Here is a 56375-nt window from a genome sequence, read left to right as displayed (position 1 = left end):
GGCGCTTTACCGGTGGTCAGGAATTCCTGCCACAACGCACCGAACTCGCCCATGTATTCGTTACGCAGTTGCTCCATCGCTTCAGGGCGTACGGTGGCGCCTGCATCGCGCAGCAGTGCGGCGCTTGGGACAGCATCCATTTCCGGCATCATCTTGAACCAGGATTGCCATTGGTTAGGATCGCTGATTTGCGCCATCCATGCGTTTGCGAAGGCTTGCGGGTCGGGCATGTTCATTTTTTGAGTCCATTCAGAATTTAAAAAGACTACTTATGTTGATTGTTGCTGTTGCCTGGCTCTACGTCACAATCCTGATGGCGTTCACGGAAGCAACCGTGGTGGCCGGCATTATGACCTTCCTGCTGTACGGCTTGTTGCCATTAGGAATACTATTTTATCTAACAGGCGGCAAACGCCGCAAACGCAAACGGGCAGCCGAAGCCGCCCGTCATGATGATCCACCTACTCCTTGATCCAGATCAAACTCGCCTGCCTTCCGGTGACCTTATCCCTGCGGTAGGAATAGAAGCGGCTGGCGTCGGTGACCGTGCATAAGTCACCGCCTGCCACCTCGCTCACGCCCACCCGGCGCAGCGCAAGCCGCGCCAGCGCGTAAATGTCCGCAAGGTATTTTCCAGGCTTCCCGGGCCGGGCAACGAAGGCTGCGCGCACCGCGGATTCGCCGGCATTACCCTCACCCACCGCGACCGCGCCGGCCAGGAAGGCCGCCAGGACATCCTCGCCAACCTCGAATTCCTGCGGGCCGATCGCCGGCCCAAGCCAGGCAATGATTTCGCCGCCGCCCTCGCTGGTTCCGGCCTCGGCACGCATGCCGTCAACGGTCGCCTCCAATATGCCGCCAGCCAGGCTGCGCCAGCCCGCGTGGGCAGCACCGACTACGCTTCCGGCGCGATTCGTCAGCAGGACTGGCAAGCAATCCGCCGTCTGGATGGCACACACGGCACCCGGCATGGCGGCAAAGCTGGCATCCGCTTCCGGCACTTCGCCGCGTCCAAGGCGGTCGGCGCGGACCACGGCAGTACCGTGGACCTGCGCCAGCCAGGCCGGCTCGGTCGGCAAGCGCCCGCGCAGGATGGCCCGGTTGAACGCGACATTCGATGGATCATCGCCAACGTGCACGCCGACGTTCAGGCCGCCGCCAGCGGTAGCGATGGCCTGCGGGCCCGGTCCGTAAGGGTCCGGGCTTACGCCACCGCGCCGCGTGGTACAGACAAAGCCGATATTTGCCGGCGCGCCTGGCCAGTCAGGCACCAGCCATTGCGCCCCTTGGAAAGATTGCTGCATTTATTCGTCGTCGAATTCGTCGTCGTAGATATCGTAGTCTTCGAATTGGCCGTGCTCGGCGGCGGCCGCCGACAGCACCGATTCATCCGGCTCCTCAATGCTCGCGCGCTCCATCAGCTCCTTGAAGTCATCCGCCAGCGGCACCACCCACTCGACCTGCTCGCCGGACACTGGGTGCACCAGGCCGAGACGGCGCGCCTGCAGCGCCTGGCGTGGGAACACGCTGGCCATGTGCTGCTTGCCGTAAACCTGATCGCCGATCAGCGAGAAGCCAAGGTGCGCCATATGGACGCGGATCTGGTGCGTGCGGCCGGTCTCCAGGCGGCACTGCACCAGCGATACCGGGCGGCCGTCCAGGACACCTTCAGCCAGGCGCTGGTAATGGGTAATCGCAGGCTTGGAGCCCATGCTGGTCGACACCGCCATCTTCACGCGGTCTTTCTGGTCGCGGCCCATGGAGGCATCGATGGTGCCGCTCATGCGCGGGGTACCCCACACGATGCACCAATAGACGCGTTTCACGGTACGGGCTTGCAGTTGGCGCACCAGGTCGGTCTGGGTCGGCAGGTCTTTACCCACCACCATCAGGCCGCTGGTGTCCTTGTCCAGGCGGTGCACGATGCCGGCACGCGGCACGCCGCCCAGTTGCGGCCAGCGGTGCAACAGGCCGTTCAGCATGGTGCCGGACCAGTTGCCGGCGCCCGGGTGAACTACCAAGCCGGCCGGTTTGTTAATCACCAGCAGGTTGTCGTCCTCAAAAACCACGTCCAGTGCCACGTCTTCAGGCGCAAAAGCCACGTCTTCCGGCGCCGGCTGCGGAATCACCAGGATCTTCTCATCGCCATACACGGTGGCGCGGACTTTGGCCGGTTTGCCATCGACCGTAACATGGCCTTCTTCGATCCAGGACTGCAGGCGGCCACGCGAAAACTGGGGCACCAGGCGTGCCACCACCTTGTCCAGGCGCTCGCCGCAGTCCGATTTGCTCAGTTCAAGTTCGATCGGCGCGAGGGGATCGGCCGTTAAATCACCTTCAAAATCGGCGTCAAAATCGTTATCAGGCACTTGTTCTGCCGAATTCATCTCAGGTTTCAATATCACAGCATTCCCATCGGCTATAATCAGCCAAGTTTAGTATTTTGGTTAACGATTCCTTGCACATCAACATGCAAAAAAAAATATCAGTAGTTGCAGCAACAGTCGTACTGCTTAGTTTGTCAGCTTGTGGCCTGTTACCAGAACGTGCGGACGAGACTCGAGGCTGGTCCGCAACGAAATTATACTCGGAGGCCAAGGATGAACAGGCTAGCGGCAACTATGATCGTGCCGTCCAGCTCTTCGAACGCCTCGAATCCAGCTATCCGTTCGGTACTTATGCGCAACAGGCGCAGATGGAAATCGCCTATTCCCACTACAAGGCACAAGACCAGGCCCAGGCTCTGGCTGCCGTGGAGCGCTTCATCAAGCTGCACCCGAACCACCCAAGCGTTGACTACATGTACTACCTGCGCGGCTTGGTGAACTTCAACGATTCGATCGGCTTGCTGAACTTCCTGTACGAGCAGGATCCGGCAGAACGTGACCCGAAAGCAACCCGCGAAGCTTTCGCCGCCTTCAAGGCCTTGGTCGAAAAGTTTCCCGAGAGCAAATACGCGCCTGACGCAATCGATCGCATGAAGTACCTGATCAATGCGATGGCGAAGTATGAAGTCTATGTGGCGCGTTATTACTACCGCCGCGGCGCCTACCTGGCAGCGGTCAACCGCGCCCAGGGTGTGCTGACCGACTACGCGGATTCGCCATCGATCGAAGAGGCGCTGGCCATCATGTACCGCGGCTACGACAAGATGGGTAACCCGACCCTGCGCGACGATACCAAGCGCGTCTTCGTGAAAAACTTCCCTGACAGCAAGATGCTGGAAGACGACGGCAGCAAGAAGAAGGCCTGGTACAACGTCTGGTGATGATTTGAGCGCCTGCCCTACTAGGCAGGCGCTGCACCATCAGGCTGCGATCTTGCGGCGGAACACCCACGTAGTGTCATTCGAGGCGTCAGCTTCGAATTGGTAGCCATCCTCATTGAACTTCTTCAGCTTGACCGGATCGGTGATGTTGTTCACCGCCGCATAACGCGCCAGCATGCCGCGCGCGCGTTTGGCGAAGAAGGAAATGATCTTGTATTTGCCGCCCTTCCAGTCCTCGAAGACTGGCGTAATCACCGGCATATCCAGTTTCTTCGGCTTGACCGACTTGAAATACTCGTCCGATGCCAGGTTGACCAGCACCGGCGAGCCTTCCTTGTTCAGCGCCTCGGTAATCATGTCGCCCCAGAATTCGTAAAGATTCTTGCCGCGCGGGTTTTGCAGGCGGGTGCCCATTTCCAGGCGGTGCGGGTGGATCAGGTCCAACGGCTTCAGCATCCCGTACAGGCCGGACAGGATGCGGATGCGCGACTGGGTATAATCGAGCTGTTTGGCCGACATGGAGCGCGCATCGAGGCCGTCATAGACGTCGCCATTGAAGGTCATGACCGCCTGCCGCGCCTCGCTGGTGTCCTTGGTCCAGCTTGCGTAGCGCGCCACGTTCAAGGTCGACAAGGCATCGGACAGGTCCATCAGTTCGCCCAGTTGATTAGGCGAATAGTCGCGCAGGCGCTCGATCAACTGCTCCGAATGATCAAGGAACGCAGGCTGCGTTGCGAGTTTGGTGGTTGACGGGGTTTCCAGGTCAAGACTTTTTGCAGGCGACAGCACAATCAGCATAAGATTCAAAATTCAAAACGAAAAACTTCGACATGATACCTGTTTCACCGCATATTTCACCTAAGCGCATCGTCATCGACACGAATGTCTGCCTCGACCTGTTCGTTTTCCAGGACCCGCGCTGGGCATCCCTGCTGGCGGCAATCGAAAGCGGCGCTGTCGAAGCGATCACTCGCGCCGACTGCCGGGCCGAATACCTGTTCGTCCTGAACTACCCTCACCTGCCGCTCGATGAACATACGCGCCCTGCCAGCGCGGCCCGTTTCGACCAGTACATCAAGCTGGTGCAGCCGCCGGAATCCGGCACGCGGCTGCCGGTGTGCACCGACCGTGACGACCAGAAGTTCCTGGAGTTGGCGCGCGACGCCCAGGCCGACATCCTGATCACCAAGGACAAGGCCCTGCTCAAGCTGGCCAAGCGCCTGGCGAAAACCGGCATGTTCAAAGTCATGCAGCCGGAAAAATGGAGCTTGGAGGCTTGACTTTCTAGTTTTACCCTCGGGGCAACACTTGTTTTATTCGGCTGCGCTAGAATGGAAAAAATGTCCATTTCCCAAGCACGATGAAACAACTGACTTCCCGCCTGCCCCACATCGGCACCACCATTTTTTCGCGCATGTCGGCCCTGGCTGGCCAGCATGGCGCGGTCAACCTGGGCCAGGGCTTCCCTGATTTCGCCTGCGACCCGAAGCTGGTCGACATGGTCACAGTCGCCATGCGCGAAGGTTTTAACCAGTATCCGACCGGCGTCGGCGCGCTCGAACTGCGCCAGGCTATCGCCGACAAGATCAACCAGATTTACGGCCACCGTTACGACGTCAACACCGAGATCACCGTCACGCCCGGCGCGACGGAGGCGCTGACCACCGCCATCCTGTGCAGCGTGCACCCCGGCGATGAAGTGATTGTGATCGAACCGGCATACGACAGCTACCTGCCCGCCATCGAACTGGCCGGCGGTGTACCGGTGATGGTGCAGATGGAAGTATCGCAGCACGGCGGTTTCAGCGTGCCCTGGTCGCGCGTGGCAGCGGCCGTGACGCAGCGCACGCGTATGATCATCATCAACACGCCTCATAACCCAACCGGCAGCGTACTGCGCGCGGCCGACATGGAGGCGCTGCGCGAAATCGTGCGCGACACCGACATCCTGATCCTGTCCGACGAAGTCTACGAGCACATGGTCTACGACGGCCATCAGCATGAATCGATGTGCCGCTATCCGGAGCTGGCCGAGCGCTCGTTTGTGGTTTCCAGCTTCGGCAAGACTTATCATGTGACAGGCTGGAAAGTCGGCTACGTCGCGGCGCCGGCCATGTTGTCGCTCGAATTCCGCAAGGTCCACCAGTACAACGTGTTCTCGGTGAACACGCCCATGCAGCATGGCATCGCCAACTATATGGCCGATCCTGCGCCGTACGCCGGGCTGCCCGCCTTCTACCAGCGCAAGCGCGACCTGTTCCGCAGGGGGCTGGAAGGCAGCCGTTTTGAACTGCTGCCGGCCGACGGGACCTATTTCCAGTGCGTTCGCTATGACCGCATTTCGTCGCACTCCGAGGCGGAGTTTGCGGAATGGTTGACCAGCGAAATCAAGGTCGCCGCCATTCCCGTATCGGCGTTCTACCGCAACACCAAGGATTCGGGCATTGTGCGCTTCTGCTTTGCCAAGAAAGACGAGACGCTGGCGCTTGCGTTGGAGCGACTGGCGCGCGTATAACAATCTCGGGGACACATCATGAACCAGTACCTCAACAGCTTGCAGGACCTTGGCATGGAAGGCGGATCGCGGCTCGAACCGCCGCCGTCCGTGCTGCATGAACTTAACCTGGCCAACAGGCGCCTGGAAAAGCTGCTGGGGGATTTGCGCAACGAGCGCAATGCGGATGCCGATTTGCGCAATATCGCGCGCGAAGTGGTGCGCGCGGTGGAACTGAATCCCGAGATCGCGCTGGCCTGCCTGTTCCTGAACCAGATCGCCGGCACCTATGCGGTGCGTCATTGCATCGAGACCGCCATCGTGGTGATCCTGGTGGCACGCGGCCTGGACAAGGCTTCCGACGAAGTGATTTCGCTGACGGCAGCGGCTTTGACCATGAATGTCGGCATGCTGCGGCATCATGATAGTTTCCAGTCCAAGCCCGGCACGCTGAATAGCGAGGAAATGGCCATCGTGCACCGCCACCCGGAAGACAGCGCGGAAATACTGAAGTACGTGGGCATCGAAGACGACGAATGGATTTCCTGCGTCCTGATGCACCACGAGAATGACGACGGCAGCGGCTACCCGGCCGGCATGACACGCGAACAGATCACCCACAACGCACGCTTGCTTAGCCTTGCCGACCGCTATTGCGCACGGGTCTCCGCGCGCAACTACCGTTGTTCGATGCTGCCCGACGAGGCGCTTGAGAAGCTATTGCACGATCCTTTGCATCCGGCCGATCCGGCTTTGCAGGAACAATTCCACCGCCAGGTCGGCAAATACCCGCCCGGCGTCCTGGTGCGCCTGGCAAACGGCGAACTGGGCGTGGTGACCGCGCGCGACAACGGCGACGGCGTGCTTGAGGTGCACTGCATGCGCGATGCGACAGGCAAAGCCCTGGCGGCCTCGGTGCATCGCCGTACCGACCAACCAGAGTGCACCATCCTGGAAGCCCTCAGCGAGGACCAGGCGGAACTGCGCTTCAGCATGAAACAGATCTGGGGCGCGCAGGCCGCGCTTTAGTTTGCGGTTGCCCGATCTTGACTGACACGAAGTGTTGGATGGATTGGATCTGTCCACCGCCGCTTCGCCGCACAAGCAACCCTTCAACCTCAGCCATTACCCCTTTGAAATGAACAAGCTCATCGTAGTTTTAGTTGATCCCCCGGATGAGGAAGCCGCATCGGTCACTTTGCGCAGTGCGACAGGCGAACTGGTCGCGTTCTGCCATCCATGTAATTTGAACGTCGGCGACGTAATCGAAAACCGATTGTGCGTCTTGGAAGCAGATGTTCTTGCCTCGTACTTGTCAGACTGGCCTGAAGAAGAAAAAGAAGCACTTTCGACAGAGTGGATTGAACGCGTTGGCCACTATGGTTATAAAGGGCGCGGGCGCGTAATTGATCAAGACGAAGGTATAGTCGAAGTGCAAGGATTCCAAATCGAGATGGGCGCACTGAGCGATGGACATGTCGATTTTGATATTTCCCGCCTTGATATCAGGTGTTAATACCGGAATGGATGCGGCTCTCATTAAGCTTAAGGAAGAGTTTTCTCGATTGGTCGCGTCGCTGGACGTTGAGGACCACTACAAATCCTTCTATGCGGTGCCGACGCATGATGGATCTCCTCACATCGAGTTAGTCGATGGAAGGTTCCATTATGTTGTGACGGAACGTGGCACTGAGTTTGAACGGATCGAAGATCTTTCTGCGGACGATGTACTCTACTTGCTGTGTGAGGGCGTCACACAGCACATGGCGTCCGCCTATGAACTCAAGAACAGAATAGAAGGGATCGACGGGCGATCCGTCCGGTTTCCGTATCACGAACGACTGATGCATGAACTGAACCCGGATTGGGGAAAACGAACAAAAGAAAAACACGAGGCAATCCTTGTGCAATACCCTTTTTCCCACGGCCCTAGCGTACCCCTTTAGGTAGCATGAGCGCCAACGTGTTCGTGGATGACCGCCCTGCAGACCCTGCGATATGGGACGATTGGTTGCAAGCCGTGCGCGAAGTATCAATCGTGGACTGATGCCGGCCAAGAGCACACCTCTTGGTATAGCCAAAGCGCTGCGAAGTATTTGCGGAGAGACACATGGGACTTCTAACCTTCAGCATCAACGTCACCCTGGACGGCTGCGTTGACCACCAGGAGGGGATTGCCGACGACGAGACGCACGCATTCTTCACCCGCCTGATGGACGAGGCTGGGGCGATGCTGTGGGGCCGCGTTACCTACGAGATGATGGAAATCTACTGGCCGTCCGTCGCCCGCGGCGAAGTCGAGGCGCGGCCGATGATGCGCGATTGGGCGTTCAAGCTGGAAGGCAAGCCGAAGTACGTGGTCTCGTCGACGCGAACGGACTTCCCATGGACCAATAGCCACCACGTCGCAGGAGACTTGCGCTCGGGCGTACAAAAGCTCAAGGACGCGAATCCGGCTGGCGTACTGCTCGGCAGCGGAAAGCTCGCGACAGAGCTGGACCGGCTGGATCTGATCGACGAGTACAAGTTCCTCGTTCATCCCAGGATCGCCGGCCATGGCCCGACCCTGTACCAGAGCGGGCTGTCCGACACGCGACGGCTTGAGCTGATCTCGGCGAAGCCGCTTGGCAACGGCGCGGTCGCCCTGCACTACCGGCGCACGCGCGGTTAGCTTTCCACATTTAATTCAACTGCTGCAGGCGGCGCTCGACGAAAGCTTGCAGGTCCGGCGCCAGGCGGCCGCTTTCGACGGCACGCTGGAAGGCCACTTTTGCTTCCGCATTGCGCTGCTCGGCTTGCAACGCGATCCCCAGCCCCATCCACCATACGCCGTTGGCCGGCTGCAGTTGTACTGCAGCCCGATAGTGCTCGGCAGCCTCGCGATGGCGGCCGGCCCGCTCCAGCACACCGGCAAGCATTGCGCGGTAGTCGGGATTCGATTGCGCGTAAGGCAGGCTTTGTTCCAGGGTATCAAGCGCACCGCTGCCGTGTTCAAGCTGCAGGCGTGCCAGCAGCATGGCCATGCCCGTCTGTTCCGGGTTCATCGTCAGTGCGCGCCGCAAATGGCGCATCGCATCGGCCTGCCGGCCGCTCTCCACCAGCACCCCGACCAGCGTCTCGCGCGCTGCCAGGTAACGCTGGTCCAGGTCGAGCGCCGCTTCGAGGTCTGCAATCGCTTCCGCCACGCGCCCGTACGCCAACTTATCCTGGGCCCGCTGGAACAATGCCGTGGCCGGCGCCTGTGCGCCCGGCTCGCGCGAGGCAGGCGTCACGGCGCCGCCAGGGGTGGCCGCAGCGCGCAGTTGCGCCGGCGCCGCCGTGGCAACGCTGCCACCCTTGCTCACCGGAGCCTTGCTGCCCTCGCTGCGGGCATCGCGCTTTGCCTGGCCTGCGCCAGGCTGCTTGGCTGGCGCAGGCGAGTCAGCCGCCACGCTATCCGTGGCGGTATCGCGTGCAGGCGCCGCAACTGCCGCTACCTGGTTCTCAGCCGGCAGTTGCAGGCCGTCGACCATTTGTTCCGGCGGTGTCGCTTGCGGCTTTTCCGCGACTTGCGCCTGGCGAATAACTCCCGAAGCAGGTGTCGAAGCCGCATCCGCCGGCGCACTGCGCAGGTAACGCCAGCCTGCGAGAGCGGCCACGCCGACCACGACAACCACTCCCGCAATAACCAGCAAGGCGGTGCGATTGCGCGAAGGCCCGTACTGGACCGCATGTACGGAATCCGAAAGGCCGCTCCCTTGTGGAGCACCGCCCCTGGCATCCAGGTCTTGCAGCATTTTGTTGATCAGGCTCATAAGCTCAAACGATAAGACAGCAATGCGCCCGCGGCAGCAAGTGCTGCCAGGGCAAGGCCCGTGGCCAGCCACGGCCAGCCGCGCCGGCTCGCCAACCCGGTATCCCTGGCAGCCAGCTTGACGTGGTGCGTATCAATGCGCTGGCGCCCTTCGCCGTATGCGACCAGCAGGGACTTGTGCGCGATGATGTTGACCAGGCGCGGGATACCGCGGCTGGCGGCGAACAGCTTGCGCACCGCTCCCTTGCTGAACAGGCGCGCGCCGCTAAAGCCCGCCACGCGCAGCCGGTGCGCCAGGTAATACTCCATGTCGTCGCGCGTCAATCCACCCAGGTCGTGCTGGAATGTAATTCGCTGCGCCAGCTGGCGGATCGACTGCGCCTGCAGGTGTTCATTGAGCTCGGGTTGCCCGAACAGGACAATCTGCAGCAGCTTGCGTTTTTCCGTTTCCAGGTTGGTCAGCAGCCGCAGAGCTTCCAGGCTTTCGCGCGGAATGGTCTGCGCCTCGTCGACGCACAAGACAACACGCTTGCCTTGCGCTGCCAGTTCCAGCAAACGCGCGGTCAACGATTTCAACAACTGGTGCTGGTCGACGTCGCTCGCCAGCGGCAATTCCAGCTCGTCGGCCAGGGCCAGCATCAAGGTGCGCGGCTCAAGCAGCGGATTGGGCAGGTAGGCCGTGACGAAATCGTCGCCCAGCGTTTTCATGAAGGTCCGGCACAGCAGTGTCTTGCCGGTGCCGACTTCGCCCGTGATCTTGATGAATCCCTCGCCGCTGCGCGCGGCTACCAGCAAGGTGTTCAACGCTTCCTGCGAGTGCGGGCTCTTGAAGAAAAAGCTGGTGTCCGGCGTAATGCCGAACGGCGCCTCGCGCAAGCCGAAGTGGCTCTCGTACATATCAGCGGCGCCCCGTCGATTGCTTCGGATCGAGCAGCTCGATGCGGCGGCTGCTTTCCATCAGGTCGTGGCTCCAGTCGCTGGCAGTATCGACAATGGTAGGCTTGATCAGGACCACCAGCTCACGCTTCTGGATGGTGTCGGCAGTGCTGCGGAACAGGCCGCCGAGCACAGGAATGCGGCCGGCAAGCGGGATCTGCGAGCGGTCGGCGCTGGTCGACTGGCGCATCAGGCCGCCAATCGCCACCACGCTGCCGTTCTCGCCGCGCACCATGCTGTCCATCTCCGAAGTGGCCGATGCCGCCAAAGGCAGGTTCAGGCTGCCGGCATTGCCAAGGTTGATATTCTTGTTCACCGTCGATACCTGGCTCACCGAGGGGTGCACGTGCAGGATGATGTTGCCTTTTTCATCGATTTGCGGCGTGACGTCGAGTACCACGCCGGAGAAGAACGGCTGCAGCGTGACGTTCGGCGACACCGTGCCATTGCCGGTCGCGTTGGTATTGGTGGTGGTGCTGACGCCGGTGACGAAGAACTCGTCGGTGCCAATCTTCAGCACTGCCTTCTGGTTGTTCAGCGTGGCGATACGCGGGCTGGATAGCACGTGCACCGTGCCCTGCGACTCAAGGAAGGAAATCAGCGCGGCAAAATTGGAGCTCTGGAACGCCAGCCCGAACAGCGAACCGGGCGCGCTGGCGGCCGCGGCCAATGCGCTGCCTGGCGTGCCCAACAAACCATTCGGCTGGCCCATCAGGGAATTGGCGCCATTGATGCGTGGCGCCAGCGCCGTGCCTGGGCCTACCATGCCGGCGGAAATGCGGGAGCCGAAGGCAGCCCAGTTGATGCCGGACTGCGCCTGCTCGCTCAGCTCCACCTCGAGGATTTTTGCCTCCAGGATCACCTGGCGCGCCACCGCCAGCTGGGTCGCCTTCAGGTAGCGGTCGACATTGCGCAGGTCTTCAGGCATGCCGCGGATCACCACCAGGCCCGACTGCGGGCTGATGACGACGGCACGCCCATCCTTGCCGGCCCCGACAATCGCTTCCAGTGACAGCTTCAACTCGGCCCAGAAATCGGACTCGGAGCGCGTAGTGACATTGGCCGCTTCATCCAGCACAGTGGCATTCGGTGAATTCGGGTCGCCATTATTGTTATTGCGGTTCTGGCGATTGTTGTTGCTGGAGTCGCCGCTATTATTGTTGTTATTGTTGTTGCCGGCGTTCTGCACCGAGGTCGAAGTCACGCGCAAGTTCGACGAGCCACGGCGCGACGCGGTCAGGTAGTTCACCTGGAACATCCGGCTTTGCATGGTCAGCGGCTTGATCGAAATACGCGTGCCCTCGATCCGGTAGTCGTAGCCATACATCTCGCGCACGGCCTCCAGCGCCTCCGCAATCGTGACATCCTTCAGGTTGGCGGTGATAGTGCCACTGACTTCCGGATGCACCAGCATGTTGTAGCGCGTACCCGCCACCAGCGAATTGAAGAACTGGTTCGCGGGCACTTCGTTGAAGGCGACATTGAAGCGCTCCTCCAGCACCGGGCGCGCTTTCGGCAACTGACCTGCCAGTTGTTCGGCCGATGGCAGCAAGGCGTCGGCCACCTGCCGCGGCACCGGGGCACCGGCCGCCGACTGCGCCGCGGATTTCACCTCATTGCTGATGGTGCTGTAGGTGTCGCGCATCGGCGTCTGGGTACATGCCGCCAGCATCGCGAATGCGCCGCCGCCCATCGCCAGCCGGCAAAATTGTGAAGCTTTCGAGATGCTCGTTTTCTCTGTCATGGCTGTCGCGCCTTATCCTGTCCCGATGATACCAATTTCAATACTTGTTTTTGCTTCCCGCGTTGCAGGACAACGGCACTCTCGCGCACCTCGACCAGAACGGCGCCGCCTACCCTCCCGCCCAGCGGGACAATTGCGCCGTCGATCACTGCCAGCTTGCGCCCGCCCGGGCGGCGTGCCATCAGCACCGACTGCAGCTGCGGGCCGGCGGCAGGTCCCGCCATGGCAGGACCGCTGCGCTCGGTTTGCGGCGCCAGCACTTCCGGCGGCGGCCTGGTCGGGTCGGGCAGCGCGGTCTGCGCCAGCACCGGCATGGCGGCAAGGGCCGCCAGGACTGCCAGGATCGTTCTCATAGCTGCACCCAGGTTTCGTCGAGACTCAATGTGTACACCGTCAATGTCAGGCTGGTTTCAGGATGCTTGATGACGCTCAGGCGCGCGCTGCCCCATATCAGGCGCGGCGTAATCTTTTCCAGCGCCGCCATATAGCCAAGCAGGTCGGCATAGCTGCCCTGTACCACCAGTTCAACCCCATGGCGGTACAGGATCGCCGGCGCCTGGCTGGAGGGCTGCGGCGCCGTCCCCGGCGCGGCAGCAAGGGCCTGGTCGAACTGTCCGTCGCGCAAGCCGCTGACCGGCAAGGTCTTCATGCCCACCACTTTCAGCCCGGGATGCCCGGCCAGCATTTGTTGCAGCAGCGGTACGATGCGTTGCGGTTGCACCATGCCCTGCTTGCGATTGAGTAAATCTTCGCTGGTCACGCGCGTCTCTTGCTGCACTGCGGCCAGGCGGCGTCGCATGGTGGCGTTCGGATCCGACTCGTAAGCCTTCAGCGTGGCAGCAATTTCCTTATCCAGCGTATCGGTCTGCGACTGTCCCTGCTGGATGGCCGCGTGCAGGGACTGGCGCTCTGCCAGCATGGGACCGAATTTTCCGAACCATGCAATGCCTGCGACCAGCGCGATGCCCGCTACAAACAGGGCCGCGCGCCGCGCCAGCGGCAAGGCATCGATGCGTTGCTCAAGTTTCAGCAGCACGGCCTTCATGGGGTCACCCCGCCTGGCAAGGCGGCAGTACTGCGCAGCCGGAATTCAAGGAAACGCGCCTGCGGCGCTTCGGCCGGGACGGCAGCCGCTGCCAGTGCACTGCTGGCCGCGCCGCCCGCTACCGCCGGCAGCACGGTAAGCGGCATGCGGGCCGCCGCGTCGGCGGCCGGCAACTGCACTGCCGCAGGTCCCATTTCCAGGGTCTGGAACGACTTTCCGCGCAGGACAGGTTCGCCCCCGAGACGCGTCAGGTAGGCCGGCACCAGTGCCGCCTGGAGCACGCGGCCATGCATGCTCACCTCGCGCCGCTCGCCTTCCACCGCCACTTCCGTCAGCCATAAGCCGCTGACGCTTTGGCGTGCCAGCGCGCGGAAATATTCTGCGAAGCCTTGCGCGCCTTCGCCTTCGGCCTGGCGCAGCATCTGCATCGCCTGCTGCAGCGATTTCAGGCGCGTTTCCTTTGTTGCCAGCTCGGTCTTCAGTAGCGGATCGCTGGGACGCGGCGCAAACTCCACGGCCACCGCCTGCACGCGGGACTGCCGTTCCTTCAGGCGCGACTCTTGCTGCGACGCCTGCTTGCGCAATGGCTGCAACTGCTGGTCCGCGAAAACGACGATTGCGACGGTGCCGGCCACCATGGCCAGCAGCGCGAGCGCCATGCCGCGCGCACCAAGGCTGTGGCGCTGCCGCATGAAGATCGGGTTGAACAGGTTGATCTGCTGGCTCATGGCGCGATCGCTTCCTGGCGTAACGCTGCGCCGAGGGCGAAGAAATAATGTGCCTGCTGCGCGCTGTCCTGCAACTCAGGCACGGCGGACAGGTCGATCACTTCCGCCAGGTTGCATGGGACCACAGGCATATACATATTCGACGACAGGTAATTCAGCAGCGACTCGCCGCAGCCAGGGGCCAATACCATCCTGGAGATTGAAACAAAGCCGAACTGCCGCTCGAAGTGGTCCAGCGAACGCTGGATCTCCAGCATCAGCCGGTCCAAAGCGGCATGCCGGCGGTCGGCATCGCCGTCATCCAGCAATGCCGGCGTGACATCGATACGGCGCGCCAGGTAAAGCTCGCCCTGGTAGGTGACCGTCAGCAGGCCGCCCTGCGCGCCGATCGACAGCATGGCCAGGCCGCGCCCCTCCTGTTCCAGCAGGGCCGATACGTTGCGCTGGGCAGTCTCGGGGATGTCGATCACTTCCAGCTCAATCCCGGCGCCGAAGAATAGTTCCTGGCGCTGGCGGATGACACTGTTGCGCGCTGCCACCACGAACATGCTGGGCGTGCGCCCGCTGGCGCGCTCAACCGGAATTGCCATCACGTCGAAGGTGGCGTCGTCGACGTGGAAGTCGAGCATGTCCTTCATGCGCCAGCGCACTGCCGTTTTCAATTCGTCCTGTGGAACGTTGGGCGCCTCCAGCGTCAGCAGCTGGTAATCGCTGGGCGAGAGCAGCGTGCTGCAGCGGAATCGCGCGGCATTGCGCGAACGCGCCGCACGTGCCAGTGCATCGTCCGCGCCCTGACCTTCAAGTCCCGCCTCCGCACAGCTAAGCAGTACGGGGGTGCTGGCGCCATGCCGGCGCATCGTCGCCAATGCCATGCCTTGCGGCATAGGCGCAAACACCAGCCAGGCGTCTTTTTCCTTTTTAGCTTTCGAAAAGAATCGCATTCCGCCCTATCGTCAAACTTTTAGATGAAGAAACAATCGTAATTGTTTGATTAATATGCCATATTTTGCCATTGTTAAGCCCCGGTGTCAGTACAATTCCCTTATATAGGTGACAGGTGTGTTGCGATAAATGCCAAATGTCGCCCTGCCCACCGTACTGGGCAGCCATTCCGGTGCCAGCGCCGGGTCAAGGTAATAATCCGTCGTGCCATTGTTGCCCACGCCCGGCGCCTTCAGCAGGAAGCGCGCCTGGCCGCTACTGATGGAGCGCAGCGCGGTCGACGTTGCGCCCAGCACTGTCTTGCAGTTGGTGCCGGACAGCAGGTTCTTCTTGCAGTTGGTGAATTTCAGCAAAGCGGGATTGATCACGTCGACCATCGAATCGCCGGCACTGGTGGCCCAGCGCGTACCGTTCCAGTACTGCACGCGCGCATTGACCGGCTGGTACTGCAGCTCCGAGCCGAACAGGTTCGGCAACTGCAAGCGTGCGTTGACCAGTACCACCTGGCCTTCGACCAGGTCGCGCGCCGCGTTGTAGCCATACAGCGAGCTGACGCCGTCGGCGTCGGTCGCACGCACATACACCAGGACAGGTGCCTGGCGCCCGGCGGTTGCTGTGCCGGCGATCGAGTAAGGGTTCGCCAGTTTGTAGTCGACCGACAGCGACAGGGTCCCGTCGTCATTGTCGAAATCGATGTCGCCGCTATCCTTCACCATCGCCGCCTTCTTGTCGCGCCGCAGGGAATTGTCAGGAGCTGCCGCGCCGAACACCAATGCCGGGCACACGCCCCCGCTTGGTGGCGCAAGGGTCTGGTTGCCGGCGCCGCACATGTACACCGCCTTGGAAAACGCACCACGATAATTTTTCAGCAGGTTGCCGTCCACATCGTGCGCCGTGACCGTGGTGGCAAACGGCAGCCCCGAGTACACCATGCCGCTGGTGGCGGAGCAAGGTACGTCGGCCGGGCAAGGCAGGATAGGCCCCAGCGAATCTGCCGCTTCCAGCTTGGTATTGAAGTGATCGGGCACGAAGCGGCCGATATTGGTGGTGGCCGGACTGATGCCGCCGCTGCCAAGATAGTCGTTGCCCGCCAGGGTCGCCTTCACCGTCACGATGCCCACTTCAGGATAATTGAACGTGCCGCTCGAGCGGCCGAGTGAAAACGGATTGAGGCTGCCCTCCAGGGGCGGCCGCGCCACCATGTCGGCGAACGTCAGCCCGTCGCCTGGATCCGGATCGAAATCCACGCTGCGTGGAGACACCTCGTTGCCGAAGTTCTGCGCAAAATACTTGGTGCCGCTGGTCTTGTCGCGGGTCCGAACACCCACCTTTATCGTGAACGGCTCGCCGGCCGCCACGAACTTGGCGCCGCTGGCAGTGCTGGCGCCCGGATTGTCGGTGCGGGTTCCGTCTGCAGCGGTCTTGAAGACCTCCATCTCCAGCATGTAAGGCCGCATGACCACCGGCCCGCTGGCACCGGTCTTACCCGAGGAATCCTGCATGAACAGCTTGATGCGCCCGACGTCAAAGTAATTGAACGTCAGCGGGCTGCTGATGCTCGCCTGGTTGGCGTCGACCACCAGCGCGCGATACAGCGACCATTGCGTGCCACTCGGTGTGGCGCTGTTCCCGGCACACTTTGGCAACAGCGAGGCGCGGTCGGGGAAGGAAGCAAACTCCGACGATCCCGTGACCGGATTCTGACATGACATCCCAAAGCGCATCGACACCGCGGTCGGCAAGGTAGTGCTGGGTGCCGTTGGGACGCCGGAAGAATTGACCAGCGTGATGTAGACGGGAATATCGTCGCCCGCGACCACGCTCTTCCAGTCGATGAACAGGCACTGCCCTGCGCTGCCGAACGCTACGCCCTTGGTACATTTCGATTTCGTAAATACATAGGGCGCCACGTCCACTGAAGCGGTGTCGGTGGCGGTATTGTTCGACATCTGGTTGTCGAACTCGCTGCCGCTGACAGTGACGGTGTTGCTGAGCGAGTTCGTCACAGCGTTGACCATGACGGTCAGTTGCAGTGGCGGCGCGCTGGCGCCCACGTCCAGCGGCGTGTTGTAGTTGCAGGTAACTTTCTGGCCAGACTGGGCGCAGGTCCAGCCGTCACCGCCCGCATATACCAGGCTGACTTGCGCAGGCAGGTCGTCGACCACCTGCACGGTGCCCGGCTCCGCCGCGGGCCCATAGTTGGTCACGTTCACCGTGTACACCATCGTCTGCCCGAGCGTTGGCGCCTGGTCGCGCGAGATCGTGATGCCGAGGTCGGTCACCGGCGTATTCGGTACCGCGATCACTTCCACACTCAGCAACACCAGATCCTGGTCGGAGCGATACACCGTGGTGGCGCTGGTCTGGCCGGGCTGGATGATTGGACTGCTGACCGTGTACGAGTCATAGTCAATCCCGTACGAAGCCGAATCGGTGCCGGCAACGGTGCTGACCGAGTTGAATTGGTTGCCGGGAGGATTGACGCTATTCGACATCGAGGTGCCGTTGAAAGTCAGGAACTCACCGCTCGACGTACTGCTCAGCGTTGCGTCCCCTTCCCATGTGATGTGCGCCACGCGCCCGGTCTGGTTCGTCAGCGGAGGAATCTTGAAATTCGACAGCGTCAAGCTCACGCTGCTGTACTGGATATACTGGAAGCCTTCGTAGATGTTCAGCACCCGGAACGTCTCGCTCGGCAGCGAATAGACCACCACCATTGCCCAACCGCCGACCACGGCTTGCACATCGCACCACTTGGCGGCGTTATTGATGGTCAGGCCAGAGAATGTGTATTTGGCATTGCGTTTGGCGGTGACCTCGGCCGTGATATCGTAAGCGCCGCTGAAAAAATCGTAGCCCACGGTGGCGCTCTTGTACTGGCGCGAAGCGGGCGCAGTAATCGCCTTGCCTTCAAAGACCACGCCATAGTCGGTTGTGGTGCCGGAAGCGGCCCAGTAAAGCTGGGCACTGAGGACCTTGGCCGTTGCCGGGATCCCGCTCAAGGTCACGTCCGTGGTCTCGTTGGCGGCATAAATGGTGCAAGGATTGGTCGTATTGGACGCCTTGCGCAGCGTCCTTTCCGCACCAACGAAATTGACGTTGCCGGCAAAGCTCTTGAACAGCGAAATGGTGGTATCCGCATGTGCAGGCGCCGCCAGCACCATGCACATGGCGGCAGTCAGCAGGAAGCGGCAGAGGCGCAACAGGCTATTCACTTCTTCAATCTCCGAAATCGACCTGTATGACCCGCCGCACATAGTCGGAACTGCTGTTCGCATTCACATTCGAGCAAGCGCCTGCCGAAGGCTGGTTGCAAGCCACCGAAAGCATGCGATAGCGCTTGATCGCTCCCAGTACCGTGGTGGTGCAAGTTACGGTAACAGTATAGGGGCTGAGGGTGGTATTGGCCGGCATGGCGAAGCTGGACGTGGACGAGGCCCCGCTCGCCGCCGGGCACAAGGCGGCGCTGCGCAACTGGCGGTGCAGGCCCCATTCCACGCCGGAGCGTGCAGCCTGGTAGGCGCGCGTTCCCTGCACGTCAAGCCCGAAGGCTGCCTGCTGGGTGGTGGTGACGGTGACGATGGCCACAGCCAGGAATGCCAGTACCACGACCAGGAAAATGGCCGCAACCAGGCTCACGCCGCGCTGCCGCGAATGTTTGCGCATGGTTGTCATATCGGGTTATCCACGTGGATCTGGTGGAACAGCGTCACCGATTCCGCCGGCACGTCCGGCCGCGTCAGTGTCAGGCTGATGCCAAGCAGGCCTGAGCGCGTATTGGCGATATTCGCCTCATACGTAAAGCGGCAGGCGGTGACGTTGGTAGCCAGTATGGCCGTATCCGGCGCTGCTGCTGGCGGTGCATAGTCCCATTGCCGCACCAGCTGGCGATTCGCCAGGTCGCAGACAAACTTGACCGGGCCGGTCACCACCTGGAAGCGGCGCGCAGGCGAACTCAGCACAGGCGCAGTGGCGCCAGCGCTGGCGAAAGGATTGCTGGCCAGGGTGACGGTATTGCCAGCCACCGCACTGACCAACGCGATATTGTCGCCCGCGTAAGCATCGGCGCGGTCGATGCCGGGTCCCAGGTTGTACACCACGATGGAGTCGGTGCCCGGCACGATCGCAGGCGACGGCATCTGGCCCACCACGGTAAAAGTACGGTCGGTGCTGTCTGCAAAATCGAGGTAGCCCGCTCCTTCGTTATCTTCTTCAGCCAGGTAGCGCCCGCCGGATTTGGTGGGGAAGAATTCCACCGTGGTCCCGCCGCCGGTGACTCGCGCACTATTGGGCAGCGCCCTCCGCACCTCGCGTGCAATGCGCCGCACCGCAATATCGGCGGCGTCGCTCAACTCGGCGCGCGCGGCGCTGTCGACATAGGCCTGCACCGGCGCGCGCAGGAATACGGCAACCATGCCGACCACGATGCCGGTTACGACCATCACCACGATCATCTCGATCAGCGTAAAGCCCCCTGCCCGCCTCATTGCGCCACCTGCGGCGAGTGACGGGTACGGTAGGTATCTAGTTCAACGAAGTCGGTCGCCAGCGGGCCGTGCGTCACGCGCACTGTCAGCCGCAGCACTTCCTGCGTCGCCACGGCAGCGGTCGAGTTGATCCCGTTCAGCGGTTCTGCGCGCAAGGTCAGCGTGGCAGCGTATCCGCTCACGCCCAGTTCATTGCCGGCGGCATCGACCAGTTTTCCTGCTGCGTTATTGAAGGCGGCATTTGGCACGCCCAGGCTCGGGACATAGTCATTGATGTTGTCGAAGGGCCGCGCGTTGCCGAGGACGATCTCGGCACCGACCGCCTCTGGCGTTGCACAGTTGGCAGGCGCCGCCGGGTTTTCCGTGGTGTCGACCGGCTCGCAGAAAGTGAACGCGGCAAGCTGGACTTCCTCCAGCAAACCCTCGGCAATCAACAAGGCCTGCTTGCGCCGCAGCGGGTCGGCGCTGGTATTGCTGGTATTGGCCAGTGTGCGCAGGATGGCTGCAGCCGCGACGCCGACAATAACAATGAACAGGATCAGTTCGATGAATGTCAGGCCCGACTGGTGTTGGCGTCTAATAGACATAGCCGGTTTCCCATTGCACCCTGACTGCCTGCTGTACGCTGCCGGCATTTACCTGGAGGTTGAGGGAGCTGAATTCCGCGCCGGAAGACAGCTGCGGCTTGCCGGAGGCATCAAAAAAGAAATGGTTGTTTGCCGCACCAGACGGCGACAGCGCCAAGGTCACATTGGCCGGGGGCGCGATGCAGGCCCATGAGCGGTCAGTGCCGCATTGGCCGCCGCCGAAGCTGTTGCCGCCGCCAGGATCGCGAACGTGATTGGCAGCACTGCAGTTGGCGGCAAAACAAAGTGCGATGCTGGTGCCGTCAAGGTAGACGTATATCGGACGGTTCTGCGCGATGGCCAGTTGTTGGCCATAGCGCAACGTTGCCCTGGCTTGCGCCGCAAAGCCCGCAGCATCGTAGTCGCCGCGCACAAAAAAGCGGCCGAAAGTAAGCGCTGACAGGATGCCGATAACAACCAGCACAATGATCAGCTCGACCATTGTGAAGCCGCGATGAGGCGAAGCTCCGCTGGTTGCCATCGCTCCGTTTTATTGCCGGGCCGTTTAGCAGCCGGACGTATCCTGCGAAATGACCGGCGGCGTAACGACAGGTGGAGTTGCCGCACTGATCGTGGCTGCAGTATATTTCACGTAGCACTTGGCGCCTTTGGTCGAATTCGATACGCTGATCGGCACAAACGCAACCTCGGTGGCAGAGGTGACAGGATTATTGCCCGCCGCCGTGCTTGGGGCAATGGTTTTGTAATCGGCACTATTGATGCCAGCCATGTCTGCAACCTGGGTTCCGGCTACAGTTGGATAGCCGCCGGTATCGACGGCAACTGTCAGGCCTTCCATAGCGACGCTGCTCCCCTGCGCGATCAGCCAGCGGCTGTGGACCATCGACGTTGCCGCGTTCAGCGAACCACGCACTGCCGACACGCTCGCAGCACGAGCCTCGGTGCCGACATCCATAAAGCGCGGCAAAGCGGTAGCGGCCAAGATGCCGAGAATTACGATCACAACGATCAGTTCGATCAAGGTAAAGCCAGCTTGCTGCGAGCGGGTCATCGAATTTGAAATATTTTTCATCACTTCTCCATGAGTTCAAAAATCATATGGACCAGCGTCATGGCTAGTCATTTAGTTGATTCAGAACAACACCGGCATTTTCGGCAGGTGGCTCTGAAGGCCTGACGGTTCGTTCGGGCAAGCGCCGCAATTCTAACTTGAAATAGAGCATTTGTTGTTGCTTCAATGAAGATTTCTCCGGAGCAAGTAAAACATAGACCAGCTCTTTCGACTCCCTATCAAAGAACCAAGTTCCCGGTTGGGCCGCAGCGCTGCCTCGGTTCGCGAACTCGCCCACATAATTGACGGGCTTCACCTCCAGCAATTGCATGGGATTGCTACCCTCGAGTGCACTGGTTGCTGCGGCTGATCTTAGGCGATGCATTTCTACTGCGGCGCGCAGTTGTGACAGCGTCACATCTATTGCCCGCTCTTCTGCGCTCCTAGTGTAGAACGGAATCTTGCCGAGGAAAACCGCCAGTAGCACCAAACCAACGATCAGCCACACCAATGATTCAAAACGCCGGAACCTGCTCTGCTTTGTCATTTTTTGAAAGCGACTTTGCCCAGGTCCCAGATCGGCAGGAACACACCGAGCGCCAGGATCAGCACCATGATGCCCAGGAACGTAATCAGGATCGGCTCGATCTGTGCCGACAAGGTCTTCAGCTCATAGTCGACCTCACGCTCGTACATCGAAGCGATCTCATCCATCAAGTCATCGAGCGATCCGGTTTCTTCGCCGACGGCAATCATCTGCAGCACCACGGGCGTAAACACGTTGGCTGCGACAGCAGTGCGCAGGATGCTTTCGCCACGCTCGACGCCGTCGCGCATCTGCTCCACGCGGGCCGCCAGGTAAGCGTTGTCCACGGTCTGCGACACGACTGTCAGCGCCTGCACGATCGGCACGCCGCTGCGGGCCGACAGCGAGAAACTCCGGGCAAAGCGCGACATGGTCCCCTTGTGGATGATCTTGCCGGCAATCGGCAAGCGCAGTTTCCATCGGTCCCACCTATAGCGCCCGGCTTCGGTCGCGATCCATGAACGCCAGCCGAAGCCACCCACGACAAGCAGGCCGGCGAACAAGGGCCAGTAATTCACCGTGAAATTCGATGTCGACAGCAGGATGCGGGTCATCAGCGGAAGCTCGGCGTTCAGGCTCTGAAACACCCCGGCAAACGCGGGGATCACCCACATATTGATCACGACCATTGCCACCGCCATTGCAATCACCACGAAGCTTGGGTAGCGCAACGCCGTGCGTACGCGCTCGTTCATATCGCGCTCGAATTCGAGGTGATCGAACAGGCGCAGGAAAACTTCGTCCAGCCGGCCTGTCATTTCGCCGACCCGTATCATCGACAGGTAAAACGGCGTAAATGCTTCTGGATGGCGCCGCATGGATGCCGACAGCTCGCGGCCGGCATCGAGCGACTCGCGCAGGTCGGCGATCACCCGGGCAAAGGGCTTGCTGATGGCCGACTCCTGCAAGCCTCCGAGGCCGCGCATGATAGGCACCCCGGATTTCAGCAAGGTGTGCATCTGCCGGCTGAACAACTGCACATCCATCGAGTTGACGCTTTTTTCCGTCAGCTTTTCCCACAGCTGGCTCCAGCCAGACTTGCCGGGAGCGCGGTCGGCGGTCTCGGTAATTTCCACCGGAGTGACCCCGGTTGCGAACAGTTGGTCGGCAACGGCCCCGCTGTCCGCCCCCTCCAGCACGCCGGCCAGCAATTCACCACGGCCGTTGCGGCCTTTGTACGCGAAATAAGGCAACTCAATCCTCTAGCTGGTTACTGATACGCATCGCCTCCGAGACGGTGGTACGCCCCTGGACTACCAATTGCACGGCATGGCGCCGCAAGGTCTGTCCCGCCATCTGCTGCGCCGCAGCCTTCAGGAACGTAGCGGGATCCAGATCATTGGCGGCATCCACCACCGACTGGGTCATTTCCAGCAGCTCATAGATGCCGGTGCGGCCGCGGAAGCCGAGGCCATTGCAATGGGAGCAGCCCTTGCCATAGAAGTAGTGGCCCATGTCGACCTTGTCCTTCAGTTCGAGGCTGAGCCATTCGTGCTCGTTTGGCGTCAAGGTGTACGGCGTGGTGCAGGACTCGCAGATCAGGCGCAGCAGTCGCTGCGCCAACACGGCCTGCAGCGAACTGCCCACCATATAGCGCGGCACCCCCATGTCCATCAGGCGCAGCGGCGTGCTGGCGGCATCGTTGGTGTGCAGGGTCGACAGCACAAGGTGGCCGGTCATTGCGGCGCGCAGGCCGATCTGCGCAGTTTCCTGGTCGCGCATCTCGCCGACCAGCACGATGTCCGGGTCCTGGCGCAGTGCGGAGCGCAGCACGCGCGCAAAATCCAGCTCGATTTTTTCGTTGACCTGCACCTGGTTGATACCGGCCAGGCGGTATTCGACCGGGTCTTCGACGGTGATCAGCTTCTTTTCCATCGAATTCAGTTCAGCCAGCGCGCAATACAGCGTGGTGGTCTTGCCGCTGCCGGTTGGGCCGGTCACCAGCACCAGGCCGTTTGGGCGCGCCACGATGCCGCGGAACCGGTCCAGCAACAGCTTGGGCATGCCGATGGCATCCAGGCGCAAGGTCATGCCGCTCTGATTCAACAAACGCATGACGATCGATTCGCCGTACTGCGTCGGCATGGTGGAGATACGAACGTCGATGCGGGCGGTCTTGACGCGCACGGCGAAACGGCCGTCTTGCGGCAGGCGCTTCTCGGAGATGTCCAGGTCGGACATCAGTTTCAAGCGCAGTGCCAGGGCCGGAGCGATCTTCATGTCGGCTTCGGTTTGCAGGTGCAGCACACCGTCGATGCGGAAACGGATTTGCAGCCGGCCTTCCTGCGGCTCGATGTGAATGTCGGATGCACGCACCTGCGCAGCATCATCGAACAGCGATTGCAGCAGCTTGACCACCGGGGCTTCTTCCAACCCTGGGCTGGCGGCGGCGAGCGCGCCAAAGTCCACCGAGCTCTCGTCCATCTCCTGTTCCAGCTCACGCGCCAGGCCCGAGATATCTTCCGTGCGGCGATAAATGCGGTCGATGGCGGCCAGCACTTCGGTCTCGTTGACCACGGCCAGTTCGATAGTCTGCTTCAGCAGGCGTGTGATCTCGTCATACGCGAACAGGTCGGTCGGGTCGGACAGGCCAACCAGCATGGTCCCCTTGCGGTCTTCCAGCACCAGGGCGCGGAAGCGGCGTGCCTGGGTTTCCGGCAGCAGCCGCACCAGGTCGGAACTGATCTGGTAGAACTTGAGGTTGATATAGGGGATGTTCAGCTGGCGCGCCAGTGCGCCGGAAATCTGTTCTTCAGTGACAAAGCCGTGTTCAACGAACACCCGCCCCAGTTTGCGGCCGCTGCGTTTCTGCTCCGCGAGCGCCATGCCCAACTGTTCCTCCGACAGCAGTTTTTGCTGCACCAGGATTTCACCCAAACGAACCTTTTCCGGTCTCGTCATACCGCTTCCCCGAATCCATTGTGTGGTTCGCATTGTATGCGAAGGAATCGTGCAAGCAAAGCAAATCCAGTTAGCAGATTAACCACAGTCGAAGCGCGTGACTGGAGGGCGACGAATTCTTGCAATACGTGCTCCAATTGCAGGGTCCCATCCAACCCACCCAATGCCTGCACGCCGCCATGTACCAGCAACATTTTGGCCTGCACGAGGCCCCTTTCGGCATTACGCCGAACCCTGCCTTTTTCTATGGCGGGAATACGCGCGGCGAGATCCTGTCCGCCCTGCTCTACGCTGTCACCCAAGGCGAAGGCATCGTCAAGGTGACGGGCGAGGTTGGCTGCGGCAAGACCATGCTGTGCCGCATGCTCGAGGCGCGCCTGCCGCGCGGCGTGGATGTGCTCTACCTGGTCAATCCCACGCTTGGCCAGCAGGAAGTACTGCACGCGATTGCCGCTGAGCTGGGGCTCAACACCAACGGCCGCCGCGCCGATGAGGTGTTGCGCGCGCTACATGCAGAGTTGATTGCGCGCCATGCCGCTGCACACCGCGTGGTGCTTCTGGTCGAAGAAGCGCAAGCCATGCCGCTTGAAACACTGGAACAAGTGCGCCTGCTGACCAACCTCGAGACCGCCCGCAGCAAACTGCTGCAAATCGTGCTTTTCGGCCAGCCTGAACTGGATCAGCATCTCGCCCTTCCACGCATGCGACAACTGCGTGAGCGCATCACGCACAGCTTCAATGTGCCGCCGATGCCACGCGAGCAGATCCCCTACTTCCTGTCGCACCGCTTGCGCGCCGCGGGCTACCAGGGGCCCGAACTGTTCAGCAGTGGCGCCGTGCGGCTGATCGCGCGCGGCTCGCAGGGCGTGGTTCGCCGCATCAATGTACTGGCCGACAAAGCGCTGATGGCCGCCTTTGCCGAGGATTTGCCGTTTGTAAATTCCTACCATGTGCGGCAGGCGATTGAAGACAGCCGTTATTCGTGCGCGGTGGTCCCGGGCAATCGCAGTATGATCGCTTTCGATAAACTCCTGGCAACTTGCTTCAGGCGGCGAACAACATGAAGAACCTTGCGGCTTCCCTGTTATGCGTCCTGCTTGCGGCTTGCGCAGCGCCGAAACTTCCCTTGTCTCCAACCCATGTGGCCGAACCAGAGCCAGTGGCAGGCATGATTCCGGAACCGGTACAGCAGAGCGCCGCACTTGCGCCGCCGCGCCCGACTGCGCGGCAGGAAACTTATAGCGTGTCGGTGCACCGCGTGCCGGTGCAGTCGGTATTGTTCGCGCTGGCGCGCGATGCCGGGCTGAATGTCGATGTGCATCCCGCGATTGAAGGAACAGTGACGCTGAATGCGCTCGACCAGACCTTGCCGCAGTTGTTGGCGCGTATCGGCAAGCAAGTTGATCTGCGCTACGAGCTGCAGGGAAAGAACCTGGTTGTCCTGCCGGACCAGCCGTACTGGAACCATTACAAGATCGATTACGTCAATATCGCGCGCAGCACCAATAGCAGCGTGAATATCGCGACCCAGATCTCCACCACCGGCGGCTCTGGGTATAGCAGCGGCGGCACGCCGTCCAATCCGGTTCCGAGCGCCGGCAGTTCGCTCGGAACCGGCGGCAACAATAATTCGACTACTTCGGTCGCGAATCGCTCGGATAACAATTTCTGGTACAGCCTGGAGAAAAATGTCCGCGACATGCTGCGCCCGACCACGCTGAATGACCAGCTTGCCGATCCACTGGCGCAAATGCGGGAACAAGCCAACGCCATGATGCAGCAGGCGCAGCCCGGCGGTGGGGCCACCGAAGCAAACTATCCGGGTGCGCAGGCCGCCGCGGCGCAGGCACGCGCACCGGTCGGCGGACTCGCGGCCAACACCGCGTTCGGCACCGGCGCCGCGGCACAAGGCCGCAATTCTCCCTCCGTGCTCGCCAATCCGGAAGGCGGCCTGCTTTCGGTGCGCGCGACAAGCCGTCAGCATGAGAAGGTTCAGGAATTCCTCGACATCATCATGTCCACCGCCAAGCGGCAAGTGCTGATCGAAGCGACCATCATTGAAGTCAAATTAAGCGACCAATACCAGCAAGGTATCAACTGGGCGCGCATCAATGGCAACGGCAAGCTGGGTCAGGGACAGGTCGGCACCACGCCGCTGCCGTCCGGCGTGGCGCCAAAGGGCTCGGCGGGGATGTTCATCTTCGACTATGCCAATCCGACCACCCGCTTCGGCAATATCACCGCCACGCTCCAATTGCTGGAATCATTCGGCAAAGTAAAGGTCCTGAGCAGCCCCAAGATCAGCGTGCTGAATAACCAGACGGCCTTGCTGAAGGTGGTCGACAACAGCATCTTCTTTACACTGAAGGTGACGCCTGCAGTACTCACGTCCACCGGCACCATTGCCACGCCGGCGACCTATGAATCCAAGGTGGAAACCGTGCCCGTCGGCTTCGTCATGAGCGTGACGCCGCAGATCTCGGCGGAGGATGAAGTGACGCTCAACGTGCGGCCGACCATTACGCGGATTGTCGATTACGTTGAGGACCCGAATCCCGAGCTGAGCAAACAGAACGTCAAGAGCAGGGTCCCTGTCATCCAGGCGCGTGAAATGGAGTCCATACTGAAGGTCCAGAGCGGACAGGTCGCGGTCATGGGCGGCTTGATGCAGGATTCGGTCGACAACAAGAAGGACAGCATTCCGCTGCTAGGCTCGGTGCCGGTGCTTGGCAACCTTTTCTCCTACCGGAATGAGACGGCCAGCAAAACCGAACTCGTGATCTTCCTGCGGCCGGTGGTGCTGAAGGACGCCAGCCTGGCGGGCGACTATCGCAACTATCGTTATTTGATGCCCCCGCGGCCGGAGGGCGAACTATGAGCCTGCTCATGCAGGCCTTGCGCAAGGCCGAGCGCGCCCGTGCGCAGAATGGACACGACGCGGAGCATGAACAGCAGCCGGAGCTGCCTCCTTTTGACGCGGACGCTATTCCCTCCCCTCCGCCAACGGAAGGCGGGCCGGCGTTTGGCGCCATGCCGGATGCCTGGCGGCTGGAACCGCTCGATGCCGAACCGCCAGTCGTCGCTGCGCAGGAGGCGGCCCATGATCCTGTGCCGCCGCAGGCGCGCCATGAACCGGCGCGCACGCCACCGCCAGCGGCGGGGTCTTTCAAACAGCCTGGCGCTTCTGCCGGCACCAACGACGGCGCATCCCCGGGCGCCACCCGTGCAGCGGCTTCATCTCGGTCGAAGGCCGACAGCTTGCGGCGGCCCGGCTTGCAAGGGGCGCTGGCCTCGTCACAACGCCGGCTTGTGGTATTGGCGGGCACTCTGTCTGCCTTGCTGGCGGTGTTTGCCTTTATCTATTGGCGTGCCGTGTCTGCTCCAGGGCCCGGTGCGCGCTTGCCCATGGTTCCAATGCCTGCGCCCGGATCACCGCCGGTGGCGCAAACCGGCACGCAACAAGGAACCCCTATTCCTGTGACGCCCTATGTCACACCGCTTGGCGTTGACCCGGGCCTGCAAGGCGCTGCGCCAGCCGGTGCTGCCGAGGCGGCAGGCACAGGTGGCGTGTCTGACGCTGGCATCGGTGCGCCGGCATCGGCTTCGGCTGGCTCCGCAGGGGCCAACGGGACGGCCGGATCGGTCGGCGCCGGAACTGCGCCAGCGGCCATGGGAGCAAAAGCCCCGGCGTCGCGGCCGAATGCCGACGTGACGATTCCAACACCCGAGCAATTGGCAGCCATCACCGACCCCGCGATCCGTGCGGAAGCCATGCGCGATGCCGCCGAACGCGCGGCACGACAGGTGCGTGCCGAGGGCGCCGCACAAGCCCCCGCACCAATCATAAAGCCAGCACCGCCCCAAGCCGTCGAGCATGCCAGACGCGAAGCAAGCACGCCGGCGCTGAAGACCGCCATTGGCGACACCGGCAACATCCAGTTTGTGCGCAGCGCGGCGTCGATCCAGGTCGCGCCGGCAGTACAAAACGGCTACGCCGCCCTGAAATCCGGCGACCTGGCCACCGCGCAGCAACAATACGAACTCGCCCTGCTGCAAGACCCGAACAACCGCGACGCCCTGCTCGGCGCCGCCGCCGTGGCACTGCGCGAGCACGATGGCGGGCAGGCATCGAGCAACTACTTGCGCCTGCTGGAACTCGATCCGAACGATCCCGACGCCCTGGCCGGCCTGGCCGAGCTACGTCCGGGCGACCTGCAGGCGAACGAAATCAAATTGCGCGGCCTGGCCCGCCAGCACCCCGACTCGGGGCCCGTGCAATTCGCCCTCGGCAACCTGTTCGCACGCCAGGGCCGCTGGCCGGAAGCCCAGCAAAGCTACTTCCGCGCCTTCAGCGCTTTGCCCGACAACGCCGATTACGCCTTTAACCTGGGTGTCGGGCTTGACCGCATGAACCAGCCGCGCCTGGCGCTGACCTATTACCGCCGGGCGCTGGAATTGGCGCAAGCCAGTCCGCCGGCCTTCGATATCGACGCCGTCCGCAAACGATTACAAGTCCTCGAAACGCCGCCCCGATAAAGCACAATGGCCGACACGCAGAAAATCCCGCTCGGCAAACTGCTGATCCAGAAAGGCGTCATCAGCCAAGACCAGCTGCGGATCGCATTGACCGAGCAAACGCGCAACAGCGAACCCTTGGGCAAGCTGCTGATCGCGCTCGGCTTCGTGACGGAAGCGACGATGCGCGAGGCGCTCAGCGAAAATCTGAATACCCGCTCGGCCGACCTGAAAAGCCTGGTGGTCGATGCCATTGCGCTCAAGCTGATTCCCAAGGAGGTGGCCAAGCGTTACCGCGTCTTCCCGATTGTGTACGAGCGCGCGACCGATGAGCTGGTGATCGCCATGTCCGACACCACCAACATCGTGGCGCTGGACCAGATCAGCGCCATGCTGGTCAAAGGCATTGCGCTGGTGCCGCTGCTGGTCAACGATTCCGACATTGCGTATGCGATCGACCATTACTACGGCTTCGAGTTGTCGATCGACGGCATCCTGCACGAGATCGAAACCGGCGAGGTGACGCTGGACGCCTCCTCCGACGAATACAGCCAGCCCATGGTGCGCCTGATCGACGCCCTGTTGGCCGATGCAGTGCAGAACAGCGCATCCGACATCCACTTCGAGCCGGAGCACAGCTTCTTGCGCGTGCGCTACCGCATTGATGGCATCCTGCGCCAGATCCGCAGCCTGCACCGCTCTTACTGGCCCGCCATGGCAGTGCGGCTCAAGGTGATCAGCCAGATGAACATCGCCGAGACCCGCGCCCCGCAGGATGGCCGTATCTCGATCCAGTTCTCCGGCCGCCAGATCGACTTCCGCGCCAGCAGCCAGCCCACCACCCACGGCGAGAACATCGTACTGCGCGTGCTGGACCGCCAGAAAGGCATCGTCCCGCTGGATAAACTTGGCCTGGCCGAGCATGAACTCGACGTACTGAAGCTGATGATCGCGCGTCCGGATGGACTGATCCTGGTCACCGGCCCGACCGGCAGCGGCAAGACCACGACCCTGTATTCGATCCTGAACCACATCAATACCGAGTCCGTGAACATCATGACGATGGAAGACCCGGTCGAATACCCGATGCACCAGATCCGCCAGACTTCCGTCAACGAATCGGCCAAGCTGGGATTCGCGGACGGCATCCGTTCCATGATGCGGCAGGATCCGGACGTGATCCTGGTCGGCGAGATCCGCGACAAGGAAACCGCCGACATGGCGCTGGCGGCGGCCATGACCGGCCACCAGGTCTACTCCACGCTGCACACCAACTCAGCGGTCGGCGCCATCCCGCGCCTGCTGGACCTGGGCGTCGTGGCCGACGTCCTGGCCGGGAACATCATCGGCATCATCGCCCAGCGGCTGGTGCGCAAGCTATGCCCCCACTGCCGGCAACCGGTCGCAGCCGACGAGCTGGAACGGCGCCTGCTCGGACTGCCTGCCGACCACCCGCCCGCGACCATCTACCGCGCCGGTGCCTGCGACCGCTGCGCGCATCAGGGCTACAAGGGGCGCATGGCCATCATGGAACTGCTGCGCATGACCGGCGAGTTCGACGAAATGGTGTCGCGCCGCGCGCCAGCCAGGGAGTTGCGCAATGCCGCCCACGCCGCTGGCTTGCGCTCGCTGGTCGACGACGGCATGCGCCGCGTGCTGGAAGGATTGACCACGCTCGACGAGGTATCGCGCGTGGTCGACCTCACTGACAGGTTGAGCTGATATGCCACAGTTCATCTACCGCGCCATGGATGCCAACGGCAGCATCGTGCCGGGCAATATGGACGCGCATAACGTGCCCGACCTCGAATTGCGCCTGCAGCGCATGGCGCTGGACCTGATCGACTACCGCGAAACACGCCGGCGCAAGCTGCGCATCGGCGGCCAGCGCATCACGCGGCGCGACCTGATCAACTTCTGTTTCCACCTGGAGCAGATGAGCAGCGCCGGCGTACCGATGCTGGACGGCTTGCGCGACCTGCGCGATGGGGCCGACAACCTGCGGCTGCGCGAGATCATCACCGACCTGGTGGAAAAAATCGAAGGCGGCCTGCAGCTTTCCAGCGCGCTGGCCGCCTATCCGGAAGTCTTCGACCAAAGCTTTACCAGCCTGGTTCGCGCAGGTGAGCAGAGCGGCAAGGTCAATGAGGTTTTCCGCGACCTGGCCGAAAACCTCAAATGGCAGGACGAACTGGCGGCACAGGCGCGCAAGGCCATCACCTACCCCGCCTTCGTGCTGGTGATCGTGGGCGGTGTGATGTTCTTCCTGATGATCTACCTGGTTCCGCAGCTCACCGCCTTCATCAAGAATATGGGCCAGCAGTTGCCGCTGCATACGCGCGTGCTGATTGCGCTTTCCGATTTCTTCATCCACTACTGGTACCTGCTGCTGGCAGCGCCCGTGGCGGCATGGCAGCTGCTGCGCTGGCAGTTGCGGCGCGATGAACGCAGCGCTTTCGCCTTCGACCGCCTGATGCTGCGCGCCGTGCCGGTACTGCACAAACTGATCATGGCCCGCTTTGCGACTTATTTCGCGCTGATGTATGCCGCCGGAATTCCGGTGCTCGAGTGCATCCGCCTGTCGGAAGGAATTGCCGGCAACCGTGTGGTGGCCGCCGCCATGCGCCGCGCACGTGAACTGATTTCGGAGGGACATACTGTTGCCGCGGCCTTCAAACAGGTCGGGCTGTTTCCACCGCTGGTCGTGCGCATGCTGCGGGTGGGCGAATCGACCGGCGCGCTCGATGCGACGCTGCGCAACGTGGCTTACTTCTACAACCGTGAAGTGCGCGAAAGGATCGAGCGCATGCAATCCATGATCGAACCGGCGATGACCGTGATCCTGGGAATCGTACTGGGATGGATCATGCTGTCGGTGCTCGGGCCGATCTACGACACCATCAGTTCAATCAGGATCTGAGCCATGACCCGCAAACTACTCCTGCACCTCACCGGCGAACGGCTTTGCTGCTGGCTTTGGGAGCGCGGCTACCTGGCAGCCGGGCCATGCTTCGGCCACACGCCGGACGGCCTGGCGCAATTTGCGGGCTGGCTGGAAGGCCGCGGCGACACACCGGCCCTGATGCTGGCCGACCTGGTGGAAGAGGACTTCCAGCGTCAACTGCTGCCCCATGTTGCTGGGCGCGCCGGCATGACCATGCGCGACCGGCGCCTGACGCAAACGTGGCGCGACACGGCGTTTCGCAGCGCACACCAGCAGGGCCGCGAGGACGAGGGGCGACGCGACGACATCGTGCTCTTTTCCGCCCTGACCAATCCGGCCATGCTGACGCCCTGGCTGGATATTCTGGAAAGCCAGCGCATTCCGCTCGCGGCGCTGTATACGCCGGCGCTTTTAAGCGGCGCCTTGCTGCCGGACGAGGCGCGGCGGGAGCCGCATCTTCTACTGGTGACGCAACACGCCAGCGGCATCCGCCAGACCTATCTCCAGCACGGTAAGGTGCGCTTCTCACGGCTGGCACAGGCAGCGGCAGGCGCCGAACAGGAGGCAGAGCGCACCCGCCAGTTCCTGGTCGGCGCGCACCTGCTGAAGCGCGACCTGCCTTTGCAGGTGCTGGCATTGCTGCCGTTGGCACGACTTGCCTCGCCGCCGGCGACGGCCAATATTGCACCGCTGCTCGACTGGCGCGTCATGCCATTGGAGGAAGCAGCGGCCAGGCAAAGGCTGGCCGCTTCCGACGATCCGGATCAGTTGTTTCTAGGCCTGGCTGCGCGAACTGCGCCCACCAGCCACTATCCGCTCGGGCCGCGCCAGCGCTATTACGGCCTTTGGCGCGCGCGCAGGTCGCTGTATGCTTCGAGCGCGGTCCTGGCGGCCTGCTGCCTGCTGTGGACTGGCGCGAATATTGTCGGCCTCTCGCTGGCGCGCAGCCATACCCAGGAATTGCACCAGGAAACGCATGGCTTTTCGACTGCATACAAGAGCAGCATGTCGAGCATGCCGCCAGCCGTCGACAAGACTGCCAACATGAGGGCCGCCGTGCAGATCGCGCAGATGGTGGCGCGCCAGGGGCCGTGGCCGCAGGCCGTGATGTCCATTTTGAGCGAGGCACTGGAACGCTCGCCGCAGATCCGCCTCACCCAGCTCGATTGGCGGGCCAACGCACCGGGAGCGGTGCCGGTGACAGCCAGCACTGCCTTTCCCGGCGCCGCGCCGACACCGGCCCTTGTCACGCCGCAGTCGTCCATGCTGATCGGGATTCCCAAGGCGCCGCAGCAGCAGATGCGGCTGCAGGCGGAAGTTCTGGTGGAGCAGGACGACTATCGCAGCGTGCTGCTTAGCATGAACCGCTTTGCGCAGGAACTGGCGCGTACACCCGGCATGGTGGTGGAAATTGAACAACTGCCTTTCGATATAAGGCCCAACGTCAAGCTCAGTGGCAAGGCAGGTTCGCCTGCCGGCTTGGGCGAACGATCGAAATTCACGTTGAATCTGAGGTGGACGCCGTGATCCTGTTCCGTGAGTTTTCGCTCCTGCGCAATGCAGTGCTGGTGTTTCTCGCCACCCTGGCGGTTGCGCTGGCGGCCGTATTTGCGAGCTCGTGGCAATTGAAGCGTGCGCATGTTGAGGAGGCTGCAGCCTTGCTCGAGCGCGATGGTGCGCGCTTGCGGCTGGCCCACGCCGAGACGGAAAAGGAAGAGATCCGGCAGTACCAGCCGCAGTTCGTGGAGTTGCGCCGCCGTGGCATGGTGGGGCCGGAGCGGCGCCTGGACTGGGTGGAGGCGATCCGGCAGATACAGGAACAGCGGCGCTTGCTGCCTTTGACGTATGAGATCGAGGTCCAGCAGCCATACCGGCTGGAGACTGCGCTGCCGACGGGCGATTACGCCTTGCTTGGCAGCCGGATGGCCTTGCATATGGACCTGCTGCATGAACTGGATTTGTTGAACTTCCTTGCCGACCTGCGGCTGACGGGAACCTTTGCGGTGCAGGATTGCGTGATCCGGCGTACTGCCGGCGCCGCTCCGGTGGCTGGCGTGCTGGCGCCCGCCCTGAATGCCGACTGCACCTTGAACTGGCTGACCTTGACGCCCGTTGCCGCGCCGGCCGGGTCGATGCGGGGGGCGCCGTGAGGGCGGGCGTGCCAGTGCTGCTTCTGTTGCTGGCGTCCCAGGCGTGGGCGCAGGGCTTTGTCAGCATGGGGAGGTTGTTCACCACGCCGGACGAGCGTGCACGGCTCGATGCACAGCGCAACCAGGCGCCAGGAACGGCCGGCATGAGCGGCACTGCCCTGGCGCCGGCAATGGACGCGGCGGCGGGCTGTCCTGCTGCGGCGCCGGGATGTCCGCCGGCCGGGTTAACGGCTGGTACAACGGCGGGGACGCAAGGCGATAGCGAGGCGGAGGCGGCCGGGCTTCGGCTGGGAGGCGTAATCCGCCGCAGTGATGGGCCGACGATGATCATCTTGAATGGCGAGGCGCAAGCGGCGCCGCCCGGCGCCGTGATGCGCGGCGCGGTCACCTTGCAGGCCGACGGACGCTCCGTGGTCCTCAAGCCAGGACAGCGCTACGATCCGGCCACTGGAGCAGTGCATGAAGACGCTCGCTAAACAGCGCGGCGCCGCGCTGCTGGCGCTGCTGCTGATCGCCACGGTGGCAATGGCGGCGGTCCTGCTCTCCGCATTCGGCGGCAGCGGCGTGGAGCGGGCGCGCGAACAGCGCACCTATACCTTGCTGGCACAGGCCAGCGAAGCGCTGGTCGGCTTTGCGGCCACCCACGGGCGCCTGCCACGTCCGACGACAGTCACCGCAGTATCCGGGCGCGAGCGAAGCGCGCCCTGCGCCAGCGAGGCCGACTGCACCGGCCTCCTGCCCTGGCTGGACCTGGGCCTGCCGGCACAAGACAACTGGGGCCATCAATTGCGATACAGCGTAACGCCTGCGTTTACCGTGGCACCGCTGGCACGGACGGCGCTGGTCGCCGGCAAACGGGTGCTGTCGCGCGACGCGAACGGCGCGCTGTTCTTCGTCGCCGGACAGGAAGCCTGCTCGCTGGCCGCGCAATGCGTACCAGCCATCGTCCTCTCGCGCGGCCGCAGCGACGCGCCAGGTAGCCAGGACGAAACCGGCAACCTGCTGGCCGAGGCCAACTTCATGCAACGTCCGCGCAGCACGGAATCGAACGCCCCGGGCGGCGCCTTCGACGACCTGCTCGTCGTCGTACCGCTGCACACCCTCTACGAAAGGATGGCGGCCGCCAAAACCCTGCCATGAAAAAGCAAACAGCCTTCACCCTGGTTGAAATGGCCATCGTGCTGGTCATCGTCGGCCTGCTGCTGGGCGGCATGCTGGCACCGCTGTCGGCGCAGATGGACCAGCGCCGCGCGGCCGACACGGCCAAGGCGCTGGAAGAGGTGCGCGACGCGCTGGCAGGATTCGCCGCCCGCAACGGCTACCTGCCCTGCCCCGCCATCTCCGCCTCGAACGGCCTGGAGGACCGCAGCGGCACCCGCTGCGGCAATGAGCGGCGCCTCGGCTTCCTGCCATGGGCAACACTGGGCTTGCCCAAGCTCGACGCCTGGCAGCACCTCTACCTATACAGCGTCACCCCGGCCTACAGCGACAGCGGCGCACTATTTCGCCTCAATACGCCACGCGACATCACCATCGCCAGCCGCGACGCGAGCGGTGCACTGGTTCCGGCCAGCGCCCAGAACGACATCCCCGCCGTGGTGCTGTCACAAGGCCGCAACGGCTTCGGCGCTTTCAGCGATGTTGGCGTGCAGGCCGCCGACATGGGCCAGGGCAATCTCGACGAAAAGGCCAACGTCCAGGCCGACGGCCGCATGTTCATCGCGCGCGACCGTGCCGACAATCCGGCCGCCGCGGGCGGCGCCTACGACGATATCGTGGTCTGGCTGTCGCCCAACATCCTGTTCAACCGAATGCTGGCAGCCCAACGGCTGCCATGACATGCAAACCAAGGAGAGCGCCATGCGACACCGCGGCTTTACCCTCGTAGAAATCGCCATTGTGCTGGTCATCATCGGCCTGCTGCTTGGGGGGGTGTTGAAAGGACAGGCCCTGATCGACAGCGCCAAGGTCAAAAGCATCATTCAGCAGGCCACAGCCCTGCAGGCGGCCGTCAACGGCTACCAGGACCGCTTCCGCGCCCTGCCGGGCGACGATATCCTCGCCACTACCCACGTTCCCGGTGCAGCCGGAAACGGCAACGGCGACGGCCAGATCACGGAGTACCAATTGGCACCCCAGCACCTGGCCATGGCGGGCCTGATTACAGGTTCCTACAACGGCACCACCGACTTCATGACCAGTGCCCAGGGCGGCGCGGTCTACATTTACAACGACGTGGTCGGCGGACGGGGCGGCAACGGCATCCGCTTCGACAACCTGCCGGACACCTTTGCGGAGCAGATTGACGCCAAGCTGGATGACGGCAAACCGGATTCCGGCAACGTGCGCGCGACTGGGCCTTATACTAATAACGGAACCATCATTACGCGCCTCGCAATCTTCTTCTGAAAGCCTATGACAGCAAACCCTGAACGGCGCCGCCTCTTCCTGATGCGCCATGGCAGCGTCACATACTTCGACCAGGCCGGCAAACCCCATCTCCCGGAGACCGTGCCCCTGAATGAAGCAGGCCGTGCCCAGGCCGCTGCCGCCGGGCGGGCCTTCGCCGCCGACGGCATCGAGTTCGACCGGGTCATCGTCTCCGGCCTGCCACGCACCGTCGAAACCGCAATGCGCGTGCTGGCGGAAACCGGCCAGCAGATCCAGCTTGAAACCTGGCCCGAACTGGCGGAAATCCGCGGCGGCAAGCTGTCCGGCATCCCCGACGACAAGCTGCGCGAAGCCTTCACCGGCGCCTTCGAAGGCGTGGTGCCGGAACAGCGCCGTTTCCTGGGCGGCGAATCGGTGGGCGAACTGATGGACCGCATCCACCCCGCCATCGCCAGACTGCTGGCCGACGCAAGCTGGGACACCGCGCTGCTGGTCCTGCACGGCGGCGTCAATCGCGCCATCCTGTCCTATGCCCTGACCGGCGGCCAGCGCCTGTTCCTCGGCAACCTGTCGCAGGCTGCCGGCTGCATCAATGCGCTGGACGTTGGCCAGGCGCGGCACGACTGGATCGTGCGCTTCTCGAACTACGCCCCGCCGGCGCCCCTGCAAAGCGCGACCCGCAGCACCACGATGGAACAGCTGTTCAACGAATATTCCAAATCGCGCTTGCTTTCCCGCCCACAAAAATAGTACGATCGTTCGGAAGGAGGCATTATGTTCGAAGAATTCATGGGCACCAAGGAAGTGTCGGAGCGCCACCGTTTCGATACCGCCGTACTGGACACATACCTGCGCCGGCACGTGGAAGGCTATCCGCAAGGCGAATTGAAAGTCGAGCAGTTCAAGGGCGGCCAGTCGAATCCCACCTTCAAGCTGTCGATCGGCGGCCAGCACTACGTGCTGCGCACCAAGCCTGCGCCGGCGGCCAAGCTGCTGCCCTCGGCCCATGCGATCGAACGCGAATTCCGCGTGATGGATGCCCTGCACAAGGCCGGCTTTCCGGCCGCGCGCCAGTACTGCCTGTGCATGGACGAAGAAGTGATCGGCCGTGCCTTCTACGTGATGCAATTCGTCGAAGGCCGCGTTCTGTGGGACCAGGCCCTGCCCGGCATGACGCCATCCGAACGCGCAGCGATCTACGACGAACTGAATCGCGTCATCGCGCAGTTGCACACCATCGACTACAGCGCCATCGGACTGGGCGATTACGGCAAGCCCGGCAACTACTTCCAGCGCCAGATCGAGCGCTGGAGCAAGCAGTACAAGGCATCGGAGACTGAAACCATCGACGCGATGGACCAGTTGATCGCCTGGCTGCCGGCCAATATCCCGCCGGGCGAGGACACCTCCATCGTGCATGGCGACTACCGTCTCGACAACATGATCTTTCATCCGACCGAGCCGCGCATCCTGGCGGTACTCGATTGGGAGCTATCCACGCTGGGCCATCCGTTTGCGGATTTCAGCTACCATTGCATGAGCTGGCACATCGAGCCGGGCAAATTCCGCGGCATCGCCGGCCTGGACCTGAAGGCGCTCGGTATTCCATCGCAGCGCGACTACATTGCGCGCTACGCCGAACGCACCGGCAAGGCCATCCGCTTGGAAGACTTCAACTTTTACCTGGCCTTCAATATGTTCCGCCTGGCCAGCATCATGCAGGGCATCATGAAGCGCTACGTGGACGGCACGGCCGCCAGCGCGCAGGCGCTGGAGTCCGGCAAACTGGCGCGCCCGATGGCGAGCATGGGTTGGGCTTACGCCCAGGGCAAGGCAATCGACTAAGGAACCGGCATGGACTTCGACTACTCCCCGCGCACCAAGGAATTGCAGGCGCGCCTGCTGGCCTTCATGGACCAGCATGTCTACCCGAACGAAAAGGCTTTCCACGAAGAGGTGGAGCGCAACGGCCGCGAGAAAGGAAACCGCTGGATTCCGACCGGGCTGATTGAACGCCTCAAGCCATTGGCGCGCGACGAGGGACTGTGGAACCTGTTCCTGCCCCGCTCCAGCCGCGCACCGGAAGGCCTGTCCAACCTCGATTACGCGCCGCTGTGCGAAATCATGGGGCGTGTGCCCTGGGCGGCGGAGGTGTTCAACTGCTCCGCGCCCGACACCGGCAATATGGAAACGCTGGAGCGCTACGGCACGGAAGAACACAAGCAACGCTGGCTGGAGCCGCTGCTGCGCGGCGAGATCCGCTCCGCCTTTGCGATGACCGAACCGGCGGTGGCATCGTCCGATGCGACCAATATCGAAACCCGCATCGAGCGCGCTGGCGAGCACTATGTGATCAATGGCCGCAAATGGTGGATTTCCGGCGCCGGCGATCCGCGCTGCCAGGTCTACATCGCGATGGGCAAGACCGATTTCGACGCGCCGCGCCATGCGCAGCAATCGATGATCCTGGTGCCGGCAGACGCGCCGGGCCTGACCGTGCTGCGCCCCTTGCCGGTATTCGGCTACGACGATGCGCCGCACGGCCACTGCGAAATGGTGTTCGAGAACGTGCGGGTACCGGCCTCGAACATCCTGCTGGGCGAAGGCCGCGGCTTCGAAATTGCCCAGGGCCGCCTGGGGCCGGGCCGCATCCACCACTGCATGCGCGCCATCGGCGTGGCCGAGCGCGCGCTGGAGCTGATGGTGCAGCGGCTGACGTCCAGGGTTGCATTTGGCAAGCGTCTATCCGACCAAGGCGTGTGGCGCGAACGCATCGCCGAATCGCGCATCAAGATCGATACGGCGCGCCTGCTCACGCTGAAGGCGGCCTATATGATGGACACGGTCGGCAACAAGGTGGCCCAGTCCGAAATCGCCATGATCAAGGTTTTGGCGCCCAACGTGGCGCAACAGGTGCTGGATTGGGCTATCCAGGCCCACGGCGCGGCCGGCGTCTCGGACGATTTCCCGCTGGCCTATCAATGGGCCGGCAACCGCACCCTGCGCCTGGCCGACGGCCCGGATGAAGTGCACCGCAACGCCATTGCCAAACTGGAAATTGCGCGCTTCTCGTCTACGACAAGCTAAGCTATCATCATCCTGCAGTCACTCTTCCGGAAGGATGTGCCGTGCAGGACAATTCCAGCAAGCCCTTGCCACCGTTGCGGTCGCAGATCACGTTGCTGGCTGCGGCCTGCGCCGCGCCAGCGCTACTGGCGGTGGCCCTGCTGCTGGTGTACTTCCAGCAGCGCGACCTGGGGCGCGCGGAATTGCAAGTCCAGCGCATTGGTCGCGCGACGGCCGCCATCGTCGACCGCCAATTGCTGGCAGCGGAAGCGGCGGCCATTACGCTGGCCAGCGGCGCCAGCGCCCGCAGCGGCGACCTGGTTGCCCTGCGCAGCCAGGCAGCCGGCGCCCTGCCGCCGGCCTTGCCCTACCACTCACACGTCGTTTTCACCGAAAACGGCGCATCGCAGCTCATCGCCGGCAATGCGCTGCCCATCGACCGCGCCGCCAACGCGGCCCGCATCAAGTTCGCACCGAATGCACGATCCGCCGTCAGCCTGCTGCGCGCCAACGGCAAGGAGCCGGCCCACCTGGCCGTCGACGTGCCGATCCAGCGCCCGGGCAAGCCGCCCGCCGCCCTCAGTGTGCTGCTGCCCGCCGATGCGCTGGACAAGGTAGCCGAGGAGATGCAGCTGCCGTCCGGCGCGGTCATCGCCGTGCTGGCGCCCAACGGGAATGTGGTGGCACGCAGCCATGACGATGGACGGGCAAGCGGCCAGCCGGCGGCCGATGCCTTGCATGGCCTGCCGCTACAGGTCGGCTACCTGCGTAGCGCTGACAGTCCATGGAGCGTGTCGGTCGCCGCGCCGGCGCCAGGCGCGCTGGTTGCCTTCGATGGCTTGTTTTTCGGACTGTCGGCCATGCTGGCGGCTCTGGTGCTGGCCGGCTTTGCCGCGGCGGCAGTGGCTGCACGCCGCATCGCCAACTCGATCGATGCCCTGCACGCGCCAGCCCAGGCGCTGGCAAGCGGCGCACCGATCGAAGCACCGCGCGTGTCGTTCCTGGAGGCACAGCAGATCGGCGACACCCTGCTGCGGCTCGACCGCGACCTGACCCGCCACCGGCAGGACCTGGAACGCGTGGTCGAGGAGCGCACGCAGCAACTGGAAAATTCCAACGCCCTGCTGGAAACCATCTACGCCACAGCGCCGGTCGGCCTGAGTTTTGTCGATACCCGCTTGCGTATCCTGATGATCAACGACTACCTGGCCTCAATGAACGGCATGGCGGTCAACGACCATATCGGCCGCCGCTTCGATGAAGTGATCGGCGACCGCGACCTGGTGGCGCAGGTGAACCAGGCCTACCGCCGGGTACTGGCCACCGGCGAGGCCGTGCCCAATGCCGAAATCACCGGCACCACCGTTTCCCGGCCCGGCCGCAATAGCCATTTCATCACCGGGTACTACCCGGTATTCGGCGCCGACGGCGCCATGGTCGGAATTACCACCGTGCTGATGGACATCACCCAGCAGAAGGAGACGGAAGCCGCACTGCGCCAGTCCAAGGCCCTGTTCAAGTCGGTGCTGGAGAACATGCCGGCCATGGTGTTCGTCAAGGATGCCCAGCACCTGCGCTTCGAACTGCTGAACCGCCAGGGCGAACTGCTGCTCGGCCGCCCGCGCGAGGACCTGCTCGGAAAGAGCGACCGCGACTTCTTCCCACCGGAGCAGGCCGCAACCTTCCAGGCATCCGACCGCAAGGTGCTGGCATCCGAGCAGGTCATGGAGATTCCCGAGGAAGCGCTGCGCATCGCGGCCGGGGAAATGCGCTACCTGACCACCCGCAAGGTGGCCCTGCGCGACGAACAGGGCATCGCGACCCACTTGCTGGGGATTTCGCTCGACATCACGGACCGCAAACGCGCCGACGAAGCATTGCAGCAAACCTCCCTGAGCCTGGCCCGCAGCACCAGCTTCCTGCACACCGTGACGGAAAACCTGCCTGGGCTGGTGGCCTACTGGGACGCGGAACTACGCTGCCATTTCGCCAATAAGTACTTCCTGGCCTGGTTCGGCAAAACGCTGGAACAGGCGATGGGAGAACCGATCGACCGCGTGCTGCCGCCAGCCTTGCTGGAGCAGATCCGGCCGCACATCAACGCCGTGCTGAACGGCAGCCCGCAGCACTTCCTGCGTGAGCTGGAACTGCCGTCGGGCGAGCCGCGCTATACGTGGATCAACTTCATTCCCGACCGGGGCGAATCGGGCGCCGTGCGCGGCTTTTATGCCCTAGGCTCGGATGTTACTGAACTTAAGCGCGGCGAATTGAAATTGCAGGAGCTGAATGAACAACTGATGCGGGCGCGCGACCGCGCGGAAGCCGCCAGCCGGGCCAAGAGCGAATTCGTGGCAAACATGAGCCACGAAATCCGCACCCCGATGAATGCCATCACCGGATTGGCACGGCTGCTGGAAGAAGCGCCGCTGGAGCGGCGCGAGCGTAGCTATGTCAGCAAGATCCAGCTCGCTACGCAAAGCCTGCTTGGCGTGGTCAACGACGTGCTGGACTTCTCCAAGATCGAGGCCGGCCAGCTCCAGCTCGAGCAGACGCGCTTCAACCTCGAACAGATGCTGGCCGGGACAGCCGTACTGATCGCCAATGGCGCCTGGGAAAAAGGCGTCGAACCGGTGTTCGACATCTCGCCCACCCTGCCACCTGACATGCTGGGCGATGCCATGCGCCTGCAGCAGGTGCTGCTCAACCTCCTGAGCAATGCGATCAAATTCACCGAACGGGGCGAAGTCGTGCTGACGGTGGGCGAGATGGCGGGCAGCGCAAATTCCCTGACGCTGGAATTCACCGTGCGCGACACCGGCATCGGCATCCCGGCCGAACAGCAGCACCATATGTTCGACGCATTTTCGCAAGGCGACAGCAGTACCAGCCGCCGCTATGGCGGCACCGGACTTGGCCTGGCCATCGCACGCCGCCTGTCGGACCTGATGGGCGGCGTCATCACCGTTGACAGCACGCTCGGCCGGGGCTCGACTTTCCGCTTCACCTGCCCGCTGCAGCGCATTGCCGGCAGCGCGCCGCAGGAGATTCCGGCCAGCCTGCGCGGGCTGGCCGTGCTGGCGGTCGACGACAATGCCACCGTGCGCCAGGTGCTGCAGCGCTGCGGCAAGTCTTTGCAATGGACCACTAGCGCGGTCTCCAATGCGCTGGAAGGCTTGCAGGCCCTGCGCGAGCGCCGCTTCGACCTGCTGCTGCTGGACAGTGCAATGCCCGCCACCGACGGCATCGCCATGCTGGTGCAAGCGCGCGACGAAAAGCTGGCGGTCCCAAAAGTCGTGATGATGGCGTCGGAACGCTCCAGCGACGATCTGCAGCAACTGGCCGACAGCCTGCAGATCGATGCCGTGCTGGCCAAGCCATTTACCCCGTCCCGCCTGCGCGACGCGGCCTTGGCTGCACTCACCGGCGCCAACCAGCCGGAGCAGCGCAGCAACCACTCCGCCCTTTCCGGCAGCTTGGCCGGCATGCACGTGCTGCTGGTGGAAGACAATGAGATCAACCAGGAGATGGCTCGCTACATCCTGCTCCACTGCGGCGCGCTGGTGGAAGTGGCGTCCAACGGCGAGATTGCGCTGGACATGCTGCGCGACGACCCGCAGCGCTTCGATGTCGTGCTGATGGACCTGCAGATGCCTGTGATGGACGGCTATCGCGCCACCGAATCGATCCGTTCCATGGGCCTGCGCAGCTTGCCCATCATCGCCATGACCGCCAATGTCATGCCGGAAGACCGTCTACGCGCCATTGAGGCTGGCGTCGACGCGCATATCGCCAAGCCGATCGACGTCGACGAAATGATCGCTACCCTGACCCGTCTCGCGCCGCTGCATCCCGAGCAGGCCACCACCGGCCAGGCCGGCCTCGCACGCGGCGAGCAGCGCAGCGACGGGCGCCCTGCCATGGTGCCCGGCATCGACCTGGAAGCCGCGCTGCGCCGCGTGGCAGGCAACTACGGCGCCTTCGCCGGCCTACTCAAGCGCTTCGAAAATTCGCAGGGCGACGCCGTGCGGGAAGTGCGCGACTGCCTGGCGCAGGACAAGCGCTATGCCGCCACGCGCGTGCTGCACCGCCTGAAAGGCGTGGCAGCCAACCTCGGCGCAACCGACGTGGCACGCCTCAGCGCGCAGGCGGAAGCCGCCGTCGCAGAGGGCCAGGACAGCTCAGCCGCCGCCCTTCTGCTGTCGCTGGAACAGGCGCTGGGGGTGGTGATCAAGGCCGCGCGCGACTTGCCGGTCCCGGTGCCGGCAGCTGGCAGCAACGCCAGGGTGTCCAACCTTCCCCTGGCCCTGGGCGACCTGCAGACGCTGCTCAGGAACAGCAATATGCGAGCGCTGGCAGCCTTCAAGGCCCTCAGCCCTGTTCTCGAGCAGCGCTGCCCCGACTTGCTGCCCGGGCTCGCAAATGCCATTGAAACGCTGGACTTCAGCAACGCCGAACAACGGCTGCAGGAAATCATGAAACGAGAGGAAACCGCATGACATGGACCGACCAGGCGCGCAATGGGCGCCTGCTGATCGTCGATGACGCCATGGAGAATATCCAGATCCTCAACCACGTGCTGGGCGAGGAGCATGAAGTATTGTTTGCCATGAATGGCGAGAAGGCGCTGGAGCTGGCGCACCAGCACCATCCCGACCTGATGCTGCTGGACGCTGTGATGCCGGGCATGGACGGCTATGAGGTCTGCGCCGCGCTGCGGGCCTCATCGGACGTGCGCGATATTCCGATCATCTTCGTCACCGCATTGACTACCCCAGAGGACGAAACGCGGGCTCTGGAAGCAGGTGCGGTCGATTTCATCACCAAGCCATTCAATGTCGCCGTGGTGCGCGCACGGGTGCGCACGCACCTTACGCTGAAGCGCCAGTCCGATGCCATGCGCGAAATGACGCTGACCGACGCCCTGACCGGGATTGCCAACCGGCGCAGCTTCAACGAAGCGATCGAGAACGAGTGGCGGCGCTGCGCCCGTTCCAGCACCCCGCTATCGGTCATCATGATCGACATCGACCACTTCAAGCTGTATAACGATGCTTACGGCCACCAGGCTGGCGACGCCTGCCTGCAGCAGGTTGCCGACACCATGCTGCAGTGCGCCGGCCGCTCGCCGGACCTGCTGGCGCGCTACGGCGGGGAGGAGTTCGTCATCCTGTTACCCCAGGTTGATGCAGCGGGCGCGGCAACGGTGGCCGAGCGCATCCTGGCAAGCGTGCGCGCCCTTGCCATCCCGCACCGCATGTCATCGGCCGGCGACACGGTGACCGTCAGCCTAGGGGTGGCCACCCTCATGCCGGACCAGGGCGCCGATCACGAAGCGCTGGTGCGCTGCGCCGACAATGCCCTTTACCGGGCCAAGAAGGATGGCCGCAACCGTTTTCGCGTCGAGGATTGCGGTCAAGGATAGCGGCGCATCAGGAACTCCGCCACGCAGGCAGGCTTTTCGCTGCCCTCGCATTTGACTGTCACTTCCCAAGCCAATTGGTGGCCGCCAGCAACCGGAGTGATGCTGCGCAGGAGCACATGGCCACGTACGCGGCTGCCGACCGGCACCGGTGCCGGGAAACGTACCTTGTCCAGGCCATAGTTTACGCCCATGCGCATGTCTTCCATCAACACCGCGTCCTGCAGCAGGCCTGGCAACAGGGCCAAGGTCAGGAAGCCGTGGGCCACCGTGCCGCCATAGGGTGATTCGGCGGCCGCGCGCACCGGGTCGGTGTGGATCCACTGTTCGTCGTTGGTCGAGGCGCCGAAAGTATTGACGCGCTCCTGCGTGATGTCGACCCAGCCGGAAACGCCGACTTCCTGCCCGATCAAGGCTTCCAGCTCAGCTACATTACGTACCAAACGCGCCATCAGGCAGCCTCCTTGAATCCCGGCTGCGCGATAAAGCGCTCCAGGTGATGATCCGCATCGCCCAGCGTGATCTCGATCATCGTCAGTCGCTTGAAATAGTGGGCGGCCGGCAGTTCGTCGGTCACGCCCATGCCGCCATGCAGCTGTACCGCTTGCTGGCCAACGAAGCGCGCGGCCTGGCCGACCCGCGCTTTGGCGGCGGAAACCACGCGGCGGCGCTCCTCATCGTCGCCCGAATCAAGCTTGACCGCAGCCAGCATCGCCATCGACCGGGCTTGTTCCAGGTGGATGAACATGTCGGCCATGCGGTGCTGCAGCGCCTGGAACTTGCCGATCGGCGCGCCGAACTGCTGGCGGGTCTTCAGGTATTCAAGGGTTGCGGCGAAGATCGCATCCATGGCGCCGACCGCCTCGGCGCAGAGCAGCGCGGCGCCATAGTCGGTGGTTGCCTCGAGCAGCGGCCAGCCTTTGCCCTGCTCGCCGAGCAGCTTGCCTGGAGCGTCCCTGAACTCCACTGTCGCGGCACGCTGGCCGTCGATCGTCCGGTAGTCGGCAACCTGCACGCCAGCCGCGTCGCACGGCACCACGTACAGCGAAATGCCGTCCGTATCGCGCTGGGCGCCAGTGCTGCGTACCGATACGATGAAGGCGCCGGCCTGGCCGCCATGCAGGACCACCGTCTTGCGGCCGGAAATGCGGCCGGCGCCGGAGCTATCCGTGGCCAGCACGTCGTTCAACGCGTGGCGCGACTGCTGCTCTCCCAGCGCGCACGCCAGTTTCAGTTCGCCGGCGGCAACACGCTCCAGCAAGCCTTCCTGGCCCCCTGCCAGTTTGAGGAACTGCGCACCGAGCACGGTGGCGAAGTACGGCTCGACCACCAAGCCCCGTCCCAGTTCCTGCATCACGACCATCATGTCGACCGCACTGCCGTTGAAACCGCCCTGCTCCTCAGGCACCGGCAGCGCCAGCATCCCCAGCTCTACCAGAGTGGCCCACGCTCGGTCCGAGACGCCTGACTCCGAATGAATGATCTTCTTGCGCGCCTCAAAACTGTAATCCTTGTCGACCCAGCGGCGCAGCGCATCGGCAAATTGTTGTTGCTCATCCTTGAATGTGAAGTCCATGCCGCCTCCCTTACAGGCCCAGGATCATCTGGGTGATGATGTTTTTCTGGATCTCGTTCGAACCGCCGTAGATCGAGGTCTTGCGGAGGTTGAAGTAATAGCCCGCCAGCGGCGCAGCTTCGTCATCTCCAGCCAAGGCATGTTCGTGCTCGCCTTCCAGGTAAGCCGGATCGAACGGCAAAGCCTGCGGGCCAAGGGCTTCCACCATCAATTCAGCCAGCATCTGCTGGATTTCAGAGCCGCGCACCTTCAGCACCGAAGCCTGCGGCCCGGGCCCGTGCGCCTCCTGTTCAATGGTACGCAGGACGGTCACCTCCAGCGCCATCAGTTCAATTTCCAGATTCGCCACACGCACTGCGAACAAGGGATCTTGCAGCAAGGGCTTGCCGTTCTTTTGCTGCTGGTTTGCGATCTTCTTCAGGAACCGCAGTTCGCGCTTGGAGCGGCCCACCGCGGCAATGCCGGTGCGCTCGTGCCCGAGCAGGTATTTGGCATAGGTCCAGCCCTTGTTCTCCTTGCCGACCAGGTTCGCCACCGGCACGCGCACATTATCGAAGAAGACTTCATTCACTTCATGGTCTTCATCGAGCATGATGATCGGGCGCACGATGATGCCGGGCGTCTTCATGTCGATCAGCAGGAAGGAAATGCCCTCCTGCTTGCGCACGTTCTGGTCGGTGCGCACCAGGCAGAAGATCATGTCGGCGTGCTGGCCCAGAGTGGTCCAGGTCTTTTGCCCGTTGACGACGTAATGGTCGCCCTCGCGCACCGTCGTGGTTTTCAAGGATGCCAGGTCGGAGCCGGCCCCAGGCTCGGAATAGCCCTGGCACCACCAGTCGCTGCAATCGAGGATGCGCGGCAGGTAATAGGCTTGTTGTTCAGGGCTGCCGAAGGCCATGATGACCGGCGCCACCATATTGACGCCGAACGGCAGGATGGGCGGGGTGCCGGCAATGGCGCACTCTTCTTCCCAAATGTGGCGCTGGGTCGCATCCCAGCCGGGGCCACCGAATTCTGTCGGCCAGGCTGGCGCCACCCAGCCTTGTTTGGCGACGATCTTATGCCAGCGCACATAGTCCTCGCGCTTCAGGCGAAGATGCTTGCGAACTTTGGTTTGAAGGTCGGCCGGCAGGTTCGCTGCCAGGAAAGCGCGCACTTCGGCGCGGAAGGCCTGATCCCTGGCAGAGTAATTCAAGTCCATGCTGTCTCCATGAAGTGGTCGCGCCAGCAGAAAATAGCACGACCGTTTCAAGGAGTCTACAGCGCTTTGCGTCTCCGTGCCACAAAGCCAAGCAGGCCCAGGCCAGCCAGCAACATGGCGTACTCTCCCGGTTCCGGCACCGCGGCCACCGCGGCCATCTCGCGCCCGAAAATGGTCAGGTTCGAGAAGCCCGGATTGGACTTGTTATTGCCGGTGAACCAGTCGATATTCCAGGTGCCGCTCAGAGTCTGGCCGGCGTTGATGGTCTGGTTATCGAACAGGAATCCGCTGGCACCGTTGGCGGCCTTGAGCGAAAGGACCAGGTCCAGCGATATGTTCTGGGTTGCGCTGGTATTGGTGATGGTCCAGGTGCCGGTCTTACCGTCAGCCACATCGAAACTGAAATCCAAGGCGCTGTTCTGGCCGAAGCCCGCACCAGATCCGCCTTCCTGCTTGCCCAGCAAGGTCCAGGCACCGCTGCCATAACTATCGAAGGCAGTACCGAAGCCACTAGTGTTGCCGGCCATGCCCGCCTGCGGATTCCAGCCGGAGGTGAAGACGAAGGCGTCGGCGCTTTGAGCATCGAGCGTGGCGTCGTCTGCAGAGGTATTACCGATGGTTGTAGCGCCAAAGGCGCTTGCCGCCAGGAGCATGCTGCTGGCGGCCAATGCAAACTTCTTTGCAATTGGTTCCATTCCGATTCCCCTTATTGTGAAGTTAAGACTGCCGCTTCACTGTAGCGGCTTAGCGGCCTCGACGGCGTCCATTACCTTTCCGAAATACAGTCACTCGCTAGGCCATACAAAAGAAACGCCGCAGATGGCCTATCCGCGGCGTAAATAAGGGGTATATAACTAGATTTTTCTCAGCAGCAAAGCTGCCGGGCCGGCAGTGTGCCGACACTTTCATATTATCAATTTCTACAACTCATTACTCAATTTCTGCATTTCGTCGCATTCCAGCCATATGCCTGGGCGATGGCCGATAGGATGCTCCCATCCCATTTTGCATGCACAACAAGGACATAACCATGCGCACCAAGCTTCCCCTCGCAGCCCTGCTCTCCCTCAGCCTTGCCGGCTGCGTCGTCGTGCTGAATGACAGCAGCGACTACGTCAAAGGAAACGGGACCACAGTCACGGAAACCCGCAGCATCACCAATGCTAGCGCTTTGCGCGTAGAGAACCGGCATCGGGTTTCCATGGACGTCGAAGTGAGGGTTGGCGGCGCACCGTCGCTGGTGATCGAGGGCGACAACAACCTGGTGCCGTTGGTGCATACCGAAGTGCGCGGCGATACCCTGCGCGTGTGGACCGAAGAGCGCATGGACAGCAACAAGCCGATTCACGTGCGCTACACCGTGCCGCGGCTGGATAACCTTGAATCGAGCGGATCTGTGCGCACCGAAGTGCAAGGCCTGGCAGGAGGTCCGCTGCGCGTTTCCCACACCGGATCGGGCTACCTCGAACTGCGTGGACAGGTTGACCGGCTGGATATGCATCACACCGGATCAGGCCAGCTATACGCCGATGCTCTCGATAGCAAATCTGCTGTAGTCGACATGGTCGGCTCAGGACGCGTGAACATCGGCTCGGTGCGCGGCGAATCGCTGCGCGTATCGTCCTCGGGTTCCGGCAGCTTCTACGCGCGAGGCATCGTGCACACGCTCGACGTGCAGGTGCAAGGCTCGGGCAGCGCACAGTTGAACGACCTGCGCGCCGACGAAGCCAATATCACCAGCAACGGCTCCGGCGGCGTACAAGCCTGGGTGCAGCACAAAGTCGAAGCCCGCGCCAACGGCTCGGCCGCATCGCCGTCACCGGCAACCCATCCCAGCGCAGCCTGTACGGCCGCAACACGTCGATTCAATAATAAAAGTCGGGGTCAGCTCCGGCAATCGGACATAAATTTCGCAAAGCGAAATTTATGTCCGATTGCCGGAGCTGACCCCGACTTTCAACATGCACTGAACATGGCGAAACTGGCGGCCAGCCATTCTGCTACGGCCTTGATGCGGCCGATGCCGATGGCGTCGCGATGGCTGAGCAGCCATACTTCGCGCGTGACCTCTACTCCACCCAGCCGTACCAGGCCGGGCATGCTCTCCATCATGCAAGGCAGCAGCGCCAGGCCAACTCCGGCGCGGCAGACTTGCACCATGCTGCCCAGGCCGTTCACCCGCAGTGTCACCTGGCTGCGCGGCACCACGCGGTCCAGCCAACGCGTCTCAGGCAGGCGGGCCAGTGTGGCGTCGTAGCCAATCCATGGCTGCGCGCTCCAGTTAGCGCTATCCAGGCCAGCGTATTGCGGCGCGCCGAAAACTGCCATCGGCAATTCTCCAAGACGCCGCATGATCAGCGCTGCGTCTTCCACCGGCCGTGCAAGGCGTAGCGCGAAGTCGGTCTCGCCGCGCGCAAAAGAGACATTGCTGTTATCGGCGAGCAGATGCAGTTCGAGCCCCGGATGCTGCGCGCGCAGGGCCGTCACATGCCCGGCCAGCCAGAAATCGAACAGAAAGTCGATGGCACTGATGCGCACTACGCCTGCCGCTGCCTGTGATTCGCGCGATGAGGCCAGCAGCATCGCCTGCACATTGCCCGAGACCGTGTGACCGTATTCGACGAATGTCCGGCCGGCTGCCGTCAACTGGTAGCCAGTGGTATCGCGCAGGAATAGCCGCAGGTCCAGTTCCTTTTCGGCCGCGGCGACACGCCGGCTGATGGTCGAGGCGTCCACCCCAAGCTCGCGCGCAGCAGCACTCATGCTGCCGCAACGAGCCAGGGCCAGGATCAAGGGTATGTCATTCCAGTCGAAGGAGTTCACATTGTTCCTATCCATGCAGAACTGCAAAACGGCTTTGCAGGCTTGTCCGTTCCCTTATGCGCCAGGGCTGTCTACCATGGCTTTCATCACCTGCCACTCTCACGAAAAGGATATGCCATGACACTCTCCATCCAGGTCGCTGACGGAAACTTTAACTGCCATGTCGCTCGCCCAACCACGCCGGGCCCGCACCCGGTCGTCGTCGTGCTGCAGGAAATCTTCGGCGTCAATGCCGGCATTCGCAGCATTGCCAGCGACTACGCAGCCAAAGGCTTCATCGCAGTTTGCCCGGACCTGTTCTGGCGCGCCGAACCTGGCCTGGATATGTCGGAAGCCAAGGAAGGCGATTGGGCCAAGGGCTTCGCCCTCTACAGCGCATATGACCGGGATAAGGGAGTGCAGGATATCGCCGCTACCGTTGCCGCCGCCCGCACCATGCCGGGCACGAACGGAAAAGTCGGCGTGACCGGCTATTGCCTCGGCGGCCTGCTGACCTTTCTTGCCGCGGCCCGTAGCGACGCCGATGCCTTTGTAGCGTATTACGGCGGCGGTACCGACCAGTATGTCGACGAGGCAGCGAACATCAAGCGTCCGATGATCTATCACCAGGCCAACGAGGACGAATACATCGACAAGGCAGCGCAAGCCAAAATCAACGCGGCGTTGTCCGCCAATCCGAACGTCCAGGTATTCAACTATCCCGGTCGCAACCATGCATTCGCGCGCCCTGGCGGCAACCATTTCCATGCCGGCGACGCTGCACTGGCCAATGGCCGCACCGACGCTTTCTTTACACAGCAACTTGCAATGTAACATACCCTGAAAGGACTACAGCCATGAACAACTTCGATTCATCACGCCGTTCCGCCCTGGTTGGCAGCGCAAGCCTTGCCGCTGTCGCCGTTGCTGCCGCACTGCCCGCCGCCAGTGCCAATGCCGCTCCGGGTGGCAGCATGAAAAAGACCGCGGCCTTTATCACCACCCGCGACGGCGTGGACATCTATTACAAGGATTGGGGTCCGCGCAACGGCCAGCCGATCGTGTTCAGCCATGGTTGGCCACTGAGTTCGGATAGCTGGGAATCGCAGATGTTCTACCTGGCTGGCCAAGGTTTCCGTGTGATCGCGCATGACCGCCGTGGGCATGGCCGTTCCAGCCAGCCATGGGAAGGCAACGATATGGACCACTATGCCGACGACCTGGCCCAGGTAATCGAGGCGCTGGACCTGAAGAACGCGGTGCTGATCGGTTTCTCCACCGGTGGCGGCGAGGTGGCGCGTTACGTGGGCCGCCACGGCACCAAGCGCGTGGCCAAGCTGGCACTGGTATCGGCAGTACCGCCATTGATGCTGAAGACCGCCGACAATCCGGGCGGCTTGCCGCTGGAAGTCTTCGACGGCATTCGCGCCGGCTCGATCAAGGACCGCTCGCAGCTCTACCTCGATATCGCTTCAGGCCCGTTCTACGGCTACAACCGGCCGGGTGCCAAGCCATCGCAGGGCATCATCAATGCATGGTGGATGCAGGGCATGATGGGCGGCCACAAGAATACCTACGATTCGATCAAGGCGTTTTCTGAAACGGATTTCCGTGCCGACCTGGCAAAGTTCGACAAGCCGACACTGGTCATCCATGGCGACGACGACCAGATCGTTCCGATCGATGCGGCCGGCCGGGCCTCGGCGCGCATCGTCAAGCACGCGAAGCTGCTGGTCTATCCGGGCGCCCCGCACGGCTTGACTGATACGCACAAGGACAAGGTGAACGCCGACCTGCTGGCCTTCATCAAGTCCTGAGCGTCAGCAGGCCATCAGTTGATCGTCAGCGCGAGGTCGCGGCCGGCTGCGGCGGTATTGCCGGCGTAGTCCGCCGCGTAAATCCGCAGCGTGTAGTCGCCCGGGGCGAGTTCGCTGACCTTCCAGCGGCCGGGCGTGACCTCGCCCTGCGACAGGTGGCTTAGCAGCGAATAGGTGAAGCGCGTGGACTTGCTGCCGTAGACGGTGATGCCGCTGTCGGCGGAGTACACGACCTTCACTGCCTCGCGCTGTTTCGGAAGCTGGTCGTAAGTCTGCATGATGCGCGGCTGTTCGTAGCCCGCCACCGGGGTGCCGTCAGCCTGCAGCAACTGGTAGCCCAGTTCGTACAGGCCAAGGCGGCGCCGTGCCAGGTTGCCGTCCATTTTGTCAAAAGCGTCGACCACCACATTCACTTCTCCCAACTCGCGCGACACTTCCAGGCGCTTGCCCTTCTTGCCCGGCAGGCGCTTATCGTTGGCGTCGTACAGGGCGATGCCCTGGATCACCGGCGCAATGGTATCGCGCAGGCCGGGGAACGGCAGCGCCAGCGGGTTGACCACGCGGCCGCGGTCGTACAGGTTAAGGTGGACGTGGGCCATCTGGTTCACCACGCCCAGTTGTTCGCCGACATAGAAGCGCGTGCCGCGGCGCACGCGCACGCGTTCCGGTTTGCCTTTATCGTTCAGCAGGAGCTGGAATCGGTCGTCCAGCGCGCGGTTCTCTTGTCGCGGCCAACCTTCATGTGGATGTAGCTCGTTGTGCCGAGGTTGATGCCTTCGCCGAGCGAGGCAAATGCCCAGTTGGGGAGCGGGTCGCTGACCTTGGCCTTTTCGACCACGTGCACCGAGCTTCCGACATCGGCCTGCACGTCGAGGCCTGCGTGGAAGTGGTGGCGGCTGTCGCCGTCGTAGCTGCCCCTCACCTCGCCCATCAAGCCTACCACTTCATGCGGCTGGTTTTGCGGCAGGACGGGCCAGGGCATCGGTCCCTGGGTGCGCTGGGTCATGATGTCGCTGGCCGCCGCCTCTGGCGCGGGAGCCGGTTCCGGCACCTGCTCCCCGGCATGCGCAGTGGCGATCAGGTGCGAGGTGGCTTGGGCTGCCGGGGCGGCAGGTGCCGCTGGCCTGGCCATGGCTGGGGCCTGGCTTGCACCGGCAGGCACGACGCGGTGCAGGCGTTGTGCCGGTCCATCGGTGAGCAGCAGGGTTCCATTCGGGGCCAGAGCCAGGCTGCGCGGGCCATAGACCTGGATACTGCCGTCGAGGCCAGTGGCAGGATCAGCCGGCCGCACCGCGTCGGGCATTCCGGCCAGGCTGCCATCCGGCGCAAGTTGCAACAGGCGGCCGCGCGACGAGGCAGCGATATAGACAAAGCCATCATGGGTCACTGCCAGCGCCATCGGGCGGCGCAGCAGCGGCTCTTTTTCCAATTCCGGCGCCACCGCAATGGTCAGTACCGAGCCATCCGGATTGATGCGGCGCACCGCATCGTTGCTGGTGTCGGCGATGTAGATGCCGTCTTTGCCGACCGCGATGCCGCAGGGAGTGTCGAATTGCGCCGCCTCGCCGATGCCGTCCACGAAACCAGGAAGCCCGCTGCCGGCCAGGGTGGTCACGCTGCCGTCGGGAGCAATCTTGCGGATGCGGTCGTTGTAGGTATCGGCAACGTACACCACGCCTTCCTCATCGACCGCCACGCCGACCGGTCCGTTGAACTGCGCCTGCGCGCCCTGCCCGTCCGCAAAACCGGCCACGCCGCTGCCGGCCAGTGTCGACACCGTTCCGTCCGTGGCGATCTTGCGGATCGCGTGGTTGCCCGTATCGGCGACATAGACATTACCCTGCTTATCGAGAGCGATGCCGGAAGGCGTGTTGAAGGCAGCGGCGGCACCGATACCTTCACGATTCCCCTCGAGCCCTCCCGCCAGCACGCGTACGTGGCCATCCGGCGCCAGCACCGACACGGTATTCGTCTCGCCGCCATCGGAGAAATAGACATTGCCCTGCTTGTCGACCGCAACGCCGTAGGGATCGGCCAGCCCTGCGTCCAGCACGGTTTCCAAGCGCGCCGCCCAGGCCCGTTCGGTCGGCGCCGGTCCGCGCTTGATCAGCTCCGGCAAGCGGGCCACGACCTTGGTCGCCGGCGACGGATAGTAGAAATAGCCACCCGCACCGGCAATCGCCAGCACCGCAGCCCCAATAAAAGTCAGTTTGATAGAGGTATGCACAGGCAGGATTCTACCGTCCAACAGCCGCGGCTGCGGGCGAGAACCCTTTTTATTGCATTCCAGGCCAGAAAAATCGCTGCCTGTCACATAGTCGGATTCAATAGAAACACGATGCTCTACATTTGAGACACCTCACAACCTTACCTGGAGACTTATCGATGCGGACCACCATCTGCTGTGCCTATTCCGCTGCGGCCATGGCGTTGATCACTTGCAGCGCCCAAGCGGGCGACCTGGACGCCCAACTTGCCGCGGCCCTGAAAGATCGCAGCATCCCGGCAATGGCCGTGCTGGTCATTCGCGACGGCAAAGTTGAAGATCAGGCGGTGCGCGGCGTGCGTGCCGCCGGCAGTCCCGCCCGCGCGCAATTGTCCGACCATTGGCATATCGGCTCAGACGCCAAGGCGATGACCGCAACGCTGATCGCGCGCCTGGTCGAGGCGGGAAAACTGTCCTGGGAGGCGCCACTCAAGGACATGCTCCCGGACACCGCGATGCGGACCGAATACCAGTCCGTCACGCTGGCCGACCTGCTCTCGCACCGCGCCGGCCTGCCGCCGAACAGTGACGAGAAGCGCATCGAAGCCACGCGCAAGGACCGGCGCGCGCTGCCGGTGCTGCGCATGGAATACGTTCAGCGCGCACTCAATGAAGCGCCGGTGGGCCCGGTTCGCGCAGACTCGCAATACTCCAACAGCGGCTATATCATCGCCGCCGTGGTTGCAGAGCGCGCCACCGGCCAGAGCTTTGAAAGCCTCATGCAGGAACAGGTGTTCGCTCCGCTCGGCATGCAGGTCGACACCGGGCCCTCACGCCATGGCCAGGCGCTCGGTCACAAGGGCGGCAAGCCGCTGACTGGATTGGCCGCCGATATCCCGCCCTTCTTTGCCCCTGCCGGCGCGACCATGAAAATGAGTTTGGCAGATTGGTCGAAGTTCGTGCTCGACCAGATGGCGGGCGAACGGGGTGCAGGCAAACTGCTTTCGCAGCAGGGCTATCGATTCCTCCATGCGCCCCAGGGGGAGTCCGGCGCGGCCCTTGGCTGGGGCGTGAAAAGCAACTGGCCGGCTCACGCACCGATGCGCCTGCTGATGCACGCCGGCTCCAACGGTTACTGGAATGCCCTGGTGGCTTTGGCACCGGACACCCAGAGCGGCGTGCTGGTGGTCGCCAATGCCGGCGAGGGGACCGGCGCCGAGCAGCAGGAAACCCGGCTCGTCATGGGCCTGATGTCCGGCATGGCCAAGCCCCGGTAGGCACTTGCCGCCGGACATTGGCGAAAAGTCAAAAAAAAGCCCGCTCTGGGAGCGGGCTGAAGTCTATTTCCTTGGAGGAGAATAGAGGAGACAGGTGCAAGTATGCTGCGGCGCGGTATATCTGTCTACTTTATTGTAGTAATACTAGATATAACCAACCGCAATATCACTTGTCGTTCACGTAAGGCAGCACACGGCTGGCGAGACGGGTGTCGGTGCGCAGCACGCTCACTTCGTCGGCCAGGATATGCACTGCCTCGTTCAGCAGTACGTCTTTGGCATTCTTGGCGGCCTTCTCGGCATCCAGTTCCGCCGACAGGGAACGCTCATCCGCCTGCAAGCCATCGTCGGTACGGATCGCGCCGCGCACCTGGTTGGCCTGGCGCTGGGCGGCGCGCGGGTTGGCAGGTTTGGCGGCAATCGCCTTGTTCAACGCGTCTTTCGGGTCC

At 62.8% G+C, this 56375-nt stretch carries 54 protein-coding genes and 2 pseudogenes (1 of these 56 running past the window's edge); 28 read left to right on the top strand and 28 right to left on the bottom strand.

Features of this window, described 5'->3' with window-relative positions; translation table 11 throughout:
- Positions 1–236, bottom strand: the 5' portion of a protein-coding gene (gene phaC, locus ACQ4MM_RS11740) for a class I poly(R)-hydroxyalkanoic acid synthase (protein WP_431477532.1). It extends 1486 nt beyond the left edge of the window; 236 of the gene's 1722 nt are visible here — the first part of the coding sequence; the start codon lies at positions 234–236; its stop codon lies off the left edge, out of view.
- Between the two features lie 35 nt (positions 237–271).
- Here phaC and ACQ4MM_RS11735 point away from each other — a divergent pair, with 35 nt between their 5' ends.
- Positions 272–472, top strand: a complete 201-nt coding sequence (locus tag ACQ4MM_RS11735) for a hypothetical protein (protein ID WP_431477531.1) — start codon at positions 272–274, stop codon at positions 470–472.
- On the opposite strand, the gene pgeF is transcribed toward ACQ4MM_RS11735, so the two are convergent.
- Positions 462–1304, bottom strand: coding sequence for a peptidoglycan editing factor PgeF (gene pgeF / locus ACQ4MM_RS11730; protein ID WP_431477530.1), 843 nt, complete (start codon positions 1302–1304; stop codon positions 462–464). The genes ACQ4MM_RS11735 and pgeF overlap by 11 nt on opposite strands.
- Positions 1305–2387, bottom strand: a complete 1083-nt coding sequence (locus tag ACQ4MM_RS11725; protein WP_431477529.1) for an RluA family pseudouridine synthase — start codon at positions 2385–2387, stop codon at positions 1305–1307.
- 83 nt (positions 2388–2470) lie between these two features.
- Between ACQ4MM_RS11725 and ACQ4MM_RS11720 the strand changes: the two genes are divergently transcribed.
- On the top strand, positions 2471–3268 hold the full coding sequence (locus tag ACQ4MM_RS11720; RefSeq protein ID WP_431477528.1) for an outer membrane protein assembly factor BamD: 798 nt from the start codon (positions 2471–2473) through the stop codon (positions 3266–3268).
- A 39-nt stretch (positions 3269–3307) separates the two neighbouring features.
- Here the strand turns inward: ACQ4MM_RS11720 and yaaA are convergent, their stop codons facing one another.
- The gene (gene yaaA / locus ACQ4MM_RS11715) at positions 3308–4066 is read right to left on the bottom strand and encodes a peroxide stress protein YaaA (protein ID WP_431477527.1); all 759 of its coding nucleotides are present in this window, start codon (positions 4064–4066) and stop codon (positions 3308–3310) included.
- Between the two features lie 32 nt (positions 4067–4098).
- Here yaaA and ACQ4MM_RS11710 point away from each other — a divergent pair, with 32 nt between their 5' ends.
- From ACQ4MM_RS11710 to ACQ4MM_RS11685, 6 genes are all read left to right on the top strand, one after another.
- Positions 4099–4548, top strand: a complete 450-nt coding sequence (locus tag ACQ4MM_RS11710) for a putative toxin-antitoxin system toxin component, PIN family (RefSeq protein WP_431477526.1) — start codon at positions 4099–4101, stop codon at positions 4546–4548.
- 80 nt (positions 4549–4628) lie between these two features.
- Positions 4629–5783, top strand: a complete 1155-nt coding sequence (locus tag ACQ4MM_RS11705) for a pyridoxal phosphate-dependent aminotransferase (protein ID WP_431477525.1) — start codon at positions 4629–4631, stop codon at positions 5781–5783.
- 18 nt (positions 5784–5801) lie between these two features.
- Positions 5802–6791 carry an HD-GYP domain-containing protein gene (locus ACQ4MM_RS11700; protein WP_431477524.1) on the top strand — a complete coding sequence of 330 codons (990 nt, stop codon included), beginning with the start codon at positions 5802–5804 and terminating at the stop codon, positions 6789–6791.
- Between the two features lie 43 nt (positions 6792–6834).
- A complete protein-coding gene (locus ACQ4MM_RS11695) occupies positions 6835–7278 on the top strand; it encodes a hypothetical protein (RefSeq protein WP_431477523.1) in 444 nt (147 codons plus the stop codon).
- Positions 7232–7708, top strand: a complete 477-nt coding sequence (locus ACQ4MM_RS11690) for an Imm63 family immunity protein (RefSeq protein WP_431477522.1) — start codon at positions 7232–7234, stop codon at positions 7706–7708. The genes ACQ4MM_RS11695 and ACQ4MM_RS11690 overlap by 47 nt, the downstream gene beginning before the upstream one ends.
- A 164-nt stretch (positions 7709–7872) precedes the next feature.
- Positions 7873–8433: a dihydrofolate reductase family protein gene (locus ACQ4MM_RS11685; protein WP_431477521.1), complete on the top strand. Its 561-nt coding sequence runs from the start codon at positions 7873–7875 to the stop codon at positions 8431–8433.
- Between the two features lie 10 nt (positions 8434–8443).
- Here the strand turns inward: ACQ4MM_RS11685 and ACQ4MM_RS11680 are convergent, their stop codons facing one another.
- From ACQ4MM_RS11680 to ACQ4MM_RS11605, 16 genes are all read right to left on the bottom strand, one after another.
- Entirely contained in the window at positions 8444–9556 is a 1113-nt protein-coding gene (locus ACQ4MM_RS11680) for a tetratricopeptide repeat protein (protein ID WP_431477520.1), read from the bottom strand.
- Complete coding sequence (locus ACQ4MM_RS11675) at positions 9553–10452, bottom strand: ExeA family protein (protein ID WP_431477519.1); 900 nt, start codon at positions 10450–10452, stop codon at positions 9553–9555. The genes ACQ4MM_RS11680 and ACQ4MM_RS11675 overlap by 4 nt, the downstream gene beginning before the upstream one ends.
- Before the next feature lies 1 nt (position 10453).
- Positions 10454–12235, bottom strand: a complete 1782-nt coding sequence (mshL, locus tag ACQ4MM_RS11670) for a pilus (MSHA type) biogenesis protein MshL (protein WP_431477518.1) — start codon at positions 12233–12235, stop codon at positions 10454–10456.
- The gene (locus ACQ4MM_RS11665) at positions 12232–12588 is read right to left on the bottom strand and encodes an MSHA biogenesis protein MshK (RefSeq protein ID WP_431477517.1); all 357 of its coding nucleotides are present in this window, start codon (positions 12586–12588) and stop codon (positions 12232–12234) included. Before ACQ4MM_RS11665 ends, mshL (ACQ4MM_RS11670) begins: the two co-directional genes overlap by 4 nt.
- The gene (locus ACQ4MM_RS11660; RefSeq protein ID WP_431477516.1) at positions 12585–13280 is read right to left on the bottom strand and encodes a hypothetical protein; all 696 of its coding nucleotides are present in this window, start codon (positions 13278–13280) and stop codon (positions 12585–12587) included. Before ACQ4MM_RS11660 ends, ACQ4MM_RS11665 begins: the two co-directional genes overlap by 4 nt.
- Positions 13277–14008, bottom strand: a complete 732-nt coding sequence (locus ACQ4MM_RS11655; RefSeq protein ID WP_431477515.1) for a hypothetical protein — start codon at positions 14006–14008, stop codon at positions 13277–13279. The genes ACQ4MM_RS11660 and ACQ4MM_RS11655 overlap by 4 nt, the downstream gene beginning before the upstream one ends.
- Entirely contained in the window at positions 14005–14949 is a 945-nt protein-coding gene (gene pilM / locus ACQ4MM_RS11650) for a pilus assembly protein PilM (RefSeq protein ID WP_431477514.1), read from the bottom strand. Before pilM ends, ACQ4MM_RS11655 begins: the two co-directional genes overlap by 4 nt.
- Before the next feature lie 87 nt (positions 14950–15036).
- The gene (locus ACQ4MM_RS11645; RefSeq protein ID WP_431477513.1) at positions 15037–18165 is read right to left on the bottom strand and encodes a DUF6701 domain-containing protein; all 3129 of its coding nucleotides are present in this window, start codon (positions 18163–18165) and stop codon (positions 15037–15039) included.
- Between the two features lie 4 nt (positions 18166–18169).
- Positions 18170–18616, bottom strand: a complete 447-nt coding sequence (locus ACQ4MM_RS11640; RefSeq protein ID WP_431477512.1) for an agglutinin biogenesis protein MshP — start codon at positions 18614–18616, stop codon at positions 18170–18172.
- A gap of 5 nt (positions 18617–18621) precedes the next feature.
- Positions 18622–19437: a PulJ/GspJ family protein gene (locus ACQ4MM_RS11635; protein WP_431477511.1), complete on the bottom strand. Its 816-nt coding sequence runs from the start codon at positions 19435–19437 to the stop codon at positions 18622–18624.
- A complete protein-coding gene (locus tag ACQ4MM_RS11630) occupies positions 19434–20024 on the bottom strand; it encodes a type IV pilus modification PilV family protein (RefSeq protein WP_431477510.1) in 591 nt (196 codons plus the stop codon). Before ACQ4MM_RS11630 ends, ACQ4MM_RS11635 begins: the two co-directional genes overlap by 4 nt.
- Positions 20014–20544, bottom strand: a complete 531-nt coding sequence (locus ACQ4MM_RS11625; RefSeq protein ID WP_431477509.1) for a pilus assembly FimT family protein — start codon at positions 20542–20544, stop codon at positions 20014–20016. Before ACQ4MM_RS11625 ends, ACQ4MM_RS11630 begins: the two co-directional genes overlap by 11 nt.
- Positions 20545–20568: 24 nt before the next feature.
- Positions 20569–21096: a type II secretion system protein gene (locus ACQ4MM_RS11620; RefSeq protein ID WP_431477603.1), complete on the bottom strand. Its 528-nt coding sequence runs from the start codon at positions 21094–21096 to the stop codon at positions 20569–20571.
- A 43-nt stretch (positions 21097–21139) separates the two neighbouring features.
- Entirely contained in the window at positions 21140–21622 is a 483-nt protein-coding gene (locus ACQ4MM_RS11615) for a hypothetical protein (protein WP_431477508.1), read from the bottom strand.
- Complete coding sequence (locus ACQ4MM_RS11610; RefSeq protein WP_431477507.1) at positions 21619–22854, bottom strand: type II secretion system F family protein; 1236 nt, start codon at positions 22852–22854, stop codon at positions 21619–21621. The genes ACQ4MM_RS11615 and ACQ4MM_RS11610 overlap by 4 nt, the downstream gene beginning before the upstream one ends.
- A 1-nt stretch (position 22855) precedes the next feature.
- A complete protein-coding gene (locus ACQ4MM_RS11605; RefSeq protein WP_431477506.1) occupies positions 22856–24562 on the bottom strand; it encodes a GspE/PulE family protein in 1707 nt (568 codons plus the stop codon).
- 128 nt (positions 24563–24690) lie between these two features.
- Here ACQ4MM_RS11605 and ACQ4MM_RS11600 point away from each other — a divergent pair, with 128 nt between their 5' ends.
- From ACQ4MM_RS11600 to ACQ4MM_RS11525, 16 genes are read left to right on the top strand one after another with little or no spacing between them, the layout of a single operon-like run.
- Positions 24691–25626: an ExeA family protein gene (locus tag ACQ4MM_RS11600; protein WP_431477602.1), complete on the top strand. Its 936-nt coding sequence runs from the start codon at positions 24691–24693 to the stop codon at positions 25624–25626.
- Complete coding sequence (mshL, locus tag ACQ4MM_RS11595; protein ID WP_431477505.1) at positions 25623–27440, top strand: pilus (MSHA type) biogenesis protein MshL; 1818 nt, start codon at positions 25623–25625, stop codon at positions 27438–27440. The genes ACQ4MM_RS11600 and mshL (ACQ4MM_RS11595) overlap by 4 nt, the downstream gene beginning before the upstream one ends.
- Positions 27437–29098, top strand: a complete 1662-nt coding sequence (locus ACQ4MM_RS11590) for a hypothetical protein (protein WP_431477504.1) — start codon at positions 27437–27439, stop codon at positions 29096–29098. Before mshL (ACQ4MM_RS11595) ends, ACQ4MM_RS11590 begins: the two co-directional genes overlap by 4 nt.
- A 6-nt stretch (positions 29099–29104) precedes the next feature.
- Positions 29105–30799 carry a GspE/PulE family protein gene (locus ACQ4MM_RS11585; RefSeq protein WP_431477503.1) on the top strand — a complete coding sequence of 565 codons (1695 nt, stop codon included), beginning with the start codon at positions 29105–29107 and terminating at the stop codon, positions 30797–30799.
- Position 30800: 1 nt separating this feature from the next.
- Positions 30801–31997, top strand: a complete 1197-nt coding sequence (locus ACQ4MM_RS11580) for a type II secretion system F family protein (RefSeq protein ID WP_431477502.1) — start codon at positions 30801–30803, stop codon at positions 31995–31997.
- A 3-nt stretch (positions 31998–32000) separates the two neighbouring features.
- Complete coding sequence (locus tag ACQ4MM_RS11575) at positions 32001–33548, top strand: hypothetical protein (protein ID WP_431477501.1); 1548 nt, start codon at positions 32001–32003, stop codon at positions 33546–33548.
- Entirely contained in the window at positions 33545–34171 is a 627-nt protein-coding gene (locus ACQ4MM_RS11570) for a hypothetical protein (protein ID WP_431477500.1), read from the top strand. The genes ACQ4MM_RS11575 and ACQ4MM_RS11570 overlap by 4 nt, the downstream gene beginning before the upstream one ends.
- Before the next feature lie 8 nt (positions 34172–34179).
- Positions 34180–34647, top strand: a complete 468-nt coding sequence (locus ACQ4MM_RS11565; RefSeq protein ID WP_431477499.1) for a hypothetical protein — start codon at positions 34180–34182, stop codon at positions 34645–34647.
- Positions 34631–35311 carry a hypothetical protein gene (locus ACQ4MM_RS11560; RefSeq protein WP_431477498.1) on the top strand — a complete coding sequence of 227 codons (681 nt, stop codon included), beginning with the start codon at positions 34631–34633 and terminating at the stop codon, positions 35309–35311. The genes ACQ4MM_RS11565 and ACQ4MM_RS11560 overlap by 17 nt, the downstream gene beginning before the upstream one ends.
- The gene (locus tag ACQ4MM_RS11555; protein WP_431477497.1) at positions 35308–36009 is read left to right on the top strand and encodes a type II secretion system protein; all 702 of its coding nucleotides are present in this window, start codon (positions 35308–35310) and stop codon (positions 36007–36009) included. Before ACQ4MM_RS11560 ends, ACQ4MM_RS11555 begins: the two co-directional genes overlap by 4 nt.
- Before the next feature lie 22 nt (positions 36010–36031).
- Positions 36032–36580: a prepilin-type N-terminal cleavage/methylation domain-containing protein gene (locus tag ACQ4MM_RS11550; RefSeq protein WP_431477496.1), complete on the top strand. Its 549-nt coding sequence runs from the start codon at positions 36032–36034 to the stop codon at positions 36578–36580.
- 6 nt (positions 36581–36586) lie between these two features.
- The gene (locus tag ACQ4MM_RS11545; protein ID WP_431477495.1) at positions 36587–37312 is read left to right on the top strand and encodes a histidine phosphatase family protein; all 726 of its coding nucleotides are present in this window, start codon (positions 36587–36589) and stop codon (positions 37310–37312) included.
- A 24-nt stretch (positions 37313–37336) separates the two neighbouring features.
- Positions 37337–38407, top strand: a complete 1071-nt coding sequence (locus tag ACQ4MM_RS11540; protein ID WP_431477494.1) for a phosphotransferase — start codon at positions 37337–37339, stop codon at positions 38405–38407.
- A 9-nt stretch (positions 38408–38416) separates the two neighbouring features.
- Entirely contained in the window at positions 38417–39649 is a 1233-nt protein-coding gene (locus ACQ4MM_RS11535) for an acyl-CoA dehydrogenase family protein (RefSeq protein ID WP_431477493.1), read from the top strand.
- Positions 39650–39690: 41 nt separating this feature from the next.
- Positions 39691–44124 carry a PAS domain-containing protein gene (locus tag ACQ4MM_RS11530; RefSeq protein ID WP_431477492.1) on the top strand — a complete coding sequence of 1478 codons (4434 nt, stop codon included), beginning with the start codon at positions 39691–39693 and terminating at the stop codon, positions 44122–44124.
- The gene (locus ACQ4MM_RS11525; RefSeq protein ID WP_431477491.1) at positions 44121–45050 is read left to right on the top strand and encodes a diguanylate cyclase domain-containing protein; all 930 of its coding nucleotides are present in this window, start codon (positions 44121–44123) and stop codon (positions 45048–45050) included. Before ACQ4MM_RS11530 ends, ACQ4MM_RS11525 begins: the two co-directional genes overlap by 4 nt.
- Here ACQ4MM_RS11525 and ACQ4MM_RS11520 read toward each other — a convergent pair.
- Genes ACQ4MM_RS11520 through ACQ4MM_RS11505 form a run of 4 tightly spaced genes read right to left on the bottom strand, consistent with a single transcriptional unit; the run spans position 45041 to position 48519 of the window.
- Entirely contained in the window at positions 45041–45499 is a 459-nt protein-coding gene (locus ACQ4MM_RS11520; protein ID WP_431477490.1) for a MaoC family dehydratase, read from the bottom strand. The genes ACQ4MM_RS11525 and ACQ4MM_RS11520 overlap by 10 nt on opposite strands.
- Positions 45499–46623, bottom strand: coding sequence for an acyl-CoA dehydrogenase family protein (locus ACQ4MM_RS11515; protein WP_431477489.1), 1125 nt, complete (start codon positions 46621–46623; stop codon positions 45499–45501). The genes ACQ4MM_RS11520 and ACQ4MM_RS11515 overlap by 1 nt, the downstream gene beginning before the upstream one ends.
- Positions 46624–46633: 10 nt before the next feature.
- A complete protein-coding gene (locus ACQ4MM_RS11510) occupies positions 46634–47824 on the bottom strand; it encodes an acyl-CoA dehydrogenase family protein (protein WP_431477488.1) in 1191 nt (396 codons plus the stop codon).
- A 56-nt stretch (positions 47825–47880) separates the two neighbouring features.
- Positions 47881–48519 carry a PEP-CTERM sorting domain-containing protein gene (locus tag ACQ4MM_RS11505; RefSeq protein WP_431477487.1) on the bottom strand — a complete coding sequence of 213 codons (639 nt, stop codon included), beginning with the start codon at positions 48517–48519 and terminating at the stop codon, positions 47881–47883.
- 314 nt (positions 48520–48833) lie between these two features.
- Between ACQ4MM_RS11505 and ACQ4MM_RS11500 the strand changes: the two are divergent.
- Positions 48834–49619, top strand: a pseudogene (locus tag ACQ4MM_RS11500) (GIN domain-containing protein); the annotation flags it as partial.
- Positions 49620–49780: 161 nt separating this feature from the next.
- Here the strand turns inward: ACQ4MM_RS11500 and ACQ4MM_RS11495 are convergent.
- Entirely contained in the window at positions 49781–50662 is an 882-nt protein-coding gene (locus ACQ4MM_RS11495; RefSeq protein WP_431477486.1) for a LysR family transcriptional regulator, read from the bottom strand.
- Positions 50663–50764: 102 nt separating this feature from the next.
- Between ACQ4MM_RS11495 and ACQ4MM_RS11490 the strand changes: the two genes are divergently transcribed.
- Complete coding sequence (locus ACQ4MM_RS11490; RefSeq protein ID WP_431477485.1) at positions 50765–51460, top strand: dienelactone hydrolase family protein; 696 nt, start codon at positions 50765–50767, stop codon at positions 51458–51460.
- A gap of 23 nt (positions 51461–51483) precedes the next feature.
- Positions 51484–52443 (top strand): alpha/beta fold hydrolase, encoded by a 960-nt coding sequence (locus ACQ4MM_RS11485; protein ID WP_431477484.1) that lies wholly within the window; start codon positions 51484–51486, stop codon positions 52441–52443.
- A 14-nt stretch (positions 52444–52457) separates the two neighbouring features.
- On the opposite strand, the gene ACQ4MM_RS11480 is transcribed toward ACQ4MM_RS11485, so the two are convergent.
- Complete coding sequence (locus ACQ4MM_RS11480; RefSeq protein ID WP_431477483.1) at positions 52458–53102, bottom strand: hypothetical protein; 645 nt, start codon at positions 53100–53102, stop codon at positions 52458–52460.
- A gap of 23 nt (positions 53103–53125) precedes the next feature.
- The gene (locus ACQ4MM_RS11475) at positions 53126–54670 is read right to left on the bottom strand and encodes an NHL repeat-containing protein (RefSeq protein WP_431477482.1); all 1545 of its coding nucleotides are present in this window, start codon (positions 54668–54670) and stop codon (positions 53126–53128) included.
- A 158-nt stretch (positions 54671–54828) separates the two neighbouring features.
- Here ACQ4MM_RS11475 and ACQ4MM_RS11470 point away from each other — a divergent pair, with 158 nt between their 5' ends.
- Entirely contained in the window at positions 54829–55926 is a 1098-nt protein-coding gene (locus ACQ4MM_RS11470; protein ID WP_431477481.1) for a serine hydrolase domain-containing protein, read from the top strand.
- Between the two features lie 166 nt (positions 55927–56092).
- Here ACQ4MM_RS11470 and ACQ4MM_RS11465 read toward each other — a convergent pair.
- Positions 56093–56375, bottom strand: a pseudogene (locus ACQ4MM_RS11465) (carboxy terminal-processing peptidase); the annotation flags it as partial.

The sequence above is a fragment of the Massilia eburnea genome (assembly GCF_050709955.1).
GTDB classification, from domain to species: domain Bacteria; phylum Pseudomonadota; class Gammaproteobacteria; order Burkholderiales; family Burkholderiaceae_D; genus Rugamonas; species Rugamonas eburnea_A.
The sequence above is the reverse complement of the archived record's forward strand: the minus strand, read 5'-3'. Positions and strand labels throughout refer to the sequence as shown.

Excerpts from the sequence above, each read along its gene's own strand:
- ACQ4MM_RS11580 (WP_431477502.1), top strand. The coding sequence starts at position 30,801 with ATGCCACAGTTCATCTACCGCGCCATGGATGCCAACGGCAGCATCGTG.
- ACQ4MM_RS11685 (WP_431477521.1), top strand. The coding sequence starts at position 7,873 with ATGGGACTTCTAACCTTCAGCATCAACGTCACCCTGGACGGCTGCGTT.
- ACQ4MM_RS11640 (WP_431477512.1), bottom strand. The coding sequence starts at position 18,616 with ATGCGCAAACATTCGCGGCAGCGCGGCGTGAGCCTGGTTGCGGCCATT.
- ACQ4MM_RS11515 (WP_431477489.1), bottom strand. The coding sequence starts at position 46,623 with ATGGACTTCACATTCAAGGATGAGCAACAACAATTTGCCGATGCGCTG.
- ACQ4MM_RS11690 (WP_431477522.1), top strand. The coding sequence starts at position 7,232 with ATGGACATGTCGATTTTGATATTTCCCGCCTTGATATCAGGTGTTAAT.
- ACQ4MM_RS11625 (WP_431477509.1), bottom strand. The coding sequence starts at position 20,544 with ATGGCAACCAGCGGAGCTTCGCCTCATCGCGGCTTCACAATGGTCGAG.
- ACQ4MM_RS11635 (WP_431477511.1), bottom strand. The coding sequence starts at position 19,437 with ATGAGGCGGGCAGGGGGCTTTACGCTGATCGAGATGATCGTGGTGATG.
- ACQ4MM_RS11575 (WP_431477501.1), top strand. The coding sequence starts at position 32,001 with ATGACCCGCAAACTACTCCTGCACCTCACCGGCGAACGGCTTTGCTGC.
- ACQ4MM_RS11700 (WP_431477524.1), top strand. The coding sequence starts at position 5,802 with ATGAACCAGTACCTCAACAGCTTGCAGGACCTTGGCATGGAAGGCGGA.
- ACQ4MM_RS11705 (WP_431477525.1), top strand. The coding sequence starts at position 4,629 with ATGAAACAACTGACTTCCCGCCTGCCCCACATCGGCACCACCATTTTT.
- ACQ4MM_RS11505 (WP_431477487.1), bottom strand. The coding sequence starts at position 48,519 with ATGGAACCAATTGCAAAGAAGTTTGCATTGGCCGCCAGCAGCATGCTC.
- ACQ4MM_RS11675 (WP_431477519.1), bottom strand. The coding sequence starts at position 10,452 with ATGTACGAGAGCCACTTCGGCTTGCGCGAGGCGCCGTTCGGCATTACG.
- ACQ4MM_RS11545 (WP_431477495.1), top strand. The coding sequence starts at position 36,587 with ATGACAGCAAACCCTGAACGGCGCCGCCTCTTCCTGATGCGCCATGGC.
- ACQ4MM_RS11630 (WP_431477510.1), bottom strand. The coding sequence starts at position 20,024 with ATGTCTATTAGACGCCAACACCAGTCGGGCCTGACATTCATCGAACTG.
- ACQ4MM_RS11665 (WP_431477517.1), bottom strand. The coding sequence starts at position 12,588 with ATGAGAACGATCCTGGCAGTCCTGGCGGCCCTTGCCGCCATGCCGGTG.
- ACQ4MM_RS11555 (WP_431477497.1), top strand. The coding sequence starts at position 35,308 with ATGAAAAAGCAAACAGCCTTCACCCTGGTTGAAATGGCCATCGTGCTG.
- ACQ4MM_RS11605 (WP_431477506.1), bottom strand. The coding sequence starts at position 24,562 with ATGACGAGACCGGAAAAGGTTCGTTTGGGTGAAATCCTGGTGCAGCAA.
- ACQ4MM_RS11535 (WP_431477493.1), top strand. The coding sequence starts at position 38,417 with ATGGACTTCGACTACTCCCCGCGCACCAAGGAATTGCAGGCGCGCCTG.
- ACQ4MM_RS11660 (WP_431477516.1), bottom strand. The coding sequence starts at position 13,280 with ATGAAGGCCGTGCTGCTGAAACTTGAGCAACGCATCGATGCCTTGCCG.
- ACQ4MM_RS11655 (WP_431477515.1), bottom strand. The coding sequence starts at position 14,008 with ATGAGCCAGCAGATCAACCTGTTCAACCCGATCTTCATGCGGCAGCGC.
- ACQ4MM_RS11615 (WP_431477508.1), bottom strand. The coding sequence starts at position 21,622 with ATGACAAAGCAGAGCAGGTTCCGGCGTTTTGAATCATTGGTGTGGCTG.
- ACQ4MM_RS11620 (WP_431477603.1), bottom strand. The coding sequence starts at position 21,096 with ATGAAAAATATTTCAAATTCGATGACCCGCTCGCAGCAAGCTGGCTTT.
- ACQ4MM_RS11520 (WP_431477490.1), bottom strand. The coding sequence starts at position 45,499 with ATGGCGCGTTTGGTACGTAATGTAGCTGAGCTGGAAGCCTTGATCGGG.
- ACQ4MM_RS11560 (WP_431477498.1), top strand. The coding sequence starts at position 34,631 with ATGAAGACGCTCGCTAAACAGCGCGGCGCCGCGCTGCTGGCGCTGCTG.
- ACQ4MM_RS11725 (WP_431477529.1), bottom strand. The coding sequence starts at position 2,387 with ATGAATTCGGCAGAACAAGTGCCTGATAACGATTTTGACGCCGATTTT.
- ACQ4MM_RS11495 (WP_431477486.1), bottom strand. The coding sequence starts at position 50,662 with ATGGATAGGAACAATGTGAACTCCTTCGACTGGAATGACATACCCTTG.
- ACQ4MM_RS11510 (WP_431477488.1), bottom strand. The coding sequence starts at position 47,824 with ATGGACTTGAATTACTCTGCCAGGGATCAGGCCTTCCGCGCCGAAGTG.
- ACQ4MM_RS11525 (WP_431477491.1), top strand. The coding sequence starts at position 44,121 with ATGACATGGACCGACCAGGCGCGCAATGGGCGCCTGCTGATCGTCGAT.
- ACQ4MM_RS11590 (WP_431477504.1), top strand. The coding sequence starts at position 27,437 with ATGAGCCTGCTCATGCAGGCCTTGCGCAAGGCCGAGCGCGCCCGTGCG.
- ACQ4MM_RS11585 (WP_431477503.1), top strand. The coding sequence starts at position 29,105 with ATGGCCGACACGCAGAAAATCCCGCTCGGCAAACTGCTGATCCAGAAA.
- pgeF (WP_431477530.1), bottom strand. The coding sequence starts at position 1,304 with ATGCAGCAATCTTTCCAAGGGGCGCAATGGCTGGTGCCTGACTGGCCA.
- ACQ4MM_RS11680 (WP_431477520.1), bottom strand. The coding sequence starts at position 9,556 with ATGAGCCTGATCAACAAAATGCTGCAAGACCTGGATGCCAGGGGCGGT.
- ACQ4MM_RS11735 (WP_431477531.1), top strand. The coding sequence starts at position 272 with ATGTTGATTGTTGCTGTTGCCTGGCTCTACGTCACAATCCTGATGGCG.
- ACQ4MM_RS11550 (WP_431477496.1), top strand. The coding sequence starts at position 36,032 with ATGCGACACCGCGGCTTTACCCTCGTAGAAATCGCCATTGTGCTGGTC.
- ACQ4MM_RS11485 (WP_431477484.1), top strand. The coding sequence starts at position 51,484 with ATGAACAACTTCGATTCATCACGCCGTTCCGCCCTGGTTGGCAGCGCA.
- ACQ4MM_RS11720 (WP_431477528.1), top strand. The coding sequence starts at position 2,471 with ATGCAAAAAAAAATATCAGTAGTTGCAGCAACAGTCGTACTGCTTAGT.
- mshL (WP_431477505.1), top strand. The coding sequence starts at position 25,623 with ATGAAGAACCTTGCGGCTTCCCTGTTATGCGTCCTGCTTGCGGCTTGC.
- yaaA (WP_431477527.1), bottom strand. The coding sequence starts at position 4,066 with ATGCTGATTGTGCTGTCGCCTGCAAAAAGTCTTGACCTGGAAACCCCG.
- ACQ4MM_RS11490 (WP_431477485.1), top strand. The coding sequence starts at position 50,765 with ATGACACTCTCCATCCAGGTCGCTGACGGAAACTTTAACTGCCATGTC.
- pilM (WP_431477514.1), bottom strand. The coding sequence starts at position 14,949 with ATGCGATTCTTTTCGAAAGCTAAAAAGGAAAAAGACGCCTGGCTGGTG.
- ACQ4MM_RS11540 (WP_431477494.1), top strand. The coding sequence starts at position 37,337 with ATGTTCGAAGAATTCATGGGCACCAAGGAAGTGTCGGAGCGCCACCGT.
- ACQ4MM_RS11710 (WP_431477526.1), top strand. The coding sequence starts at position 4,099 with ATGATACCTGTTTCACCGCATATTTCACCTAAGCGCATCGTCATCGAC.
- ACQ4MM_RS11470 (WP_431477481.1), top strand. The coding sequence starts at position 54,829 with ATGCGGACCACCATCTGCTGTGCCTATTCCGCTGCGGCCATGGCGTTG.
- mshL (WP_431477518.1), bottom strand. The coding sequence starts at position 12,235 with ATGACAGAGAAAACGAGCATCTCGAAAGCTTCACAATTTTGCCGGCTG.